At 70.9% G+C, this 56615-nt stretch carries 55 protein-coding genes and 1 riboswitch (1 of these 56 running past the window's edge); of the genes, 31 read left to right on the top strand and 24 right to left on the bottom strand.

Annotated elements, in window-relative coordinates:
- The 5 genes from FGD71_RS26110 to FGD71_RS26090 form a co-directional block, all read right to left on the bottom strand.
- Positions 1-547, bottom strand: partial view of a response regulator transcription factor gene (locus FGD71_RS26110; RefSeq protein ID WP_119102966.1) — the 5' portion only. 116 nt of this gene lie to the left of the window's left edge; only the first 547 of its 663 coding nucleotides appear in the window; it begins with the start codon at positions 545-547; the stop codon falls past the left edge of the window.
- A 13-nt stretch (positions 548-560) separates the two neighbouring features.
- Positions 561-2066 (bottom strand): sensor histidine kinase, encoded by a 1506-nt coding sequence (locus FGD71_RS26105; RefSeq protein WP_119102965.1) that lies wholly within the window; start codon positions 2064-2066, stop codon positions 561-563.
- Positions 2008-2313 (bottom strand): small secreted hydrophilic protein, encoded by a 306-nt coding sequence (locus FGD71_RS26100; RefSeq protein WP_119102964.1) that lies wholly within the window; start codon positions 2311-2313, stop codon positions 2008-2010. The genes FGD71_RS26105 and FGD71_RS26100 overlap by 59 nt, the downstream gene beginning before the upstream one ends.
- Positions 2314-2424: 111 nt before the next feature.
- Positions 2425-2706, bottom strand: coding sequence for an Lrp/AsnC family transcriptional regulator (locus FGD71_RS26095; RefSeq protein ID WP_033327388.1), 282 nt, complete (start codon positions 2704-2706; stop codon positions 2425-2427).
- A complete protein-coding gene (locus FGD71_RS26090; protein ID WP_119102963.1) occupies positions 2703-3434 on the bottom strand; it encodes a rhomboid family intramembrane serine protease in 732 nt (243 codons plus the stop codon). Before FGD71_RS26090 ends, FGD71_RS26095 begins: the two co-directional genes overlap by 4 nt.
- Before the next feature lie 155 nt (positions 3435-3589).
- Between FGD71_RS26090 and FGD71_RS26085 the strand changes: the two genes are divergently transcribed.
- The 5 genes from FGD71_RS26085 (at position 3590) to FGD71_RS26065 (ending at position 9149) form a co-directional block, all read left to right on the top strand.
- Positions 3590-3829, top strand: a complete 240-nt coding sequence (locus tag FGD71_RS26085) for a hypothetical protein (RefSeq protein ID WP_119102962.1) — start codon at positions 3590-3592, stop codon at positions 3827-3829.
- Between the two features lie 35 nt (positions 3830-3864).
- A complete protein-coding gene (locus FGD71_RS26080; protein ID WP_119102961.1) occupies positions 3865-5214 on the top strand; it encodes an NYN domain-containing protein in 1350 nt (449 codons plus the stop codon).
- Positions 5215-5588: 374 nt separating this feature from the next.
- Positions 5589-6620, top strand: a complete 1032-nt coding sequence (locus FGD71_RS26075; RefSeq protein WP_119102960.1) for a C40 family peptidase — start codon at positions 5589-5591, stop codon at positions 6618-6620.
- A 265-nt stretch (positions 6621-6885) separates the two neighbouring features.
- Entirely contained in the window at positions 6886-7896 is a 1011-nt protein-coding gene (locus tag FGD71_RS26070; RefSeq protein WP_119102959.1) for a C40 family peptidase, read from the top strand.
- Between the two features lie 32 nt (positions 7897-7928).
- Positions 7929-9149, top strand: coding sequence for a hypothetical protein (locus FGD71_RS26065; RefSeq protein WP_119102958.1), 1221 nt, complete (start codon positions 7929-7931; stop codon positions 9147-9149).
- 95 nt (positions 9150-9244) lie between these two features.
- Here FGD71_RS26065 and FGD71_RS26060 read toward each other — a convergent pair whose 3' ends face one another.
- Positions 9245-10477 (bottom strand): glycosyltransferase family 87 protein, encoded by a 1233-nt coding sequence (locus FGD71_RS26060; RefSeq protein ID WP_119102957.1) that lies wholly within the window; start codon positions 10475-10477, stop codon positions 9245-9247.
- Positions 10478-10635: 158 nt separating this feature from the next.
- On the opposite strand from FGD71_RS26060, the gene FGD71_RS26055 reads away from it, so the two are divergent.
- A complete protein-coding gene (locus FGD71_RS26055) occupies positions 10636-11778 on the top strand; it encodes a glycosyltransferase family 4 protein (protein ID WP_119102956.1) in 1143 nt (380 codons plus the stop codon).
- 72 nt (positions 11779-11850) lie between these two features.
- Positions 11851-13515, top strand: coding sequence for a GMC oxidoreductase (locus FGD71_RS26050; RefSeq protein ID WP_478131364.1), 1665 nt, complete (start codon positions 11851-11853; stop codon positions 13513-13515).
- Between the two features lie 19 nt (positions 13516-13534).
- Here the strand turns inward: FGD71_RS26050 and FGD71_RS26045 are convergent, their stop codons facing one another.
- The gene (locus tag FGD71_RS26045; RefSeq protein WP_119102954.1) at positions 13535-15331 is read right to left on the bottom strand and encodes an AMP-dependent synthetase/ligase; all 1797 of its coding nucleotides are present in this window, start codon (positions 15329-15331) and stop codon (positions 13535-13537) included.
- Between the two features lie 299 nt (positions 15332-15630).
- Between FGD71_RS26045 and FGD71_RS26040 the strand changes: the two genes are divergently transcribed.
- The 6 genes from FGD71_RS26040 to FGD71_RS26015 all read left to right on the top strand — a co-directional run bounded on the left by FGD71_RS26040 (position 15631) and on the right by FGD71_RS26015 (position 20918).
- Entirely contained in the window at positions 15631-16422 is a 792-nt protein-coding gene (locus FGD71_RS26040; protein ID WP_119102953.1) for a metallophosphoesterase family protein, read from the top strand.
- Between the two features lie 109 nt (positions 16423-16531).
- On the top strand, positions 16532-16975 hold the full coding sequence (locus FGD71_RS26035; protein ID WP_119102952.1) for an SRPBCC family protein: 444 nt from the start codon (positions 16532-16534) through the stop codon (positions 16973-16975).
- Between the two features lie 181 nt (positions 16976-17156).
- Entirely contained in the window at positions 17157-18335 is a 1179-nt protein-coding gene (locus tag FGD71_RS26030; protein WP_119102951.1) for an ArsA family ATPase, read from the top strand.
- 152 nt (positions 18336-18487) lie between these two features.
- Positions 18488-18997, top strand: a complete 510-nt coding sequence (locus tag FGD71_RS26025; RefSeq protein ID WP_119102950.1) for a DUF5304 domain-containing protein — start codon at positions 18488-18490, stop codon at positions 18995-18997.
- A 53-nt stretch (positions 18998-19050) separates the two neighbouring features.
- The gene (locus tag FGD71_RS26020; RefSeq protein ID WP_119102949.1) at positions 19051-20004 is read left to right on the top strand and encodes an ROK family glucokinase; all 954 of its coding nucleotides are present in this window, start codon (positions 19051-19053) and stop codon (positions 20002-20004) included.
- A gap of 161 nt (positions 20005-20165) precedes the next feature.
- Positions 20166-20918 carry an endonuclease/exonuclease/phosphatase family protein gene (locus FGD71_RS26015; protein ID WP_119102948.1) on the top strand — a complete coding sequence of 251 codons (753 nt, stop codon included), beginning with the start codon at positions 20166-20168 and terminating at the stop codon, positions 20916-20918.
- Positions 20919-20979: 61 nt separating this feature from the next.
- On the opposite strand, the gene FGD71_RS26010 is transcribed toward FGD71_RS26015, so the two are convergent.
- Together FGD71_RS26010 and FGD71_RS26005 are read right to left on the bottom strand one after the other, a co-directional pair.
- Complete coding sequence (locus FGD71_RS26010; RefSeq protein ID WP_119102947.1) at positions 20980-21654, bottom strand: hypothetical protein; 675 nt, start codon at positions 21652-21654, stop codon at positions 20980-20982.
- Positions 21647-22519: an alpha/beta hydrolase gene (locus FGD71_RS26005; RefSeq protein WP_119102946.1), complete on the bottom strand. Its 873-nt coding sequence runs from the start codon at positions 22517-22519 to the stop codon at positions 21647-21649. The genes FGD71_RS26010 and FGD71_RS26005 overlap by 8 nt, the downstream gene beginning before the upstream one ends.
- A gap of 164 nt (positions 22520-22683) precedes the next feature.
- Here FGD71_RS26005 and FGD71_RS26000 point away from each other — a divergent pair, with 164 nt between their 5' ends.
- The 4 genes from FGD71_RS26000 (at position 22684) to FGD71_RS25985 (ending at position 26782) form a co-directional block, all read left to right on the top strand.
- Positions 22684-23580 carry a lysophospholipid acyltransferase family protein gene (locus FGD71_RS26000; RefSeq protein ID WP_240436772.1) on the top strand — a complete coding sequence of 299 codons (897 nt, stop codon included), beginning with the start codon at positions 22684-22686 and terminating at the stop codon, positions 23578-23580.
- 32 nt (positions 23581-23612) lie between these two features.
- Positions 23613-24821 (top strand): MacS family sensor histidine kinase, encoded by a 1209-nt coding sequence (gene macS, locus FGD71_RS25995; protein ID WP_420878348.1) that lies wholly within the window; start codon positions 23613-23615, stop codon positions 24819-24821.
- Between the two features lie 85 nt (positions 24822-24906).
- A complete protein-coding gene (locus FGD71_RS25990) occupies positions 24907-25584 on the top strand; it encodes a response regulator (RefSeq protein ID WP_119102944.1) in 678 nt (225 codons plus the stop codon).
- A 169-nt stretch (positions 25585-25753) separates the two neighbouring features.
- Positions 25754-26782: a 6-phosphofructokinase gene (locus tag FGD71_RS25985; RefSeq protein WP_119102943.1), complete on the top strand. Its 1029-nt coding sequence runs from the start codon at positions 25754-25756 to the stop codon at positions 26780-26782.
- Between the two features lie 212 nt (positions 26783-26994).
- On the opposite strand, the gene FGD71_RS25980 is transcribed toward FGD71_RS25985, so the two are convergent.
- Positions 26995-28890, bottom strand: a complete 1896-nt coding sequence (locus FGD71_RS25980) for an anthranilate synthase family protein (protein ID WP_119102942.1) — start codon at positions 28888-28890, stop codon at positions 26995-26997.
- Between the two features lie 119 nt (positions 28891-29009).
- Positions 29010-29066, bottom strand: a complete 57-nt coding sequence (locus tag FGD71_RS50220; RefSeq protein WP_360166934.1) for a trp operon leader peptide — start codon at positions 29064-29066, stop codon at positions 29010-29012.
- Between the two features lie 145 nt (positions 29067-29211).
- On the opposite strand from FGD71_RS50220, the gene FGD71_RS25970 reads away from it, so the two are divergent.
- Both FGD71_RS25970 and FGD71_RS25965 read left to right on the top strand, forming a co-directional pair.
- Complete coding sequence (locus tag FGD71_RS25970) at positions 29212-30564, top strand: class II 3-deoxy-7-phosphoheptulonate synthase (protein WP_119102979.1); 1353 nt, start codon at positions 29212-29214, stop codon at positions 30562-30564.
- A gap of 166 nt (positions 30565-30730) precedes the next feature.
- Positions 30731-31039 carry a (2Fe-2S)-binding protein gene (locus tag FGD71_RS25965; RefSeq protein ID WP_119102941.1) on the top strand — a complete coding sequence of 103 codons (309 nt, stop codon included), beginning with the start codon at positions 30731-30733 and terminating at the stop codon, positions 31037-31039.
- Between the two features lie 79 nt (positions 31040-31118).
- Here the strand turns inward: FGD71_RS25965 and bfr are convergent, their stop codons facing one another.
- Positions 31119-31598 carry a bacterioferritin gene (bfr, locus tag FGD71_RS25960; RefSeq protein ID WP_119102940.1) on the bottom strand — a complete coding sequence of 160 codons (480 nt, stop codon included), beginning with the start codon at positions 31596-31598 and terminating at the stop codon, positions 31119-31121.
- 156 nt (positions 31599-31754) lie between these two features.
- On the opposite strand from bfr, the gene FGD71_RS25955 reads away from it, so the two are divergent.
- Positions 31755-32387, top strand: coding sequence for a sulfite oxidase-like oxidoreductase (locus FGD71_RS25955; RefSeq protein WP_119102939.1), 633 nt, complete (start codon positions 31755-31757; stop codon positions 32385-32387).
- A 36-nt stretch (positions 32388-32423) separates the two neighbouring features.
- Here the strand turns inward: FGD71_RS25955 and FGD71_RS25950 are convergent, their stop codons facing one another.
- From FGD71_RS25950 to thiO, 6 genes are all read right to left on the bottom strand, one after another.
- The gene (locus tag FGD71_RS25950; RefSeq protein WP_119102938.1) at positions 32424-32948 is read right to left on the bottom strand and encodes a DUF4396 domain-containing protein; all 525 of its coding nucleotides are present in this window, start codon (positions 32946-32948) and stop codon (positions 32424-32426) included.
- Between the two features lie 150 nt (positions 32949-33098).
- On the bottom strand, positions 33099-33968 hold the full coding sequence (locus FGD71_RS25945; RefSeq protein ID WP_119102937.1) for a deoxyribonuclease IV: 870 nt from the start codon (positions 33966-33968) through the stop codon (positions 33099-33101).
- Between the two features lie 79 nt (positions 33969-34047).
- On the bottom strand, positions 34048-36015 hold the full coding sequence (pknB, locus tag FGD71_RS25940; protein ID WP_162931222.1) for a Stk1 family PASTA domain-containing Ser/Thr kinase: 1968 nt from the start codon (positions 36013-36015) through the stop codon (positions 34048-34050).
- Positions 36016-36187: 172 nt separating this feature from the next.
- Positions 36188-36982 carry a thiazole synthase gene (locus FGD71_RS25935; RefSeq protein ID WP_119102935.1) on the bottom strand — a complete coding sequence of 265 codons (795 nt, stop codon included), beginning with the start codon at positions 36980-36982 and terminating at the stop codon, positions 36188-36190.
- Between the two features lie 3 nt (positions 36983-36985).
- Positions 36986-37186, bottom strand: a complete 201-nt coding sequence (gene thiS, locus FGD71_RS25930) for a sulfur carrier protein ThiS (RefSeq protein ID WP_119102934.1) — start codon at positions 37184-37186, stop codon at positions 36986-36988.
- Positions 37183-38379: a glycine oxidase ThiO gene (thiO, locus tag FGD71_RS25925; RefSeq protein ID WP_119102933.1), complete on the bottom strand. Its 1197-nt coding sequence runs from the start codon at positions 38377-38379 to the stop codon at positions 37183-37185. Before thiO ends, thiS begins: the two co-directional genes overlap by 4 nt.
- Before the next feature lie 6 nt (positions 38380-38385).
- Positions 38386-38499, bottom strand: a riboswitch (TPP riboswitch).
- 52 nt (positions 38500-38551) lie between these two features.
- On the opposite strand from thiO, the gene FGD71_RS25920 reads away from it, so the two are divergent.
- From FGD71_RS25920 to FGD71_RS25895, 6 genes are all read left to right on the top strand, one after another.
- On the top strand, positions 38552-38908 hold the full coding sequence (locus tag FGD71_RS25920; RefSeq protein ID WP_119102932.1) for an avidin-fold protein: 357 nt from the start codon (positions 38552-38554) through the stop codon (positions 38906-38908).
- Between the two features lie 67 nt (positions 38909-38975).
- Positions 38976-40205 (top strand): NAD(P)/FAD-dependent oxidoreductase, encoded by a 1230-nt coding sequence (locus FGD71_RS25915; protein ID WP_119102931.1) that lies wholly within the window; start codon positions 38976-38978, stop codon positions 40203-40205.
- Positions 40206-40282: 77 nt separating this feature from the next.
- Positions 40283-40648 carry an Rv2175c family DNA-binding protein gene (locus tag FGD71_RS25910; protein WP_119102930.1) on the top strand — a complete coding sequence of 122 codons (366 nt, stop codon included), beginning with the start codon at positions 40283-40285 and terminating at the stop codon, positions 40646-40648.
- 77 nt (positions 40649-40725) lie between these two features.
- Positions 40726-41379, top strand: a complete 654-nt coding sequence (gene thiE / locus FGD71_RS25905; protein WP_119102978.1) for a thiamine phosphate synthase — start codon at positions 40726-40728, stop codon at positions 41377-41379.
- 176 nt (positions 41380-41555) lie between these two features.
- Positions 41556-42479, top strand: coding sequence for a methylenetetrahydrofolate reductase [NAD(P)H] (gene metF, locus FGD71_RS25900; RefSeq protein WP_119102929.1), 924 nt, complete (start codon positions 41556-41558; stop codon positions 42477-42479).
- A 56-nt stretch (positions 42480-42535) separates the two neighbouring features.
- Positions 42536-43477, top strand: coding sequence for an SCO2102 family sporulation regulator (locus FGD71_RS25895; RefSeq protein WP_119102928.1), 942 nt, complete (start codon positions 42536-42538; stop codon positions 43475-43477).
- Positions 43478-43532: 55 nt separating this feature from the next.
- Here FGD71_RS25895 and FGD71_RS25890 read toward each other — a convergent pair whose 3' ends face one another.
- On the bottom strand, positions 43533-45050 hold the full coding sequence (locus tag FGD71_RS25890; RefSeq protein WP_119102927.1) for a phytoene desaturase family protein: 1518 nt from the start codon (positions 45048-45050) through the stop codon (positions 43533-43535).
- A 512-nt stretch (positions 45051-45562) separates the two neighbouring features.
- Positions 45563-46192 carry a TetR/AcrR family transcriptional regulator gene (locus FGD71_RS25885; RefSeq protein WP_119102926.1) on the bottom strand — a complete coding sequence of 210 codons (630 nt, stop codon included), beginning with the start codon at positions 46190-46192 and terminating at the stop codon, positions 45563-45565.
- A gap of 214 nt (positions 46193-46406) precedes the next feature.
- On the opposite strand from FGD71_RS25885, the gene FGD71_RS25880 reads away from it, so the two are divergent.
- From FGD71_RS25880 to FGD71_RS25870, 3 genes are all read left to right on the top strand, one after another.
- Entirely contained in the window at positions 46407-46973 is a 567-nt protein-coding gene (locus FGD71_RS25880) for an SAV_6107 family HEPN domain-containing protein (RefSeq protein ID WP_119102925.1), read from the top strand.
- A 238-nt stretch (positions 46974-47211) separates the two neighbouring features.
- Positions 47212-47982 carry a methyltransferase gene (locus tag FGD71_RS25875; RefSeq protein WP_119102924.1) on the top strand — a complete coding sequence of 257 codons (771 nt, stop codon included), beginning with the start codon at positions 47212-47214 and terminating at the stop codon, positions 47980-47982.
- Between the two features lie 265 nt (positions 47983-48247).
- The gene (locus tag FGD71_RS25870; protein WP_119102923.1) at positions 48248-48652 is read left to right on the top strand and encodes a DUF3040 domain-containing protein; all 405 of its coding nucleotides are present in this window, start codon (positions 48248-48250) and stop codon (positions 48650-48652) included.
- Positions 48653-48859: 207 nt separating this feature from the next.
- Here the strand turns inward: FGD71_RS25870 and FGD71_RS25865 are convergent, their stop codons facing one another.
- From FGD71_RS25865 to FGD71_RS25850, 4 genes are all read right to left on the bottom strand, one after another.
- Positions 48860-51253, bottom strand: coding sequence for a transglutaminase TgpA family protein (locus FGD71_RS25865; RefSeq protein ID WP_119102922.1), 2394 nt, complete (start codon positions 51251-51253; stop codon positions 48860-48862).
- Positions 51250-52605 (bottom strand): DUF58 domain-containing protein, encoded by a 1356-nt coding sequence (locus FGD71_RS25860; protein ID WP_119102921.1) that lies wholly within the window; start codon positions 52603-52605, stop codon positions 51250-51252. The genes FGD71_RS25865 and FGD71_RS25860 overlap by 4 nt, the downstream gene beginning before the upstream one ends.
- Positions 52605-53642, bottom strand: coding sequence for an AAA family ATPase (locus tag FGD71_RS25855; RefSeq protein WP_119102920.1), 1038 nt, complete (start codon positions 53640-53642; stop codon positions 52605-52607). Before FGD71_RS25855 ends, FGD71_RS25860 begins: the two co-directional genes overlap by 1 nt.
- A gap of 175 nt (positions 53643-53817) precedes the next feature.
- Entirely contained in the window at positions 53818-54375 is a 558-nt protein-coding gene (locus FGD71_RS25850) for a beta-class carbonic anhydrase (RefSeq protein WP_119102919.1), read from the bottom strand.
- 544 nt (positions 54376-54919) lie between these two features.
- Between FGD71_RS25850 and rsmH the strand changes: the two genes are divergently transcribed.
- Positions 54920-55858: a 16S rRNA (cytosine(1402)-N(4))-methyltransferase RsmH gene (rsmH, locus tag FGD71_RS25845; RefSeq protein WP_276147157.1), complete on the top strand. Its 939-nt coding sequence runs from the start codon at positions 54920-54922 to the stop codon at positions 55856-55858.
- A gap of 22 nt (positions 55859-55880) precedes the next feature.
- On the top strand, positions 55881-56459 hold the full coding sequence (ftsL, locus tag FGD71_RS25840) for a cell division protein FtsL (protein ID WP_119102918.1): 579 nt from the start codon (positions 55881-55883) through the stop codon (positions 56457-56459).
- The last annotated feature ends 156 nt before the right edge of the window (positions 56460-56615 follow it).

Here is a 56615-nt window from a genome sequence, read left to right as displayed (position 1 = left end):
ACCCCCACACGTGCGACAGGATCTGCTCGCGGGACAGGACCTGTCCGGGATGCCTCAGGAACAGCTCCAGGAGCATGAACTCACGGGCCGTCAGATCGACGGTCTGTTCCCCGGCGCGGGCCCGGCGGGTGCGCAGGTCCAGGGTCAGTGAGCCGGACCGCAGTACCGTCACCTCGGGCGCCCGCGCAGCCGTACGCAACCGCAGGCGCACCCGGGCCAGCAACTCCTCGAAGCGGAACGGCTTGGTCATCCAGTCGTCGGCGCCGCCCTCCAGGCCTGCCACCGTGTCGCGTACGGAATCCCGGGCGGTCAGCACGATCACCGGGACGCTCACGCGGGCCTCGCGCAGTTCGCGCAGGACCGTGAAGCCGTCGCGGCCGGGCAGGCCGATGTCCAGGACGACCAGGTCGAAGCCGCCGGTGAGGGCGTACTCGTAGGCCGTGTCGCCGTCGGCGACGACCGTGGTGGTGAAGCCGCCCGCGCGCAGGCCCTTCTCGACGAAGGAGGCGATGCGCTCCTCGTCCTCGACGATCAGAATCCGGTTCATCCGGGACACCCCGTCATGTGCGTTCCTCTTCCGGTGCGAGTACGAGTGCCAGTGCGAACGTCGCGCCGCCGCCCTCGGTCTCCCGCAGACCCACCCGCCCGCGGTGGCCCTCCGCGATGGCCCGGACGATCGACAGGCCGAGGCCCGCGCCGCTGCCCCGGGCGCCGCGCCGGGCGGTGCCGCGGCGGAACCGGTCGAAGATCACCTCGGCGTCCTGCGGCTGCACGCCGGGTCCGGAGTCGGCGACGTACAACTCGACGCGGGAGCCGGTGGCGTGCGAGCCGATGCGGATCGTCTGGCCGGGGACGGTGTGCTGCACCGCGTTCTGCGCGAGCTGCACCATCGCCTGGGTGATGCGCTGCGGATCCAACTCGGCCTGTCCGTCGGCGACTTCGGTCAGCTCCCAGTGGCGGTCGCCGAGGGCACGGGCCTTGACGAAGACATCGGCGGTGAGTTCGGCGAGCTGTACGGGTTCGGGCGTGACGAAGTCGGGGCGTTCGGCCTTGGCGAGCAGCAGCAGGTCCTCGACGATGCGGCTCATCCGGTCCAGTTCGTCGGTGACCAGCCGAACGGTCTCCTCGCGCTCGGCCGGATCGTCGCCCATCAGTTCCAGATGGCCCCGCACGATCGTGATGGGGGTGCGCAGCTCGTGGCCCGCGTCGTCGACGAACTCGCGCTGGGCCGCGAAGGCGCGTTCCAGCCGGTCCAGCATCGCGTTGAACGTCTCGGCGAGCGCGGCCACGTCGTCCCGGCCGCGCACCGGGATACGCCGGGTCAGGTCCTGCTCGGTGAGCTGCGCGGCCGCCGTACGGACCAGGCGTACGGGCTTGAGGATCCGCCCGGCCACCACCCAGCCGACGCCCGACGTCATCAGCAGCGCGACGCAGGAGATGGCGAGCAGGATGCGGAACACCTCGTTCGCGCGGGCCTGTTCGCGCTCCGGGTGGAAGGCGACGACGAAGGCGGCCTCCGGTTCGGCGCCGGACCGGGCGACGGCGACCTTGGCCCAGCGGATCTCGCCGGCGGAGCGGTGCAGCGTACCGGTGGAGTCCGGGGACGCGAAGATCGTACGGAGGGCCTTCTCGTCCCGGTGCAGCGGCAGCCCCACCGGGATCCTGCGGTCCTGGACGATCGTCGCGGGGTCGGCGCCGGGCCGTCCGGCGAGCCCCATCAACTCCTCGTCGGGATCGGCGTACTGCCGCTCGAGGAAGACCCGCAGCAGGCGTCGCGGATCGGTGAAGGGGCGCCCGTTCTCGGGGTCGACGCCCCGCTCCTCGAAGTGGGCGAACTCGCCCGTCTCCTGGGCGAGCAGTCCGGCGACCCGGGCGTCGACGTCCCGGAGCAGTATCGAGCGGGTGGTCGTGGCGACCGCCGCGAAGGCGACCGCCGTCACGAGCAGCAGCCAGAGCAGGATGCGGACCCGGGCCGAGAGCCGCCCCCGTACCGGAACGGCAGGGAGCTCAGCCGTCGTCGCCGGGTCCGTCGTCGTCCGCTCCGTCACCTGCGCCGCCGTTGTCATCGTCGTCCCCGGGGGCCGAGGGGTCGTCGCTCACCGGAGGCCGGGAGACGACCTCGTCGCTGGGCGTCGGCGTAGGCGTCGGCGCCGGCTTCTTGGGCTTCGCCGAGGGTGAGCCACTGTCCAGTTCCACCTTGGGCGGGACCTTGGGGGACTGAGGACTGTCGGTCAGGGCGTAGCTGGTCGCGGCGATGCCGAGCGGAATCGCCACGACGGCGGCCAGGGCCGCCATCCGATGGGAGAAGACCATGGGCCCGATGCTGCGGTGCTCGGCGCAGCGCCCGCATGAGCCGGAGATGAAGAACTCTTCATGCGGGCGGTCAGGGCCTGCGGCCGCATACGGCCCTCAGCTGTCCAGCTCTCAGCTGTCCAGCCCGAGGGCGAACGCGGCCTCGAGGTCATGCTGCGAATACGTACGGAACGCGACGTGCGTGTCCGTCGCCTCCACCCCCGGGATCTTGCTGATCTGCCCGGGAATGATGTCCGCCAGATCGTCATGGGCCTTCACCCGGACCATGGCGATCAGATCGTAGGTACCGGTCACGGAGAAGACCTCACTGACGGAGTCCAGCGCGGCGATCGACTCGGCGATCTCGGGGATCCGGTCCACACTGGTCTTGATGAGCACGATCGCGGTGATCACGGCTGGTTTTCTCCCTCGGTGGCCGTCGCTGGGGTTTTCACTCTAGCCGTCCGGCCGTAGCGCACCCACGAGTACAGGAAGCCGATCGAGAAGCCCATCAGGTGCGCCAGGTACGCGACCCCAGGGCCCTGGGGCGCGCGGCCCGCCGCCAGCCACTGCAGGGACGCCCAGAACGGGAGCACCACCCAGGCCGGAAGACGCAGTGGCAGGAAGAACAGGAACGGGAAGAGACTGGTCACCCGGGCTTTGGGGAACAGGTAAAGGAACGCGCCGAGGACCGCGGAGATCGCCCCGGAGGCGCCGACCAGCGTCTGCTCGGAGTCGGCGTGGGTGGCCGCATAGCCGAGCAGGGCGAGATAACCGCAGCCCAGATAGAAGAGCGCGAACTCGACATGACCCATCCGCTCCTCGACCATCGCCCCGAAGACATAGAGGAAGAGCATGTTGCCCAGCAGATGCAGCCAGCTGCCGTGCACGAAGAGCGCGGTGGCCGGGGTGAGGGCGGCCCGCAAAGACCCGCTGAACAGTTCGACGGGCACGATGCCCCAGCGTTCGAAATAGGCCCGCTGAGCGGAGAGGAGCTCGTCACCGGTGCCGAACGAGGGGCTGAGCCCCGAGGCCGGGCCGATCAGGAAGGTCAGACAGCACAGGGTGATCAGTCCGTAGGTCACCGGCGCGGACTGGCTCCGGACCGCCCGGACGAAGGCCGCACCCCAGTTGCCGATCATGAGCAAATCATGACGTAACAGGACCGAACTACACAGAGTGCCTCGCCGCTCACAGGTGGCGGGCGTCGAGTACCCGCCAGGCCGTAGGGTTACGAGCCACACGCTCCAGGGAGACTGGCGCGGCACGGACACCAGGAAAGAGAGCGACTGCCACGATGACGGTTCCCCTGCCGACCGCCGAGACCCGGTGGCGCTGCACGCTCTGCGGCAACCTCACGCGTTTCGACGTGACCCGTTCGTCGAAGGTTGTCGAGTACGTGCACCTCGACCTCGCCGGTGAGCCGAACGTCGAGGAGCGCGAGGTGGTCAGTGAGACCATCGAATCGGTGCGCTGCCGCTGGTGCAACGCGGTGGATCAGGTGGAACTGGTGGACAGGCCGGGCGCCGGCTCCTGAGGGAGCGGGCCCCGTCGAGACGGTTGGGGTGACCGATGGTGGAGACCACAGGCGGGGAGCCGGCCGACGGCGCCGCTGAGGTGCTCGACCGCCCCCTGCCCGACGGAGTGCGCCGCCGAGTCGTATCGATCGTCTCGGACGGTTTCGGCCATCTGACCGTCGCCGAACTGCCCAGCCAGCTGCGGCAGTACGCCCGGTTCGCCCCCAATCGCCGTGCCAAGTTCGCGGGTAACGCGATGGCCGCGGCCCTGGAGACCGATCCGCTCTTCAGGCAGCGGATCGGCGAGCGGCTCAGAGAGGCCCAGCCGGAGCTGAGCAACGCTCTCGACTCAGGCTCGCCGCCCCCGGCCGCGGACCCGCTGGACGTGGCGGCCGCGGCCTATGTGCTCCGGCCCACGGGCTGGGTGAAGCTGGTGACCGCCGCGGGCGAGGAGGCACAGCGGGCGGACGCCGAGCGCGCCGACGAGGAGAACCGTGCCGAGCTGGAGCGCCTGCGCGACGAACTCGCCGAGGCCCGCGGCCAGACCCGGGCCGAGACCGAACGGCTGCGTACGGAGCTGGACTCGGCGAAGAAGGAAGCCGAATCGCTTCAGCGCAAGCTGCGCTCGGCCCTCAGTGACGTCAAGCGCGGCGAGGCCGCCCTGCGGAAGGTGCGGGGCGAGATCGAGTCCGTACGGGCCGAGGGGCAGGCCCAGGTGTCCGCCGCCGAGAGCGAGACCCGGCGGCTGAAGGCGCGGCTCGGCGAGGCCGAGGCCGCCCTGGAAGCGGCCCGCAGGGCGGCCCGCGAGGGCCGCAGTGTCGAGGACATGCGCCTGCGGCTGCTGCTCGACACCGTGCTCGACGCGGCACAGGGGTTGCGGCGTGAGCTCGCCCTGCCGCCCGTGTCGCAGCGGCCCGCGGAGACCGTCGACGCCGTCGAACCGGGCCGCATGAGCCCGAAGGACATCGCCGCCCGTGCGCTGTCCGAAAACGACCCCGCGATCCTCGACCAGTTGCTCGCGCTGCCGCAGGCGCATCTGGTCGTCGACGGCTACAACGTCACCAAGACCGGCTATCCGCAGATGCCGTTGGAGAAGCAGCGGCTGCGGCTGCTCGGTCAGCTCTCGCAGCTCGCCGCACAGACCGGCGCCGAGGTCACCTGCGTCTTCGACGGGGCCGAGCTGGCCGCCCCGGTGCTGCTGGCGCCGCCGCGCGGGGTGCGCGTGCTGTTCTCCAAGGCCGGCGTCACCGCCGACGAGTTGATCCGCCAGCTGGTGCGCGCCGAGCCGCCCGGCCGGCCCGTCATCGTCGTCTCGACCGACCGCGAGGTCGCCGACGGGGTGGCCAAGGCGGGGGCGCGTCCGGTGGCTTCGGCGGTGCTGCTCAAGCGTTTTTCGCGGGGTTGAGCCGGACTTTCCCGGGGTTGAACCGGGCGCTCTCCGGGCAGGCGAGGCGGGGTCTTCGGGGACCGTCGGCCATATGTGATCTACGCACCATGAGTAACGTAAGGCCCAACCGTAACCTGTGCGCACCTTGCCCCAATTGGCGAAGTCTTCACGCAACGTAGCGTCAAGCGCGCATTACTGCATGTGAATTGAGTGCAAAGAATGCGCTCGGTAACCGAGATTTTCCCGGCGGGGATTTGATCTGATCACAAGAAGGTCACTAGGGTCTGCCCTCGAACCTCCACTCGGGTGATCGCTCATCGGGAGTGACGGTGGAGGGGCACCGCCAACCGGCGTTTTCGGTGGGCGGCTGAGGTAAGAAGGAGCTCGCCTCCGTGGCGTCCCACCGTCGACCGAAGCAGCCGAGCCGCACCCGCGTGACCGTGCTCACCACCGCCGCTGCTGCTGCCGTGGCCCTCACCTCGCAGGCGGCCAACGCCGCGCCCAGCGAGAAGCCGAACAAGGACGAGGTCAAGTCCAAGGTCGACAAGCTCTACCACGAGTCCGAGCTGGCCACCGACAAGTACAACGGGGCCAAGGAGAAGCAGGACAAGCTCGAGAAGGAGATCGGAACTCTCCAGGACCAGGTCGCGCGCGGCCAGGACGAGCTCAACGATCTGCGGGACGGCCTCGGCCTGATGGCCAGCTCCCAGTACCGGACGGGCGCCATCGACCCCTCCGTCCAGCTCTTCCTCTCCTCCGACCCGGACGACTACCTGGACAAGGCGTCCACGATGGACCAGCTGAGCTCTCAGCAGGTCGAGACGCTGAAGAAGGTCCAGGCGAAGCAGCGGGTCCTCGCCCAGCAGCGCAAGGAAGCCGCCGAGAAGCTCAAGGACCTCGCCGACACCCGCGAGACCCTCGGCAAGAAGAAGAAGGAAGTCCAGAGCAAGCTCGCCGAGGCGCAGAAGCTCCTCAACACCCTGACCACGCAGGAGAAGGCGGCCCTGGCCGAAGAGGAGCAGCGCGCCAGCCGCTCCGCCGGGGACCGTGCCGACCTCGGCAACGAGGCACCGGCCTCCGACCGAGGTGCCGCCGCCCTCGCCGCCGCCGACTCCCAGGTCGGCAAGCCGTACGTCTCCGGTGGCAGCGGTCCCAACTCCTACGACTGCTCCGGGCTCACCCAGTGGGCGTACGCCCAGGCCGGGGTGTCGATAACCCGGACCACGTACACCCAGCAGAACGACGGCACGAAGATCGGCCGCAGCCAACTCAAGCCCGGCGACCTGGTCTTCTTCAACAACCTGGGGCATGTCGGCCTCTACGCGGGCAACAACACGCTCCTGCACGCCCCGAAGCCGGGCACCGTCGTCCGCTACGAGTCGATGGACACCGTCGGTTCCTTCCAGTTCGGCGTCCGTATCTGATTTCCCTCGCCGTCTGAGTCCCTTCGCCGTCTGACTTCGCTTCGCCGTCCGGCTCTCCTTCGAAACGGTCCGCCGTGCCGCCCGAACGAGCGAATTCCGGCAGCACCCGCTGACCGCACGCCCCGCCGATGACCTGCGTCTGAGGCGGGGCATCGCGTTTTCCGCACCCGACGGGGACTTTGGCCGTGGCGTAGTCGCGCGGCTACTGTCTGGCGCGTTTCCCCCAATTCAGGGGGTCCGTCAGCGGAAGGGAGAGCGGCAACCCGTGGGGTCCCATCGCCGTCCCGCACCATCCGGTCTCGACCGGGGCGCCACCAGCGCCACCCTCTGCGTGCTGTCCGCCGCCGCCGCGGCCCTCGGGGTCGTTCCGGCCGGCGCCGCACCGCAGGACGACACGCGCGCCAAGGTGGACCGGCTGTACGAGCAGGCCGAGCGGGCCACCGAGGCCTACAACGAGGCCGACGAGCGCGCGGACACCCTGCGCGAGCAGGTGACCAGGGCACAGGACCGGATCGCCCGGCAGCAGGGCCGCATCAACACCATGCGGGACGCGCTCGGTTCGCTCGCCGGGGCCCAGTACCGCTCGGGCGGCCTCGACCCCTCGCTGGCCCTGATGTTCTCCGACAACCCCGACGACTACCTCGACAGGGCGGCAGCGCTCGACCGGATCGGCGTCCATCAGGCCGGCGAACTCAAGGACCTCCAGGAAGCCCAGCGCGAGCTCTCCCAGGAGCGCGCGGAGGCTCGCCGCAAACTCGCCGAGCTGGAGAAGAGCCGCAAGGCCGTCGTCCACCACAAGAACACCGTCGAGCGGAAACTGGCCACGGCGCGGCGGCTCCTCGACGCGATGCCGGACCGGGAGCGCGCCTCCTACGACCGAGCCTCCCGTTCCGGGCGCGTGCCGGATCTCGACGGCGCCGCCCCGTCCTCCTCACGGGCGGCCGCCGCCGTCGCCGCGGCCCGCGCGGCCCTCGGCCGCCCGTACATCTGGGGTGCCAACGGGCCCGCCGGCTTCGACTGTTCGGGCCTGATGCAGTGGTCGTACGCGCAGGCCGGCGTCGGTCTGCCGCGCACCTCGCAGGCCCAGCGCGGCGCCGGGCAGCAGGTGCCGCTCTCGCAGGCGCGGCCCGGCGACCTGATCACCTACCGGAGCGACGCCAGCCATGTCGCGATGTACATGGGCAACGGACAGGTGATCCACGCGCCCTACCCGGGCGCTCCCGTGCGCTACGACCCCGTGGACATGATGCCGATCTCGGCCGTAACGCGGCCCTGACCCCACGGGGCGGGCACCGTACGATCGGGAACGTGGCTGGTCGTGGGCGGGCGCCGAGATGGATAGCAGGGCTGTTGCTGGCCGGCCTGGTGGGCTGCGGCGGCGCGGGTGGCGCCGCCACCGACACCACGAGCGCCGATGTCCGGCGTCTGCTCGACCGGCGGGCGCAGGCGGTGCTCGACCGCGACGCGGGCGCGTATGTCGCCACGGAGGTGCCGAGCACCGTCGCCGCCGGGGAACGGGCCGCCGCCCGCACCGAGTTCACGCGGCTGAGGACCGTTCCGCTGGCGTCCTGGTCGTACCGCGTGACCGGCTTCCACCGCTCCGGCGACCGCGCCACGGTCGCGGCGGACCTCCGCTACCGCATCGACGGCTACGACAGGGCACCCGTCGTCACCGCCCGCACGCTGAGCCTCATGCGCACCGACGGCCGTTGGTACGTCGCCTCCGACCGCCCCGCCAAGGACGCCGGCGAGCAGCTGTGGGAGCAGGGGACCGTCCGGGTCGTCCGGGGGGAGCACAGCCTCGTCCTCGGCGTCGGGCAGAGCGGTGAGGCGCTGCGCGGGTACGCGCACCTGGCCGACCGCGCGGTGCCCGCCGTGCGGGAGGCGTGGGGCGGGGACTGGTCGGGGCGGGTCGTCGTCCTCGTACCGAAGTCGCTGGAGGAGATGGCGGGGCTGCTCGGGGCGGCCGCGTCCGGGTACCGGGGGATAGCGGCCGTCACCACGGGCGAGGTGGGGGGCGCGGCGAAGGCGCCCGCGGACCGGATCATCGTCAATCCCGACGCGTACGGCGTCCTCGGCGCCTTCGGGCGGCAGGTCGTGCTCACCCACGAGACGACCCATGTCGCGACCCGCGCCCGGACCTCGGCCGCGACGCCCCTGTGGCTCTCCGAGGGGTACGCGGACTGGGTCGGCTACCGCGGCACCGGCCGCTCGGCGGCGCAGGCCGCGCCCGAGCTGCGGCGCGCGGTAGGAGAGGGGCAGGTCCCCGCCGGGCTGCCGGTCGACGCGGACTTCGGGTTCGGCGGGGACGCGGTGAAGCTGGCGCGGGCGTACGAGAGCGGCTGGCTGGCCTGCCGCCTGATCGCGGACCGGTGGGGTGAGGTGCGGCTCGGCGATTTCTACCGGGCCGTGGGCGCGCACCGGACGCGGGAAGGTGCGGTGGAGGGCGCGATGCGGGACGTGCTGGGTACGACGCCGGAGAAGTTCACCGAGCAGTGGCAGGCGTACCTCAGGGCTCAACTCGGCTGATTCGGCTGATCCCGCCGATCTTCCTGCCGCGGTTGATCCCGCCGATCCCTCTCCATGGCGGTGGAGTGCGCCGCGCTGCGGCCGCTCCCGCGCCGTCAGGAGACCAGCGGCTCCCTGGTGCGGGCGGCCTGACCGGGCAGCGGCGTCAGGGATGCGTACGGCACCGTGTCGCGCCACAGGCGTACGGCCCCGGTCGTCGCCGCGGCGACCAGCAGACCGTTGCGTACCACGAGCAGCGTGATGCCCAGCGCGTCACTGGCCACCACGTGCGCGAACCAGAGGGGGAACTCCAGGACGGTCACGAAGGCCGCGGCCAGTACCAGTGCGGCCGGCAGGACCATCCGGCTGCCGCGGAAGACCAGGCACACCGCCGCGAGACCGACCAGCCACACCATGTACTGCGGGCTGACGACCCGGCTGGTGGCGGTGAACATGAGGACGGCCACGAACGCGGCGTCCGCCACCGTGTGCGACAGGAACCGCCGGGCGCGCAGCCGCCACATCAGCAGCCAGCCGAAGGCGACCGCGGTCAGCAGCAGGGCGGCCGTGCTCACGACCTCGACGTACGGGCCGACGAACTCCACGGAGCCGTAGTGGAGCAGCACCTTGCCGTTCCAGCCGAAGTGGCGGGCGATGTGGAAGACGAGAGCGCCGAGCGACTCGACCTCCGTGCCCCGGTCGCGCTGGAAGGCCAGGAACGCGAACGCGCCGGGCATCGCCACGCCGAACAGCAGCGACAGGGACGCGGCCGTCACCGCCGCCGAGACCCAGGGCTTCCGCTTGCTGACACCCCACAGCAGCAGCACCGGCCACACCTTCACCAGCGCGCCGAGGCCCGCGAGCGTGCCCAGCACCCGTGGGTGCCGTAGGCCCGCGAGCAGCGCCGCCACCGCGACGGCCGTGACCATCACGTCATAGCGGGCGTACACGGTCGGCCCGAGCAGTGGCACGCCCACCGCCCACACCCAGGCGCCGCGGGGCGTCCTGCCGGGACGTCCGCCCGCGTATTCGAGGAGGACGAGGACGGACAGATCGGCGAGGAAGGCGAGGACGAAGAACGCCGACGCGTAGCCCAGGAAGGGCAGCAGCGCGGGGGAGAGGATCGCGAACGCGGCGGCGGGCGGGTACTGCCAGGTCACGTCGTTCAGCGGGAAGGCGCCCTCGAGCAGGGTCTCGTACCAGCCGTGGTAGATCACCGAGACGTCGCTCGTGACGTCCGGCCCCGGGAACACGAACACCTTGAAGACGAAGAGCAGCAGCACCAGCCTGGTCAGGGCCCAGACCCCGAGCAGCGCGTACGGAACCTTCGCTCCCGGTGCGCCGGTCATCTCTGTGTGCCTGTCATGCCCACCCAGCCTCTTCGTGCGAATCCGTTCGCGGCCATGATCCCCCCTGAGGCTGTGCGACAGCCATGAAGCGCGGCCGTGGAGAGCCGGGAGCACGCCCGCCCGGAGCCGGGAGCGCGGGTTCGGTACTGTCGACCACGATGCACAAGACCCTGATCGTGACCAACGACTTTCCGCCCAGACCCGGCGGCATCCAGGCCTTCCTGCACAACATGGCGCTGCGCCTCGACCCCGAGCGGCTCGTCGTCTACGCGTCCACGTGGAAGCGCGGCCGCGAGGGCATCGAGGCGACCGCGGCCTTCGACGCCGAGCAGCCCTTCACCGTCGTACGCGACCGCACGACGATGCTGCTGCCGACGCCGGGCGTCACACGGCGGGCCGCGGGACTGCTGCGGGGGCACGGCTGTACGTCGGTGTGGTTCGGGGCGGCGGCACCGCTCGGCCTGATGGCCCCCGCGCTGCGCAGGGCCGGCGCCGAGCGCCTCGTGGCCACCACCCACGGTCACGAGGCGGGATGGGCTCAGCTACCGGCCTCGCGCGGGCTCCTGCGCAGGATCGGCGAGTCCACGGACACGATCACCTACCTCGGCGAGTACACCCGCTCGCGGATCGCCACCGCGCTGACGCCCGCGGCAGCGGAGCGCATGGTCCAGCTGCCGCCCGGCGTCGACGAGAAGACCTTCCACCCGGGTTCGGGCGGCGCCGAGGTGCGCGCCCGCCTCGGCCTCACCGACCGCCCGGTGGTGGTCTGCGTCTCGAGGCTCGTGCCGCGCAAGGGCCAGGACACGCTCATCCTCGCCATGCCACGCGTCCTCGCGAAGGAACCGGACGCCGTCCTGCTGCTCGTCGGCGGCGGGCCGTACGAGAAGGAGCTGCGCCGACTCGCGTACGACACCGGGGTCGCCGACTCCGTGCGCTTCACCGGAGCCGTGCCCTGGTCCGAGCTGCCCGCCCACTACGGCGCGGGCGACGTCTTCGCCATGCCCTGCCGCACCCGCCGGGGCGGGCTCGACGTCGAGGGCCTCGGCATCGTCTACCTGGAGGCCTCCGCGACCGGCCTGCCCGTCGTCGCGGGCGACTCCGGTGGTGCTCCGGACGCGGTGCTCGACGGCGAGACCGGCTGGGTCGTCCGGGGCGGCTCCCCGGAGGCGACCGCCGACCGCGTCGTCACCCTCCTCGGCGACGCGGAGCTGCGGCGCCGGATGGGCGAGCGGGGCCGCGAGTGGGTCGAGGAGAAGTGGCGCTGGGACCTGCTGGCGGAGAAGTTGCAGGCGTTGCTGTAGGGCCTTGTCCGGCGACAAGGGATATGCGCGCCCCCTCTAGGCGGACGTCGGAAATCCGCCCATGCTGCGCACATGACAGAAAAACTGACCCATCGTCAGCTGGCGTCAGGTTACCCGAGAGGTCGCCTGACGCGTCGTCAAATCCTGGGTATGGCCGCTCTCCAGACGGCCGCGGCCCTCGGCCTCACCCGCATCGGGCTCCAGTCGGCGCACGCCGCCGAACCGGCGGCCGTCGACAACTCCCCGGCGATCGTGATCGGTTCCGGCTACGGCGCAGCCGTGGCCGCCCTGCGCCTCGGCCAGGCCGGCATCCGCACGCTCGTCATCGAGATGGGCGGACTCTGGAACACCCCCGGCCCGGACGGCAAGGTGTTCTGTTCCACGCGCACGCCCGACCAGAGATCCATGTGGTTCCGCACGCGCACCGAGGCGCCGCTCGCCACCTTCCTGTGGCTGGACGTCGTCAACAAGGACATCAGCCCCTATCCCGGCGTCCTCGACCGCGTCCGCTTCGCCAACATGTCCGTGTTCGTGGGCCGGGGCGTCGGCGGTGGCTCACTGGTCAACGGCAGCATGGCCGTCACACCGCCCCAGTCGTACTTCGCCGAGCAGTTCCCCACGGTCGACACCGCCGAGATGTACAGCACGTACTTCCCGCGCGCCCGCTCCATGCTCGGCGTCAACACCGTCGACCCCGCCTGGTTCGAGTCCACGGAGTGGTACCGCTTCACCCGGATCTCCCGCAAACACGCCCAGAACGCCGGCCTGAAGACCACCTTCGTCCCGAGCGTCTACGACTTCGGCCATATGCAGCGCGAGGCCGCCGGCACCGCCACCAGGTCCGCGCTCGCCGGCGAGGTCATCTACGGCAACAACCACGGCAAGCGCAGCCTCGACAAGACCTACCTCGCCTCGGCACTGGGCACCGGCAACGTCACCATCCACACCATGGAGCGGGCCAAGGGCATCCGCAGAGCGAGCGACGGGACGTACGTCGTGACCGTCGACCGGATCGACAACACCGGCAAGGTCGTCGAGACCAAGGAGTACGGCTGTACGTACCTCTTCCTCGGCGGCGGCAGTCTCGGCACCACTGAACTCCTGGTGCGGGCCCAGGAGACCGGCACCCTGCCCGCCCTGAACGCGAGCGTCGGCGCCGGCTGGGGCACGAACGGCAACGTGATGCTCGGCCGTGCCAACCACCTGTGGGACACCGTCGGCGAGAACCAGTCCACCATGCCCGTCATGGGCATCGACGACTGGGCGAACACCTCCAATCCCGTCTTCGCCGAGATCGCCCCGCTGCCCACGGGACTGGAGCACTGGGTCAGCCTCTACCTCGCGATCACCAAGAATCCCCAGCGCGCCTCGTTCACGTACGACTCCGCGACCGACTCGGCGAAGCTCGGCTGGAGCGCCGCCCAGAGCGCGGTGTCCGTCTCCATGGCCAAGAAGCTCTTCGACCGGATCAACTCGGCCAACTCCACGATCTACCGGTACGACCTGTTCGGCTCGTCCAGCAAGGTCTTCGCCGACGACTTCACGTACCACCCGCTGGGCGGCTGCGTGCTGGGCAGGGCGACGGACGACTACGGCCGGGTGAAGGGCTATTCGAAGCTGTACGTCACCGACGGCTCGCTCGTGCCCGGGTCGATCGGGGTCAACCCGTTCGTGACGATCACCGCGCTCGCGGAACGGACGATGGCGCGGGTCCTGGTCGAGGACACCGCGCCATGACGACCGACCGGGCAGGGGCTCAGCCCCGGTAGATCGCCTCGATCTCGTCCGCGTAGTCCTTCGCCACCACATTGCGCTTGAGCTTCAGCGACGGCGTGAGGTGGCCCGAATCCTCGGTGAACTGGGAGGACAGAATGCGGAACTTCCGCACCGATTCCGCCTTCGACACCGCGGCGTTGCCCTCCTCGACAGCGCTCTGGATCGCCGCCAGCAGATCCGGATCCTCAGTCAGCGACGCCGCGGTGGACCCGGCCGGCTTGCCGTGCTCGTCGGCCCAGCGGCCCAGGAACTCCTCGTCGATGGTGACCAGCGCGCCCACGAACGGCCGCCCGTCGCCCACCACCATGCACTCCGCGACCAGCGCGTGCGCCCGGATGCGGTCCTCGATCACGGCCGGGGCGACGTTCTTGCCGCCCGCGGTGACGATGATCTCCTTCTTGCGGCCGGTGATCCGGAGATAGCCGTCCTCGTCGAGCGTGCCGATATCACCGGTGTGGAACCAGCCGTCGGCCAGGGCCTCCTCGGTCGCGCCCGGGTTGTTCCAGTACTCCTTGAACAGATGCTCGCCGTGCAGCAGCACCTCGCCGTCGTCCGCGATGCGGACCACCGAGCCGGGCAGCGGCTGGCCGACCGTGCCGATCTTCTGCCGGTCCCAGGGGTTGAAGGCCGTGGCCGCGCAGGACTCCGTCAGGCCGTAGCCCTCCAGGACCGTGAAGCCGATGCCGCGGAAGAAGTGCCCGAGGCGCTCGCCCAGCGGGGCGCCGCCCGAGATCGCGAACTCGCCCTTGCCGCCGAGCACCGCGCGCAGCTTGCTGTAGACGAGCTTGTCGAAGGCCTTGTGCTTGATCCTCAGACCGACGGACGGGCCCGAGGGGGTGTCGAGCGCGCGGCTGTACGCGATCGCCGTGTCCGCCGCCTTGTCGAAGATCTTGCCCTTGCCGTCGGCCTGCGCCTTGGCCCGCGCCGAGTTGTAGACCTTCTCGAAGACGCGCGGCACCCCGAGGATCAACGTCGGCCGGAACGAGGCGAGTTCATCGGTGAGGTTCTTGATGTCCGGTACGGTGCCCAGCTTGATCGGCGCCATCATCGGCGCCACCTGCACGAGCCGCCCGAAGACATGCGCGAGCGGGAGGAAGAGAAGGACCGAGCACTCGCCCGTACGGAACAGAGGGCGCAGTCGCTCCACGATGTTCCCGCACTCGGCGAAGAAGCTGCGATGAGTCAGCACGCAGCCCTTGGGGCGGCCCGTGGTGCCCGAGGTGTAGACGATCGTCGCCGGGTCGTCGGCCCGGGCCGTGGAGCTGCGCTCCTCGACCGTCTCGTCGGTCACGTCCTGGCCCGCGCGGCCCAGTTCCTCGATGCCTCCGGCCTCGATCTGCCAGACGTGCTTCAGCTCGGGCAGCCGGTCGCGCACCGACTCGACGGACGCGGCGTGCGTGTCCAGCTCCACGACGCAGGCGGTCGCGCCCGAGTCGCTGAGGATCCACTGCACCTGCTCCGGCGAACTCGTCTCGTACACCGGCACGGTGACCGCGCCCGCGCTCCAGATCGCGAAGTCGAGGAGCGTCCACTCGTAACGGGTACGGGACATCAGGCCGACCCGGTCGCCCGGCTGCACGCCCGACGCGATCAGGCCCTTGGCGGCCGCCTGCACCTCGGCGAGGAACTCGGTGGCCGTGACGTCCGTCCAAGTGCCGCCCACCTTGCGGGCGATGACCGCGACATCCGGATGCTGCGCGGCGTTTCTGCGGACGATGTCGGTCAGATTTCCGTCCGCAGGGACCTCGTACAAAGCCGGAAGGCTGAACTCGCGCAAGACTGCTGCTCCTCATAGGGCGCCGACGCCACGACCTCGTGTGTTGCGACGGAGCGGTCCAAGGGTCGGGCAGGTGCTCGGGGACTCAATAATGGTTGAAACCCTGAGCACGAATGGACTGCCCGGACGTTACCCGTCAGTACCACCTCTACGACAGGGGGGTCCGACGAGATGTTCCCTGCGTCACACGCGTGGGCGTTCCTCCACGCACGGTAGTCCACGCCATTACTGATGCGGAAGTAACCGCAGATCCGACCGCGTCTACACACGTTTGCTGCACAGGCTTACCCTTGATCGCCATGGCAGGTACACAAGGCGGCACCCGAAGGACGCGGATCCACGTCGTGAGCGACGTGCACGGCAACGCCCGTGACCTGGCCAGAGCCGGTGCCGGCGCGGACGCCCTGATCTGCCTGGGCGACCTTGTGCTCTTCCTCGACTACGCCGACCACTCGCGCGGCATCTTCCCCGATCTGTTCGGCGCCGAGAACGCGGACCGCCTCGTCGAGTTGCGCACCGCCCGGCGTTACGAGGAGGCGCGGGAGTTCGGCCGCGCTCTGTGGGCGGGCGTCGACCGCGGCCCCGCCATCGAGAAGGCCGTACGCAAGCAGTACGCCGAGCTGTTCGCCGCGTTCCCCACGCCGACGTACGCCACGTACGGCAATGTCGACATGCCGACCCTGTGGGCGGAATACGCCGGGCCCGGCACCACCGTGCTCGACGGGGAGCGCGTCGAGATCGGCGGCCGGGTGTTCGGCTTCGTCGGCGGGGGCCTGCGCTCACCCATGCGCACGCCGTACGAGATCAGCGACGAGGAGTTCGCGGCCAAGATCGAGGCCGTCGGCGAGGTCGACGTGCTGTGCACGCACATTCCGCCGGAGGTGCCCGAGCTCGTCTACGACACGGTGGCGCGGCGCTTCGAGCGGGGGAGCCGGGCGCTGCTGGACGCGATCCGGCGGACCCGGCCGCGGTACTCGCTCTTCGGGCACGTCCATCAGCCGCTGGCGCGGCGGATGCGAGTGGGCGCGACCGAATGCGTCAACGTCGGGCACTTCGCCGGATCCGGGAAGCCGTGGGTTCTGGAGTGGTAGTGGGCCGAGGATGGTCAGTCGCCCTCCGCGCGGTAGCCTTCACGCTGAATCCACAGGTAAGACCTGAGAAGTACCCCCTTTCCGGACCGCATCTGGAGGAGCCACAGCGATGGCGGAATACACCAGCTCGAGCATCACGATCGAGGCGGCACCGGCCGATGTCATGGGGGTGATCGCCGACTTCGCCCGCTACCCGGACTGGACCGGCGAGGTGAAGGAGGCGGAGGTACTCGCCCTCGACGACCAGGGCCGCGCCGAGCAGGTGCGCCTCGTCATGGACGCCGGCGCCATCAAGGACGACCAGACCCTGGCGTACACCTGGACCGGCGATCACGAGGTCTCCTGGACCCTCGTCAAGTCCCAGATGCTGCGTTCACTCGACGGCTCGTACATCCTCAAGCCCGCAGGGGCGGGCGCGACCGAGGTCACGTACCAGCTGACGGTCGACGTCAAGATCCCCATGCTCGGCATGATCAAGCGCAAGGCGGAGAAGGTCATCATCGACCGGGCCCTGGCGGGCCTGAAGAAGAGGGTGGAGGCCGGGGGCGAGTAGCCACCGCCGCCTACCGCTGTGGGCAGCCGTTCCGCTACCGCTGCGGGCAGTCGTTCCGCAGGGCGGTGGGGGTCCCCCTGCTCGAGCGAAGCCGAGAGCTTGGGGGAGGGTGGGCACAGCCCGACAACACCGGGCGCCGCTGCAAAACGGCTCAACCGTAAGCAACCCCCGAGCGGAGCGTATGCGCACCATCCTGATCACAGGCCCCGGCGGCAGCGGCCGCACCACGGTCGCCGCCACCACCGCCGTGAAGGCCGCCCGCCAGGGCACCCGCACGCTCGTACTGAGCGCGGACCGCACCGACAGCCTCGGCGCCGCCCTCGGCACGCCCACCGGCCCGGAACCCGTCGAAGCCGCCCCGGGGCTGACGGCCTGGCGCCCCGACGCAACAGAGAGCTTCCGGGACGACCTCCTCGCCTTCCAGGAGCGCGCGGCCTCCGCCCTGGACCTGCTGGGTGCCACCCGCCTCGAAGCCGAGGAACTCACCCCGCTCCCCGGCGCCGAGGAACTCGCCCTGCTGCGCGCGCTGCGTGACGCGGCGACGGCGGAGACGCACGACCTGCTGGTCGTCGACCTGCCTCCCGCCCCGCAGGCACTCGCCCTGCTCGCGCTCCCCGAACAACTGCGCCGCTACCTCCGCCGCCTGCTGCCCGCGGAGCGCCAGGCGGCCCGCGCCCTGCGCCCCGTCCTCGGCCGGCTCGCCGGTGTCCCGATGCCCGCGGACTGGCTGTACGAGACGGCCGCCCGCTGGGACCTCGAACTGGGCGCCGTCGAGGCGGTCATGGCGGACCGGGCGACGACCGTACGCCTGGTCGCCGAACCGGGCCCGGCCGGCACCGACGCCGTACGCGCCGCCACCACCGGCCTCGCGTTGCGCGGCCTGCGCGCCGACGGCCTGGTCGCGAACCGGGTCCTGCCCGACGCGTCCCCCGACACCTGGCTCGCGGCCCTCGCGGCCCAGCAGAGCAAGGCTCTGGACGAGTGGCGCGCGACGTACGACGTATGCGAGGTCCCGCACCTCGGCCGCGACCCGCGCGGCACGGACGATCTCGCCGAGCTCCCCGTACCCGGAGTCGTCGACGTCCCGCCGCCCGTCGAGTGGACGGTGGCCGGCCAGCTCGCCGACGACGGCGTCGGCCGAGTCCTCGTATGGCACATCCCGCTCCCCGGCGCCGTACGCGAGGAACTCGAGCTCATCCGGCGCGGTGACGAAGTCGTCGTCACCGCCGGGCAGTTCCGCCGGATCGTCCCGCTGCCGTCGGCCCTGCGCCGCTGCACCGTGGACGGCGCCGCCCTGCGCGACGGCGAACTGCGCATCCGTTTCGCGCCCGACCCGGCCCTGTGGCCGCAGGGCGGGTGACCACGTCCCGCCGTGCGTTCGGCCGAGTCCGGCCGGGTCCCGCGCCCCTGGGGCCGGTGGCCGAGTCCCGGTCCATGCGCGCGGGCACGGTGAACGGCGTCCCGCCGTTCGGGTAACGTCGAGTGGTACAGAGCCAATGCTTGGAGTCCGCCATGAGCGATGAGCGCCCCACGTCCGATGCCTGGGATGACGCGCTCGACGGTGGGGGTCCCCGCTCGTCGAGCGAAGCTGGGAGCCCGGGGGAGCGTGCGACCGACGCCGATGCCTGGGCCAAGGCGTGCGCGGAGGACCTCGCCGCGGAGAAGGCCCGCCGTCGCGGCCAGTACGGCCGCCCTCCGGGGTCGGCCGCCGAGGAACTGCGCAAGCTGGTCGACACCGTCGCCGACAGGCTGTCCGGCCTGCAGTCGCCGCTGCTCGGCGCGGTGGCGGGCGGTGCCGCCCAGCAGATGGTGAACCAGGTGGTGCAGCAGGCCAAGGCCGCCGTCGAGCCCGTCATAGAGCGCAACCCCGACGTCTTCGACCACCTGGCCGCGGCCGGTTCCGAGTTGCTCGCCGCGTACCGCTCCGCGGTCGAGGCGCAGGAGCGGCGCTGGACCCGTGATTCCGGCCCCGAGGGGCCCGGCGAGGAGCCCGGTCCCGGGGAGCACATCGACCTGGACTGAAGCTGCTCGGGTACGGTTGGCCGTAGCGGGGCTCGACCGGAACTGAGGGATTCATGGGACTCACCATCGGCGTCGACATCGGCGGCACGAAGATCGCGGCCGGCGTGGTCGACGAGGAAGGCAACATCCTCTCGACCTTCAAGGTGCCGACCCCCAACACGCCGCAGGCCATCGTGGACGCCATAGCCGCTGCCGTCGAGGGTGCCCGGGCCGGGCACGAGATCGTGGGCGTGGGCATCGGCGCCGCCGGATACGTCAACCGTCAGCGCTCCACGGTCTACTTCGCGCCGAACATCGACTGGCGGCAGGAGCCGCTGAAGCAAGAGGTCGAGAGCCGGGTGGGCCTGCCGGTCGTCGTGGAGAACGACGCCAACGCGGCCGCCTGGGGCGAGTACAAGTTCGGCGGAGGCAAGGGCCACCGCAACGTCATCTGCATCACCCTGGGCACCGGCCTGGGCGGCGGCATCATCATCGGCAACAAGCTGCGCCGGGGCCACTTCGGCGTCGCCGCGGAGTTCGGCCACATCCGGATGGTCCCGGACGGTCTGCTGTGCGGCTGCGGCAGCCAGGGCTGCTGGGAGCAGTACGCATCCGGGCGCGCCCTCGTCCGGTACGCGAAACAGCGGGCCAACGCGACGCCCGAGAACGCCGAGCTCCTGCTCTCGCTCGGGGACGGCACCCCTGACGGCATCGAGGGCAAGCACATCTCGATGGCGGCCAGACAGGGCGACCCGGTGGCGGTGGACTCCTACCGTGAGCTGGCCCGCTGGGCCGGCGCCGGACTCGCCGACCTGGCCTCGCTCTTCGACCCTTCCGCGTTCATCGTCGGCGGCGGTCTCTCGGACGAAGGCGAGCTGGTCCTCGACCCGATCCGCAAGTCCTACCGGCGCTGGCTCGTCGGTGGCAACTGGCGCCCCGTCGCCGACGTCGTCGCCGCCCGGCTCGGCAACGAGGCCGGCCTGGTGGGCGCCGCGGACCTGGCCCGGGAGCCGGACCCGATCATGTGAGACCCGCCTTCGGGCGGCACCGGTCCGCCTTCGGGTGGCACCGGTCAGTGAGCCGAAGAGGCGTCCCGGTGTCGAGAGCGCGCACGCTCGCGCTCTCGACACCGGTCGCCGCGGCTCGGAGAAGGACCGAGCCGGAAAAATTGCGGCGTATCTTGATCGGCATGGCGACGACCCCGCTGCCCAACGCCCGTACCGAGCCGGACGGTTCGGCCGTCATCCGGGTACTGAGCTACAACATCCGCTCGATGCGCGACGACACCGCCGCCCTCGCCCGGGTGATCCGCGCCTGCGCACCCGACCTCGTACTGGTCCAGGAGGCGCCGCGCTTCTTCCGCTGGCGCAAGAAACTGGCCCGCCTCGCCGCCGCGTCGGGGCAGGTGATCCTGTCGGGCGGGGCCACCGCGTCGGGGCCCGCGCTGCTCTGTTCGCTGCGCGCGACGATCGAGCGGACCGAGGACGTACTGCTGCCCCTCACGCCGGGTCTGCACCGGCGCGGATTCGCCACGGCGGTCGTCCGGTTCGGGGGCGCGCGGGTCGGCGTACTGAGCTGTCATCTGTCGTTGCAGAAGGACGAGCGCTACGAGCAGGGCGGCACGCTCCTCGACCGGCTGGCCGCGCTCGACACCCCCTACGCGATCGCGGGCGGCGACCTCAACGAACGGCCGAACGGGCGCACGTTCCGGCGCCTCGCCGCCAGTCTCCAGGACTGCTGGGTGGCCGCTCCCTGGGGCGCCGAGTACACCTCGACGCCGACGGACCCCCACCAGCGCATCGACGCGATCTTCGCCACGGACGGCATCGAGGTCCTCGGCTGTGGGGTGCCTCGCGCCGTCCCGGGAGTCACCGAGGCCGATCTGCGGGCGGCCACGGATCATCTGCCGGTGCTGGCCGCCCTGAGAATTCCGGTCGCCTAGGGCGCAGGCGGGAGTTCGACGACAGGCCCTGGGGCTATCGGGGCGACTGGAGCATCGGGCTTCAGACCACCGCGCCGCGCCCCGGGTCGTCGTCGTCCTCGTCGTCGGGGCGCATCCGAACGACCAGGGTGGCGAAGCCGCCGAGGAAGCCGCCGATGCCGAGGGTGGCCAGCCACCAGGTCATGTTCCAGCCGAGCAGGACGGCGAGCAGGAGCAGGATCGGGCCGCCGAGCACGGCGAGCCAGGCGAACTTGGCCGTGGTGTCCGCGGTGGGCAGCGGGGGCGGCTCGGGCGGTACGAAGTGGCCCTCGTCGTCCTCGTCGTAGTCGTCCTCGGACGGCTCGGGCGTGTTGTAGTCACGGGGGCCCGCGACGCCGGGCGCGAAGGCGACGGAGCTGCCGAGCGGCTTCCCGGACGCGGGTTTGTCGCCCGAAGCGGAGCCCTCGGAGTCCGCTTCGGAGCCCTCGGAGCCCTCGGAGCCCTCGGAGTCCTTGCCGCCCTTGGCGCCCTTCGCGTCCCGGGTGTCCCTGGGCTCGGGGTCGTTGGTCTTGGGGTCCAGGAGTGCCAGGTCCTCCACCGACTTGAAGGGCTTGGCGCCGGGCGGGTCCGGAGGCTCCTCGCCGTACCCGGCGACGATCGCCGCCCACGCGGCATCCTCGTCGAACGACGGGCCCTGCTCCTCGCCGGTCGGCACGTCCTTCTCGTCGGGCTCGCGGTCCGCGTCGTGCTCAGCCACCAGTGGCCGTCCCTTCCTGCTGACCCACCTGACCCACTTGATCCACCCTGTCTGTCCCGTCCGCCTCGTCTGCCTCGTCCGCCTCGTCCGCCCGTCCGGACTCGGCCTCCTTGTCGGTGCCGGCCGTGAGCCGGTCGACAAAGGCGAAGCTCTCCTCGAAGATCCGGTCCCTGTCGTGGTCCAACGTCGCCACGTGGTAACTCTGTTCCAGCAGGATCTCCGTGACGTCCGTGGACGACACCCGGCCGAGGACGCGCGCGGAGTCGGCGAGAGGTACGACATGGTCCTGGACGCTGTGCAGAAGCAGCATCGGCTGCGTGACCTGCGGCAGCTCGCCGTCGACCAGCCGGAGGAAGTTCCGCAGCGAGTGAGCGGCGTGCAGCGGCACCCGGTCGTAGCCGATCTCGACCTCGCCTTCCTTGGCGATGTCGCTGGTGATGCCCTTCGTCGTAGGCACGAAGTGCCTGAGTACCGGGAGGGCACGCGCCGACAGGCCGTGCACCTTGTTCGCCGGGTTGACGACGACGATGCCGCTGACCTCTTCCCCGTACTTGGCCGCGAGCCGCAGCGCGAGCGCGCCGCCCATGGACAGCCCGAAGACGAAGACCTGGGTGCAGCGCTCACGCAGGGCGCGCAGCTCGCGGTCCACCTCCGCGTACCAGTCCTGCCAGCCGGTGAGCCGCATGTCCTCCCAGCGTGTGCCGTGGCCCGGCAGCAGCGGCAACGAGACCGTCAGACCGCGCTTCGCCAGATACTCCGCCCAGGGGCGCAGCGGCTGCGGGGAACCGGTGAAGCCGTGACAGAGGAGGACACCCACCTCTCCGCCCTCGTGGCGGTACGGCTCGGCTCCAGGAAGGACCGGCACCTTCGGTCTCCTGTTCATCGGAAAGGGGCGACGCGACGATCGCCCCGAGACTTCGAGGCGTATTTCACCGTACGCGACGGCACTGACACCGACCAGGGCCGTCGGACCCATTGGCAGTGCTCCGGGTTAAGGTCTGATCTACGGACACAGGAGGCACTCGGGTGATCTACGGCGCAGTGAAGTTTTCCATCGGAGGGCCCCTGAAGCTCGCCTTCAGGCCCTGGGTGGAAGGCCTCGAGAACATTCCCGCCGAGGGACCCGCCATCCTGGCGAGCAATCACCTGTCGTTCTCGGACTCGTTCTTCCTGCCCGCGGTCCTCGACCGCAAGGTGACCTTCATCGCGAAGGCCGAGTACTTCACGACGCCTGGCATCAAGGGCCGGATGACCGCCGCCTTCTTCAAGGGGGTCGGTCAGTTGCCGGTGGACCGCTCCGGAGCGCGTGGCGCGGGTGAGGCGGCGATCAAGAGCGGTATCGACGTCATCGAGCGCGGCGAGCTGTTCGGTATCTATCCCGAGGGCACGCGCTCGCCCGACGGCCGCCTCTACCGGGGCAAGCCCGGCGGCCTCGCGCGCGTGGCGCTCGCCACCGGCGCGCCGGTCATTCCGGTCGCCATGATCGACACCGAGAAGATCCAGCCGCCCGGCAAGGTCCTCCCCAAGCTGATGCGCCCGGGCATCCGCATCGGGAAGCCGCTGGACTTCGGTCGCTACCAGGGCATGGAACACGACCGGTTCGTGCTGCGCGCCGTGACCGACGAGGTCATGTACGAAATCATGAAGCTCTCCGGCCAGGAGTACGTCGACATCTACGCGACCGCCGCCAAACGGCAGATCGCGGAAGCGGCGAAGGCGGAGAAGCAGGCCCAGAAGCAGGCCGGTCAGGCGCGCAAGGAAGCCGAGAAGACGGCGGCCGAGAAGACGGCTGAGAAGACGGCCGAGCAGGGCCAGAAGGCCCAGAAGGACCAGAGCGGCAGGACGGCCGAGAAGGACAATTCGGCCGATCAGGGCGATAAGGACGACAAGGGCAACAAGGGCGAGCAGGAACGGTCCGGCTCCTAGGCGCGTCCGTCAGGGGTGGGGGGATGGGGGACATGGCCAAGCGCGAGAGAGTCATGAGGATGTCGGTCGAGCAGCCGCTGTGGCGCGCGCTCACCGCCTACCGCGTACTGACGATGTGCTACGCGATCGGGCTCTTCGTCTCCGCGTACGACAAGTTCGCACGGCCCCAAGTGGCCATCGCCTACCTCGCCGTGCTCTTCGTGTGGACCCTGGCGACCCTGCCCAAGGTCGCGGGCGCGGTGAGCTGCACCAAGCCGTTCCTCGCCGCCGACCTGACCGTCGCGCTCGTCGGCATCCTGCTCACACCGGTCGCGGACTCCCACGACCGGATCGTGGGCGGCGGCCCCACGCTGCCGTCGATATGGACCGCGGGTGCGGTCCTGGCGTACGCGATCAAGGGCGGCTGGCGCTGGGCTGCCTTCGCGTCGACGCTGGTCGGCATCGCCAACGTCGTGCAGCGCCAGGCCCTCAGCCAGGACACGCTCCACAACGTGCTGCTCGTCTGGGTAGCGTCCATCGCCATCGGGTACGTCGTCGAGGTCGCCCGCGCCTCCGAGCGCACCCTCGCCCGGGCCCTGGAGATCGAGGCCGCGACCCGCGAGCGGGAGCGGCTGGCCCGAGACATCCACGACGGCGTCCTCCAGGTACTCGCCATGGTGCAGCGGCGCGGCTCCGCGCTCGGCGGCGACGCCGCGGAGCTGGGCCGTATGGCGGGCGAACAGGAAGTGGCGCTGCGCACGCTGGTCTCGGGCGGACTGCCCGCCTCCCGGATCTCGGAGGACGCGGCCCAGGGGGCGCTGGTGCGCGCGGTGGACGAGCCCGACGAGTCCGACGAGGACGGCCCCAGCGACCTGCGCGCGATGCTGGCCCCATACGCCACCGCGAAGGTGACCTTCTCCGAGCCGGGCGCCCCCGTGCCGCTCGCCCCGCCCGTGGCGAAGGAGCTGGTGGCCGCTGTCGGTGCCGCCCTCGACAATGTCCACCGGCACGCGGGCGAGGACGCCCGCGCCTGGATCCTCGTCGAGGACGAGCCGGACGCGGTGATCGTGACCGTACGCGACGACGGTCCGGGCATCCCGGAGGGCCGCCTGGCCCAGGCCGAGGGCGAGGGCCGCCTCGGTGTGGCCCTGTCCATCCGTGGCCGGCTCCGCGACATCGGCGGCACGGCCGACCTGATCTCGATCCCGGGCCAGGGCACCGAGGTCGAACTCAAGGTGCCGAAGGTTTCAGGGGAGCGATGACGACGACGGCGGAGTCCGGGGGCCGTGGTGGAGGCGGGCCGACGATGACAGAGGCGATGGTGGCCATGGCGAAGGTGGAGTGGTGATGAGTGAGCAGCGGGGCCCGATCAAGGTCATGGTGGTGGACGATCACCCCATGTGGCGGGACGCGGTCGCCCGGGACCTGAGCGAGTCCGGCTTCGACGTGGTGGCCACGGCGGGCGACGGCGAGCAGGCGGTGCGCAGGGCCCAGGCCGTCGGCCCCGATGTCCTCGTGCTCGACCTCAACCTGCCCGCCAAGCCCGGCGTCCAGGTCTGCAAGGAACTCGTCGGCGGCAATCCCGCCCTGCGTGTCCTGGTCCTCTCCGCGAGCGGTGAGCATGCCGACGTCCTGGAGGCGGTCAAGTCCGGAGCCACCGGCTATCTGCTCAAGTCGGCCTCCACGGAGGAACTGATCGACGCGGTACGCCGCACGGCCGTCGGTGACCCCGTCTTCACACCCGGCCTCGCGGGCCTGGTCCTCGGCGAGTACCGCCGCCTGGCCTCCGAGCCGGCCCCCGCCCCGGGCGCGGACAAGCCCAAGGCCCCGCAGCTGACCGACCGCGAGACCGAGGTGCTGCGCCTGGTCGCCAAGGGCCTGAGCTACAAGCAGATAGCCGAGCGCCTCGTCATCTCCCATCGCACCGTGCAGAACCATGTCCAGAACACCCTGGGCAAGCTCCAGCTGCACAACCGGGTGGAGCTGGTGCGGTACGCGATAGAGCGCGGCCTCGACGACGAATAAACCTGAGCAAACCTGAGTAAACCAAGTAGCCCGCACTACACCTTCGAGTGAAGGCGGATGATCAACGCCCACACAATTCACCAGAATTGACCTCCCCTTCCCTGCCTGAGTGACCTGGATCACGATTAGCGTGAGCGTTACCAGGCAACCGCGGCGAAGGGACATTTCCATGCGGGTCGGAGTACTGACCGGAGGCGGCGACTGCCCCGGACTCAACGCCGTCATCCGGGGCATCGTGCGCAAGGGCGTACAGGAGTACGGCTATGACTTCACCGGCTTCCGGGACGGCTGGCGTGGTCCGCTCGAGGGCGACAGCATTCAGCTCGACATCCCGGCCGTGCGCGGCATCCTGCCCCGTGGCGGCACCATCCTCGGCTCCTCACGTACCAACCCCCTCAAGGCCGAGAACGGCGTCCGGCGGATCAAGGAGAACCTCGCGAAGCAGGAGGTCGACGCGCTCATCGCGATCGGCGGCGAGGACACCCTCGGGTTCGCCGCCACCCTCTCGGACGATCACGGCGTCCCCTGCGTCGGCGTCCCCAAGACCATCGACAACGATCTCTCGGCCACCGACTACACCTTCGGCTTCGACACGGCCGTCAACATCGCCACGGAGGCCATCGACCGTCTCCACACCACCGCCGAGTCGCACATGCGCGTCCTTGTCGTCGAGGTCATGGGCCGGCACTCGGGCTGGATCGCGATCCACTCCGGGCTCGCGGGCGGCGCGAACGTCATCCTCATCCCCGAGCAGCCCTTCGACCTCGACCAGGTCTGCGCCTGGGTCACCTCCCGCTTCCGGGCCTCGTACGCGCCGATCGTGGTGGTCTCCGAGGGAGCGAAGCCGCAGGACGGGGACGTGGTCCTCAAGGACGAGTCGCTGGACGACTTCGGACACGTCCGGCTGTCCGGGATCGGTGAGTGGCTGGCCAAGGAGATCGAGAAGCGCACCGGCAAGGAGGCCCGTACGACGGTCCTCGGTCATATCCAGCGCGGTGGCACTCCCAGCGCCTTCGACCGCTGGCTCGCCACCCGGTTCGGTCTGCACGCCATCGAGGCCGTCCGTGACGGCGACTTCGGCAAGATGGTCGCCCTGCGCGGCACCGACATCGTCCGCGTCCCGATCGCGGACGCCACGGCCCGTCTGAAGACCGTGGACCCGAAGCTGTACGAGGAGGTCGGCGTCTTCTTCGGCTGAGGCCGGAGCTTTTTCGCCCCCGCCGCCCCTACCCGTCCCATCCCGTACCTGGGGGCTGCGCCCCCAGACCCCCGCTATCGGCCTTGCGGCCTCGTCCTCAAACGCCGGACGGGCTGAAATTCAGCCCCTCCGGCGCTTGAGGAGCGGGGTCTGGGGCGGAGCCCCCAGGGATGGGAATGGGTAGGGGCGGCGGGGGCGAAGAACGACCCCCGCTACACGGCGGGCCGTCGCCCGGCGAACGTGTCGGCGCCACGCAACCCGCCGATCAACTCCCGTACGACAGCCGCGCCGTTGAGGCTCAGCACCGATTCCGGGTGGAACTGCACGCCCGCGAACCCGGGCCCGCGCAGCGCATGCACCTCCCCGGCGTCGCTGCGGCTCACCTCCACGTCGTGGGCGGCCAGCTCCGTCGCGGTCTCGTCGTCGCAGTACGCCACGAAGCTGTTGTAGAAGCCGACGGTCTCCGTCCGCCCGAAGAGGTCGATGTCCGTCTGGGCGCCCTGGTACGGGACGTCCTTCCGTACGATCTCCAGGCCCAGCTCCACCGCGATCAGCTCATGACCGAGGCAGACGCCGAGCACTTGGTGACGGTGGCCGCGGATCACCTCGGCGGCGAGAGCGCGCAGGAAGGCCATCTTGGGATCGGCCGTGTCCGAGGGATCGCCCGGACCGGGGCCGAGGATCAGCGGCCCCTCGTGCGCGAGGACCGCCTCCCGCAGCCCCGGCGCGTCGTACCGCCGCACGGTCACCTCCAGCCCCGACGAGCGCAGCACATGCGCCAGCATCGCGGTGAAGGTGTCCTCGCCGTCGACGACCAGGGCATGCCCCTCCAACTCGGCCGCCCGCTCCTGCATCCGCAGCCAGAACGGCGCGAGCGAGGCACGCCGCCCGTCGAGCGCCGCCCGCACCCGCGGGTCGTCCGCCAGCCTCGGCCGTACGCCGTCCGTGTCCTGGCGGCCAGGACGTACCCCCAGCGCGGCCAGCACGCCCGCCGCCTTGGCGTGCGTCTCGGCGACCTCGCTCTCGGGATCCGATCCCCGTACCAGCGTGGCGCCCACCGGCACCTTCAGGCGGCCGCTCGTGGTGATGTCGGCCGTACGGATCAGGATGGGGGAGTCCAGCGTCTGCGCCCCGTTCGTGTCCCGGCCGAGGAGCGCCAGCGCCCCCGCGTAGTACCCGCGTCCGGCACCGTCCCGCCCGAGGGGCTCGTACCGCTCGATCACCCGGCACGCGTTCTGCACGGGCGACCCGGTCACGGTCGCCGCGAACATGGTCTCGCGCAGGACGTCGCGCACGTCGAGCGAGGAGCGGCCCCGCAACTCGTATTCCGTGTGGGCGAGGTGGGCCATCTCCTTCAGCCGCGGCCCGATGACGACCCCGCCCATGTCGCCGACCGTGCACATCATCTTGAGCTCCTCGTCGACGACCATGGAGAGCTCCTCGATCTCCTTGCCGTCGGCGAGGAAGTCCAACAGGTCCTCGGGGGTCGGCCCCTCGGCCGGATAGCGATACGTCCCGCTGATGGGGTTCATCACGACCGTCCCGCCGGACATCCGGACGTGCACCTCAGGGCTGGCCCCGACGAGCGTCCGCTCTCCGGTATGCACCACGAAGGTCCAGTAGGCGCCCCGCTCGCCGACGAGCAGCCGGCGGAACAGGGCGAGCGCGTCGGCCCTGCCGAACCCCGGGATGTCACCCTCGTACGTACGCCGGATGACGAAGTTCGCGCCCTCGCCCCGGCCGATCTCCTCGCTCAGGACGCGACCGACGATCTCCGCGTATCTGTCGTCGGTGACGTCGAAGGCCCCGCCCTCGACGCGTACTTCGTGCGAGGGCAGCTCCGACAGGGCTTGTTCCAGGGGGAGTTCGTATCGCTCCTCGGCGGTCAGGACAGCGAGCGGCGTGCCGTCGTCTCGGACGTCGAATCCGCGCTCGCGGATCTGGCGGAAGGGGATGAGGGCCAGGCCCTCGTCGGGGATGTCGGCGAGCCGCTCGTACGGGGTGACCGGGCCGACCAGGACTTCGACGGTGTGGTGGTCGTGGCCTGGGGTGCGGCGGCGCAGCAGGGCGAAGGGCCGGTGATCGGCCAGGAGCTGAGCGATGAGCATGGGGTTCCTTCCTTCGTGGGAGGGAGGAACGGCCCGTGTCCGGCTGGTTCGGAAACCGGCTGGTGGAAACAGTGAAGGCCGCCCCTCGGGCGGCCTTCGCGATGTCTGGATACGCGCAGTCAGTGGGCCGCCGGACGAGCGGTCCACCACCAGGTCTGGTTGCTGTGCGCGAACATGCGCCGCACCATACCCCATGCCCTGCCCGGTGCGCTGGGCTTCTCGGCGTCGGGCTCCGGAACCTTCCGTTCCGGTCGAGCGCTGACTGTCTCAATTGATGAGCAGACGGCTGGACGCCCGACATGACCCCGTAATGTGGACGACGTGACCGTGAACGCTAAGTCCAGCGCGAGCGCTGGCAACACCTGGCGAGACCTGCCCGCGGCGCAGCAGCCCGAGTACCCCGACACCGAGGCTCTGCGCGCAGTGATCGCGGACCTCGAGTCGTATCCGCCGCTCGTCTTCGCGGGCGAGTGCGACCAGCTGCGCGCCCGGATGGGAGCCGTCGCCAAGGGCGAGGCGTTCCTGCTGCAGGGCGGCGACTGCGCCGAGGCCTTCGACGGCGTGTCCGCCGACCACATCCGTAACAAGCTCAAGACCCTGCTCCAGATGGGCGCCGTCCTCACGTACGCGGCCTCCGTGCCGGTCGTGAAGGTGGGCCGCATCGCCGGCCAGTACTCCAAGCCGCGCTCCAAGGGGACCGAGACCCGCGACGGCGTGACGCTGCCGACCTACCGCGGCGACTCCGTCAACGGCTTCGAGTTCACCGAGGCGGCCCGGGTGCCGGACCCCGAGCGGCTGAAGCGGATGTACCACGCCTCCGCCTCCACGCTGAACCTGGTCCGTGCCTTCACCACCGGCGGCTACGCCGACCTGCGCCAGGTGCACGCCTGGAACCAGGACTTCGTGAAGTCGTCCCCGTCCGGGCAGCGCTACGAGCAGCTGGCTCGAGAGATCGACCAGGCGCTGAACTTCATGCACGCCTGCGGGGCCGACCCGGAGGAGTTCAAGACCGTCGAGTTCTACTCCTCGCACGAGGCGCTGCTGCTCGACTACGAGTCGGCGCTGACCCGCGTCGACTCGCGCACCGGGCAGCTGTACGACGTCTCGGCGCACATGGTGTGGATCGGCGAGCGCACCCGCCAGCTGGACCACGCGCACATCGAGTTCGCCTCGAAGATCCGCAACCCGATAGGGATCAAGCTGGGCCCGACGACGACGGCCGAGGACGCGCTGGAGTACGTCGAGCGTCTCGACCCCGACCGTGAGCCGGGCCGGCTGACCTTCATCGTCCGCATGGGCGCCGACAAGGTCCGCGACAAGCTGCCCGAGCTGGTCGAGAAGGTCACCGCCTCGGGTGCCACGGTGGCCTGGGTCACGGACCCGATGCACGGCAACACCTTCGAGGCGGCCTCGGGTCACAAGACCCGCCGCTTCGACGACGTGCTGGACGAGGTGAAGGGCTTCTTCGAGGTCCACAAGGAGCTGGGCACCCACCCGGGCGGCATCCACGTCGAGCTCACCGGTGACGACGTCACCGAGTGCGTGGGCGGCGGCGACGAGATCTTCGTCGACGACCTGCACCAGCGCTACGAGACGGCCTGCGACCCGCGCCTGAACCGCAGCCAGTCCCTGGACCTGGCGTTCCTGGTGGCGGAGATGTACCGCGACCAGTAGCGGGGCCGGTAACGGCGCCAGTGGCGCCGCCAGTGGCGGGCCGGTTGTTCGCCGGTGGTGACAGAAGCACGCGGTGGGGCGCGGATCACATACGATCCGCGCCCCTCGCTCTTTTGCGGCCTTCCTGTGGCGGGTAAGGTTAGGTTAGCCTCACCGAGGAATCGGGATGGCGCCTACGAACTCCGCCGGGGAGGTGAACCGCGTGTACGTCTGCAACTGCTTCGGGGTCACCGAGGCGCAGGTGAAGAAGCACGCGGCGGACGGCGCCTGCACTCCCCGCCAGATCGCGTCGGCCTGCAAGGCGGGCACGGACTGCGGCTCCTGCGTCCGGCGTATCCAGGCACTGCTGGGCCGGTCCGCCTGCCCCCGCGGTGAGCAGGCCGATCAGGGCATGCCTGTTCTGACGGGGGTCGCAGAGGTTTCGGAGATCGCGGAGGCCGCCGAGCTGGACGAGGCGCTGCGCGAAGCGGCCTAGCCCCGCTCCCACCGCTCCCGGCCCGCCGGGCCGCGGTTCGAAGATTGCCGTTCGAAGACTGCCGTTCGAAGATCGCCGCTCAGCTGTCCGGCTGCTCGATGAGCTGGGCGATGTAGAGCGCCTCGCCGAGCTTCTCCACCAGCTCCAGCTGGGTGTCCAGATAGTCGATGTGATGCTCCTCGTCCGCGAGGATCGACTCGAAGATGTTCGCGGACGTGATGTCGCCCTTGTTCCGCATCACCTCGATCCCGCGCCTGAGGCGGTCGATCGCCTCCACCTCGATCTGCCGGTCCGCCTGGAACATCTCCGTGACCGTCTGCCCGACCCGGACATGGAAGAGCCGCTGGTAGTTCGGCAGGGCCTCCAGGAAGAGAATCCGGTCGGTGAGCACCTCCGCGTGCTTCATCTCGTCGAAGGACTCGGATCGCGTGTACTTCGCGAGCTTGGTCCAGCCGAAGTTCTCCTGCATCTTCGCGTGCAGGAAGTACTGGTTGATCGCGGTGAGCTCGGCGGTCAGCTGCTCGTTGAGGAATTCAATGACCTCGGGGTCGCCCTGCATCGCAAAGGCTCCTTCCAAGCGGGGGGACTGGCAGGATGCCGCGCATGATTGCACCGGCGCCGAGGGCTGGTCCAGTAAGTGCAGGCTTAGTAGGAGTTGCCCGAATCGGGACAGGCCTGGTCATCTGCACCGTCATTGGTCTGTCAGGATGGAGGTATGGGGCAGCCGGTGGAGCGCGAATCTGGAGACGCGGCACAGTCACAGCTTCCGCCAGGACAGCGACTGCAACGCGGCTGGCCGGTCACGCACTACGGACCCGTACCCAAGTTCCGTCCCGAGCGCTGGGAATTCAGGGTATTCGGCGCGACCGCCGACGGAGAGAAGCACTGCTGGAACCATGAGGAGTTCTCGGCCCTGCCCTACGCCACGGTCGTGGCCGATCTGCACTGCGTGACGAAGTTCAGCATGATCGGCGCCGAGTGGGGCGGCATTCCGGCCCGTACGATCCTGGAGATCGCGCCGCCCGCCCCCAGCGTCACCCATGTGATGGTCTGGGCCGAGTACGGCTTCAGCTCGAACCTTCGCCTCACCGACTTCGCGTCGGAGCGCACGATCTTCGCCACCCACAAGGACGGCGAGCTGCTCACCGCGGAGCACGGTTTCCCGCTGCGCCTGGTGGTGCCCCATCTGTACGCCTGGAAGGGCCCCAAGTGGGTCCGGGGTGTCGAGTACATGACCGCCGACCGCCGTGGCTTCTGGGAGGAGCGCGGCTACCACAACATCGGCGATCCCTGGCGGGAGCAGCGCTACTCGTACCAGGAAGAGCCCGGGGACGGCCCCGAGCTCTGATTCCTGTCGTCTTCCCCGTGCGTCGGTGCCCGTGCGTCAGTGGTGGTACTGGTGCACCACCGCGTGGCCTTTGCCGCGGCCGATCATCCACTTGTTCACAGGCAGGGTGATCACGAAGGCGGCTGCCAGTGCGATGGCCAGGACCCACCAGAACATCGGGTCCGCGAGATGGGCGTCCATCGCGCCCGGCCAGAAGGCGATCACGCCGTTGTCGATCAGTTCCATCACGGTGATGGAGAGGGTGTCCGCGGCGAGGGCGACCCGGATCGCGGCCTTCAGCCCGACGTTGGCCTTGAGCACTCCGCGCAGCGTGAGTGAGTAGCCGAAGAAGAACGCCAGCACGATCGCCAGGGTCATCGTCGGCACGTTGCCCCAGCCCAGCGCGGTGCCGATCACCATGCCGAGCACTTCGCCGATGGCGCACCCGGTGAGGCAGTGGAGGGTCGCCTGTGCGGCCATCCTCCAGCTGACCTTGCCGATGCCGTGCGCGTGCGCGTCGTGCGTGTGCGCTTCGTTCGAGTGCGCTTCGTTCGAGTGCGCGTCGTGCGTGTCGTGCTGCATGAGTAGCCCCCCAAAGGCCCGGTAGCGGTTCCTGCTCACTGCGGTGAACCGTATACCCCCTAGGGGTATTTCCTCAAGAGGGGTGTCCGCTACCGGAGGCACATGAGTTCTGCGGGAGGTACGCGAGGTCTTCGGAGCTTCCGGCCTGGGTCAGGCGTCGCGGAGTTTCTTGAGCCGTTCCACGTCCATCGCGTGCCCTTCCTTCCCGCCGGGCGTCTCGATGATCAGCGGTACGCCCTCCGTGGCCGGGTGGGTCATCAGGGCACGGAACGGGTCCTCGCCGATGTGGCCGGCGCCGATGTTCTCGTGGCGGTCCTTGTGGGCGCCGACCACGTCCTTGGAGTCATTGGCGTGGATCAGCTTCAGACGCCCCTCACCGACCGTCTCCACCAGCAGGTCGAGGGTCTGGTGCATTCCTGAGGGCCCGGTGAGGTCATGACCCGCCGCGAAGACGTGGCAGGTGTCCAGGCAGACGCCCAGCTTCGGATGGGCGTCGAGCGCCTCGAAGTACGGCCCGAAGTCCCAGGTGCGGGAACAGAGCGAGGCGCCCTGCCCGGCGGTCGACTCGAGCAGGAGGTACGGGTCGTCGTCGTGGGTCAGCTCGTCGAGCAGCGGCAACAGGTACGCGCGTACCTGCTTCAGCGCGACCGCCCGCTCCCGCCCGCCGGTCGCCGAACCGGTGTGCACGACGACGCCCAGCGCTCCGATCTCGCGCCCGCGGCGCAGCGAGTGCCGCAGCGACTCCACCGACCTCTCGACGGTCGCCTCGGTGTGCGAGCCGAAGTTGATCAGATAGGGCGCGTGAACGTACGCGGGGATCGCCCCGGCGGCGCAGGCCGCGCGGAACTCCTCGTCCTGACGCGGGTTCCCCGGCGGTGTCGCCCAGCCGCGCGGGTTGGCGACGAAGACCTGAACGGCCTCGGCGGCCAGATCGCGCGCGTACGAGAGCCCTACGGAGGCGAGGCCACCGGCCACGGGGACGTGGCCGCCGACGGGGTTGCGGGACTGCTGAATGCTCACCCGCTCAGGGTGTCACGAGGTCTTTGGCGGTCCGGCGGCGGATGGCCGCTCCCCTCGGCCGGCCGCCGGTACGCGAACATCACTCGATCTCGATGGTGATCGACGAGCCCTTCGGCGCCGTGTCCCCGCCGTCCACCGACTGGCCCTTGACCGTGTCTCCGAAGAGCCCGAACAGGCCGCGGTCCTCCTCGACCTGGAAGCCGGCGTCCTCCAGCTCCCGCTTCGCGTCGTCGACCTTGTCGCCCACGACGTCCGGCACCTCGACCATTTCCGGGCCCTTGGAGATCGTCAGCGTGACGGTGTCGCCCGTGGCCAACTGGCGGCCGTCACCCGGCGCCTGCGCTGCGACCTGGCCCGCGTCGAAGTCGGAGTTGACCCGCTCGGTGGCGACCTTGACCTTCAGGCCCGCGTCCGTCAGCTCCTGACGCGCGTCGGCGAGGTCGTCGCCCCGGACGTCGGGCACCTCCACCGGGCTGCCCCGGCTGATGGTGAGCGCGATGGCCGAGCTGGCGCGGCGCTCGGTGCCCGCACCCGGCTCCGTGCTGATCACATAGCCACGGGTGACGTCCTCGCTGAAGGACTTGGTGATCATGCCTGCCGCCAGGCCCTCGTTCTTCAGCCGCTCCTTGGCCTTGCTCAGCTTGTAGCCCTCGAGGTCCGGTACCCGTACGGTCTCCGGGCCCTTGGAGATCGTCAGCGTCACCGCGTCGTTGTCGCGGATCCGGGCGCCCGTCTTGGGATCGCTGCTGATGACCGTGCCGCGCTCGACCGTGTCGCTGTACTCCCGCTTGATCTGCTTCACATCGAGCCCGGCGTTCGCAAGGCGCTGCTTCGCCTTCGCCTCGGTCATCGTCAGCACCGGAGGGACCTTGGTGAACTGGCCGGAGTTGATGTACCAGACGCCCGTGCCGACGCCGAGGATCAGCAGCACCGCGGCGACGATCGCGAGCATCCCGCGCCGGGGGCGCCGGGGAAGGGCGCGGCGGCGTGACGGAGCGGAAGGCGGCGGGGGTTCGAGGAGACTCGTGTGGTGGATCGCACGATCGCGCCCACTCCCGCCCCCGTCTCCGTGCTCGCCCTCGTCCTCGTTCACGGGCAGGAGGCGTGACACGGACAGCGAGCGCGGGATCACGCTCGTACGGTCCTCGGCGTTGTCGTGATCCACGGTGAGGGCCTGCGGCGGTACGGCGTCCAGCTGGGAGGCGCTCAGCCCGCTCCGCGCGTCCCTGGCGTGCGCGAGCAGCGCCACCGCGTCGTGCGGGCGCACGTCCGGAGTGCGCGCGGTCGCCGACGCGACCAGCTCGTCCAGGGCGTAGGGCAGGCCGGGGACCGCCGCCGACGGCGGCGGTACGTCTTCGTGCAGGTGCTTGTAGAGCACCAGCGCGGGTGAGTCGCCCAGGTGCGGCCGGTCGCCGGTCAGCATCTCGTAGAGGACGATTCCGCACGCGTACACGTCGACCCGGGGATCGGCCGTGCCGTGTTCGATCTGCTCCGGGGCGAGATACGACACTGTGCCTAGGACGGCCCCGGTCGTGTTCGTGACGGTGTCCACGGCCCGTACGAGTCCGAAGTCCGCGACCTTGACGCGGCCGTCGTCCCCTATCAGGACGTTCTCCGGCTTCATGTCGCGGTGTACGAACCCGGCGCGGTGCGCGGCGCCGAGCGCGGCGAGTACCGGCTCCAGGATGTCCAGCGCGGCCCGGGGCTGCAGCGCGCCGCGCTCGCGCAGCACGTCACGGAGGGTGCATCCGGCGACGTACTCCATCGCGAGATAGACGTACGAGCCGTCCGTGCCCTGGTCGAAGACCTGCACCACATTGGGGTGCGCGAGCCGGGCCACAGACTTGGCCTCGCGGATGAACCGGTCGACGAACGTGGCGTCGGCGGCCAGTGTCGGATGCATCACCTTGAGCGCGAGCACGCGGTCGAGGCGGGTGTCCACAGCCCGGTAGACCGTGGCCATCCCGCCGACCGCGACCCGTGCGTCGATGCGGTAACGGCCGTCGAGCACCTGCCCGACCAACGGGTCCTGAAGGGTCGTATCCACGCAGGTGAGTGTACGAGCCGACACTGTCAGCCCCGTCCGTTCGGTCGAGATCGGAGCGGGACTGCAGCTGACCTGTGACGCTGCCGCGCCCCTTCAGGGGCGCGGCGAACTGCGCGACCAGCCGCGGAGGGCCCGCAGCCGAAAGCGAACCCGTCCCATCCACCCGCGGTGGTCAGAAGGCGGGCCGCTCCGGGTCCAGGCGGGCCATGCCCTCCGCAGGAGAGGACGCCTCGGCGAAGTGGCGCCGAGGGATACGCCCAGCGAGCCGCGCCAACCGCCCGGCCTCGACCGCGTGCCGCATCGCCGCGGCCATCAACTCCGGTTCCTGCGCCCGCGTCACCGCCGAGGCCAGCATCACCCCCGCGCACCCCAGCTCCATGGCGAGGGCGGCGTCGGACGCCGTACCGGCCCCGGCGTCCAGAATGACCGGCACGCGCGCGTGCTCCACGATGAGCTGGAAGTTGTGCGGGTTGCGGATCCCGAGCCCGGAGCCGATGGGCGAGCCGAGCGGCATGATCGCGGCGCAGCCCACGTCCTCGAGCTTGCGTGCGAGAACGGGGTCGTCGTTCGTGTACGGCAACACGGTGAAACCGTCGTCGACCAAGGTCTCCGCGGCGTCGAGCAGTTCGATGGGATCGGGCAGCAGCGTGCGCTCGTCGGCGATGACCTCCAGCTTGATCAGGTCGGTGCCGAGGGCTTCGCGCGCGAGGCGGGCCGTCAGGACCGCCTCTCCGGCCGTGTAGCAGCCCGCCGTGTTCGGGAGCACACGGATGCCGAGCCGGTCGAGCACGGACAGCACCGAGCCCTGCACGGAAGCGTTGACGCGGCGCATCGCGACCGTCGTCAACTCCGTACCGGACGCGACGAGCGAGCGCTCCAGCACATCGAGGCTGGGGGCGCCGCCGGTGCCCATGATGAGGCGGGACGTGAAGGACGTACCGCCGAGGAGGAACGGATCGTCGGCCATCGGTCAGCCTCCTTGGACGGCGGTGAGGACTTCGACGCGGTCTCCCTCACTGAGGGACGTGCCAGGCCACTGCGCGCGCGGGACGACGGTTTCGTTGAGGGCGGCGGCGACGCCCGAGGGGGCCGTGGTGAGACCGGCGACGAGCGTGTCGAGGGCGGTGTCCGCGGCGATCTCCTGCCGCTCACCGTTGACGAAGATGTTCATGCGGGCTGCTCCGTGAGGGCGGCGCTGAAGCGCTTGGGAGTGAAGGCGACGGCCTCGTCCGGGAGTTCACCGGTGGTCAGGACGTGCGCCATGGCGTCGCCCGTGACGGGTGTGAGCAGCACTCCGTTGCGAAAATGGCCGGTGGCCAGCAGCAGGCCGTCCAGCTCCGTCGGACCGAGCATGGGCGCGTTGTCGGGGGAGCCCGGCCGCAGGCCCGCCCGGGTCTCGGTGAGCGGCAGTTCTGTGATCCCGGGGACCAGCTCGTGGGCGTCACGCAGCAGTTCGTACACGCCGCCCGCGGTCACCGTCGTGTCCCAGCCCAGTTCCTCACTCGTCGCGCCGATGACCAGTTCGCCGCTCTCGCGCGGCACCAGGTACACATGGCTGCCCCGGACGACGGCGCGCACGGTCCGGCTCAGGAACGGCGCGTGCCGCTTCGTCACGGTCAGCCGCAGCACCTGGCCCTTCACCGGTCGTACCGGCGGCAGCACGTCGTCCGGTACGCCCGCGAGCTGCCCGCTGAGGCTGCCCGCCGCGAGGACGACCTGGCCCGCGGCCAAATCCGTGCCGTCGGTGGTGACGATCCCCGTCGCCCGGCCCCTTGCCACGCTGAGCCGCCCGGCCCAGCCCCGGTGGAAGACCACTCCGGCCCGCTCGCACGCCACGACCAGCGCCATGGCGAGCCGCCGCGGATCGACCTGGTGGTCGCCGTCGACCCTGAGCCCCCCGCGCACGCCCGGCGCGAGCATCGGCTCCAGGCGCCGGCATTCGCGCCCGTTCAGCCACTCCGATTCCAGGCCCGACTGGCGTTGCAGGGCGTGCAGTTCACGCAGATGGGCGCGGTCGTCGGCGTCGAGCGCCACGGCGAGCGTGCCGCACTGGCGGTAGCCGAGGTCGTGGCCCGTCGCCTCGGTCAGCTCGGCGGCGAACTCCGGATAGCGGCGGGCGGATGCCAGGTTGAGGCCGAGCAGGGTCTGCTCGCCGTAGTGGAGTTCGGTGACGGCGGCCAGCATCCCGGCCGCCACCTGGGCCGCTCCGCCGCCCGGTTCGGGGTCCACGAGCGTGGTGGCGAACCCGCGTTGCGCGGCCCGCCAGGCCGTCACCAGACCGATGATTCCGCCCCCGATGACCAGGACGTCTGATGTGCCTGACGGTGTGTGCGATGCGTGCGGTGTGTGCGATGCGTTGGACATACGCGACATGGGCGTCCAGCCCCTCCCTTCGCCGGCATGACCCGGATCAGGTTCGTACGGTCGGAGGCCGTCCCAGCCTCCCTCTCAGCCCGGTGCGTCCGGACTCCCGCGAGTGCTCTAGGTTGGCCACCCTAGCTCTTGGTCCAGCGCCTCAGTAAGGGAGCCGTTTGTCATGGCCCGGTCTCTCGACGGCCTCGTACTCGCCCCGGTCGCGGACCAGGCCCCAGGTCAGGTGGGTACCCGGACCCGCTTCACGTACCACGAGAAGGACGGCGAGATCTGGGCCGACTACGCGGGCGGCGACGTCGTACGCGGCCACCTCGTGGGTACCCGTCGGGGCGACCGCCTCGACTTTCGCTATGTGCAGCTCAAGCGGGACGGCACGACCTCCTCGGGGCACTGTGTGTCCCAGGTCGTCGAGTCGGCCGACGGGCGCGTGCGCCTGGAGGAGACGTGGGAGTGGGAGTCGCAGGCGGGCAGCGGGACGAGTGTGGTCGAACAGATCGAACGGGACGCCGACGGTGACTGAAGGCTGTGCAACACGTCACTGATCGCGCCCGCTGACTGACAAAGCGTCAGCTGTCTATGGTGATCAGGTGAGCGAGCAGACACGGGAACAGGGTCGGACGGCACGGCGGAGCGTCGTGATCGTCGGCGCGGGCATGGCCGGGGTGCAGACCGCGGTCGCCCTGCGGGAACGGGGTTTCGCCGGCACCGTGACCCTGATCGGCGCGGAGCCGCATCAGCCGTACGACCGGCCGCCGCTCTCCAAGGCCGTCCTGCTCGGCAAGGCCGAGGGCTCCGCCTTCGACGTCGACTTCGAGGCGCTGGGCGTCGAGCTGCGGCTGGGGCTGGAGGTGACCGGCCTGCGACCGCGCGACCACGAGCTCGACACAGCCACCGGGCCCGTTCCCTACGAAATCCTGGTCCTCGCCACCGGCGCCGAACCGATGCGGCTGCCGGGTGCTGAGGGCATCCCCGGTGTCCACCTGCTGCGCACGCTGGACGACGCCGAGCGGCTGCGGCCCGTACTGGCCCGCCAGCACGACATCGTCGTCGTGGGCGCGGGCTGGATCGGCGCCGAGTTCGCCACGGCGGCCCGTGAGGCCGGGTGCGCGGTGACCGTCGTCGAGGCCGCCGACCGGCCGCTCGCCGGCGCGCTTCCCGCCGAGGTGGCCGCCCCCATGGCCGCCTGGTACGCGGACAGCGGCGCCTCGTTGCGCACTCACGCGCGCGTGGAGCGCATCGAGCCCGGCGTGGTGGTGCTGGACGACGGCTCGCGGCTGCCCGCGGGTGCCGTCGTCGTCGGCATCGGGGCGCGGCCCGCCACGGCCTGGCTGACCGGGTCGGGGATCGAGCTCGGCGCCCATCGCGAGGTGGTCGCGGACCACCACCTGCGCACGTCCGTCCCGGACGTGTACGCGGTCGGCGACTGCGCCTCCTTCCCTTCGGGAAGGTACGGCGAGCGCCTTCTGGTCCACCACTGGGACAACGCCCTCCAGGGCCCCCGCACGGTAGCGGCGAACATCATCGGCGAGACACCCGCGGTGTACGACCCCGTCCCGTACTTCTGGTCCGAGCAGTTCGGCCGCTTCGTGCAGTACGCGGGCCACCACGCGCGCGCGGAAGCCATGGTCTGGCGCGGCGACCCGACGGGGCCGGCCTGGTCGGTGTGCTGGCTCACGGAGAACCGACTGGTCGCCGTCCTCGCGGTGGGCCGGCCGCGGGATCTGGCGCAGGGACGCAAGCTGATCGAGGCGGGCGTCCCGATGAACCCGGATCTGCTGTCCGACGCCTCGCGGCCCCTGAAAGCGGCGGTGGCGTAACCCCCGGCGTCCGGCGAACGGCCCAGGCAGGACGGGTTCGACTTCCGAGTGTCAGTCCGGGATGGCACGCTTGTCCCGTGACCGAGATTGACGCAAAGATCGAAGCTCTCGTCCCCGCCTGGCTCACCCTCCCCGACATCGCCGAACGGCTCGGCGTCGAGGTGACCCGCGTACGGCAGCTGGTCAAGGAGGGCCAGCTCATCGCCGTGCGCCGTGGTGAGAACCGCGCGCTGCACGTCCCCGCCGCCTTCATCGACGGGGACAAGGTCGTCAAGGGCTTGTCCGGCACCCTGACGCTCCTCAAGGACGACGGTTTCACCGACGAAGAGATGCTGGAATGGCTCTTCACCCCCGACCCGACCCTGCCCGGCACCCCCGCGCAGGCTCTGAGCGAGAATCGCGGCACGGAGGTGAAGCGCCGCGCCCAGGCGCTCGCCGTCTGACCTGAACACACCGTCCGGCGTACGGGCCGTGCCCGGTGCGGGAGGGCCCGTACGCCATCGACAACGGGGGATTCCGCATGCCCGAAACCACCCGGCGCGCGCAGCTTGCCGACGCCCTGGTCTACCTCTGCACGGATGCCCGGGGGCGCCAGGGCGACCTCGCGGAGTTCCTCGACGCGGTCCTCGCGGGTGGTGTCGACATCGTGCAGTTGCGCGACAAGGGCATGGAGGCGGCCGAGGAGCTGGAGCACCTGCGGGTCTTCGCCGAGGCGTGCGCGCGACACGGCAAACTGCTCGCCGTGAACGACCGCGCGGACGTCGCGCACGCCGTCGGCGCCGACGTGCTGCATCTGGGCCAGGGCGACCTCCCCGTCCCCGCGGCCCGCGCGATCCTCGGCGACGAGATCCTGATCGGACGCTCCACGCACGCCGAGCCGGAAGCGGCCGCCGCCGCTGTTCAGGACGGCGTGGACTACTTCTGCACGGGCCCCTGCTGGCCGACGCCCACCAAGCCGGGCCGCCACGCGCCGGGCCTGGATCTCGTCCGGTACACGGCCTCCCTCGGCGCCGACCGCCCCTGGTTCGCCATCGGCGGCATCGACCTCGGCAACCTCGACGAGGTGCTCGACGCGGGCGCCCGCCGCGTCGTCGTCGTACGGGCGATCACGGAGGCCGACGATCCGGGGGCGGCCGCGCGGGAATTCGCCAAGCGGCTGCGTTCGGTGGTCTGAGCGGGGAGCGATCGCGTCGCACGAGTCCATGACGACGGCCTCATCAGGCGGTCGCCGGCGGTTCGCTCGGGGCTCGCTCAGTCCGTGGTTGTCCGAGGAGTGGACAACAAGCCGACAAAGCAGTCATTTCTCCCCCTCTGGTTGGGACTCCGCCCGCCCCTGACTAACCTGCGGGTATGGCCCTCGGATCTGCTTCCACCAGGACTGACCGCGCACGCACCGTGCGCGACATGCTCGCGACAGGCAAGACGACGTATTCGTTCGAGTTCTGGGCTCCCAAGACGGAGAAGGGTGAGCGGAACCTGTGGAACTCACTCCGCAGGATCGAGGCCGTCGCTCCCAGCTTCGTCTCCGTGACGTACGGCGCGGGTGGTTCGACCCGCGCGGGCACGGTGAAGGCGACCGAGCAGATCGTCGCCGACACGACGCTGACCCCGGTCGCCCACCTCACCGCGGTCGACCACTCGATCGCGGAACTGCGCAACATCATCGGCCAGTACGCGGACGCGGGGATCCGGAACATGCTCGCCGTGCGCGGCGACCCGCCCGGCGACCCCATGGGCGACTGGATCCCGCATCCCCAGGGGCTGAACTACGCGGCCGACCTCGTACGGCTCATCAAGGAGGCGGGCGACTTCTGCGTCGGTGTCGCGGCCTTCCCCGAGATGCACCCGCGCTCCGAAGACTGGGACCGGGATGTCGCGCACTTCGTCGACAAGTGCCGGGCCGGCGCCGACTATGCGATCACACAGATGTTCTTCCACCCCGAGTCGTATCTGCGCCTGCGTGACCGAGTCGACGCGGCGGGCTGCGAGACCCCGGTCATCCCCGAGGTCATGCCCGTCACCAGTGTGAAGATGCTGGAGCGGCTCCCGAAGCTCAGCAACGCCTCGTTCCCGGACGCCCTGAAAGAGCGCCTCCTCACAGCCAAAGACGATCCGGCGGCTGTACGCTCCATTGGCATCGAGTTCGCCACGGAGTTCTGCGCGAGGCTGCTGGCCGAGGGAGTCCCCGGACTGCACTTCATTACACTGAACAACTCCACCGCGTCGCTGGAAATTTACGAGAATCTGGGGCTGCACCACTCACAGCAGGCCTAGACCTGCCGCATCGTCGTACGCCACACTGCGTAGCGGCCACTGGGAGAGGGGCGTACATGGGCTGGACGGTCCTCTACATCGCGTTCGGCATCGTCGCGTTGTGGCTGCTCGGCGAGGTGCTGCTGCAGTACAAGGCGCGGCTGCGCTGGCGGCTGCTGGCCTTCGCCGGCTTCCTCGGCGTGGTGATCGGTGTCCTGATTCCGTCGGTGGTGGTCATCGGCCTCGGCGCGGCCGCCTTCGCCGTCGGGCAGACGTACGTCACGCTGTCGTTCCGCAGCGGCTTCGCGTCCGGCTGGGCCGTCGCCGGCCGCCCGGGCAAGGGCCCGAGCCCCAGCAAGCGCCGCCGCGGCGAGCCGGACCGCCAGGACCCGACACTCGAGGTCTCCGACCTCCAGGCGGCGAACAGCGGCGGGTACCAGACGGAGAGCTTCGGGCAGGGCGACTCCTACGGGCACGAGGACTCCGTCTTCGGGCACCGGGCCGCGTCCGCGGCCGAGTCGACCGCCGTCTACGAGCCGCAGCCCCTGCCCGATGACACGGGCCAGTACGGCGTCTACAGCGACGCCGCCTACGCCGCGGCCACCGACCCGGCCTACGCGACCTCCGCCCAGTCCCAGGACTTCGCCGGCCAGAACTACGGATACGACGGCTACTCCGGCTACGACCAGCAGCAGTACGGCTACGACAACGGTCAGCAGCAGTACGCCGCCTACTCCGACCCGTACACCGGCGCGCCGACGTACGGCGGCGCTTCGTACGACCCCTCCTACGACGCCTCGCAGCAGCAGTACGGGCAACAGGGCTACGCCCAGGACCAGTACGCAACCGGCACCTACGGCGAGACCCCGCCCGGCGGCGTCTGGGTTCCGCAGCAGCGCACCACCGACGACCCGTACGGGGGCGAACTTCCGCCGGAGCAGCAGTATCCGTACCAGGGCAACGGCAATGGCAACGGGAACGGCAACGGCGACGGGTACGGCGACCAGTACCGGTTCTGAGAGCAGCAGTGCCGCAGTACCGGTTCTCCGCACCGGTACCGCGTTCGTCAGGGCCTCACTGTGAGCCCTGGAAGTCCGGTCCCTCCACGATCAAGCCGGCGACCAGCGCCCCCGACATGCCCGCGTGCGGCAGCCCGCCGCCGGGATGAGCCCAGCCGCCGACCGTGAACAGGCCTGTCACGCGGGTGCTGTTGGACGGGTGCAGCAGGCGTCCGCCGGCGGCGGCCAGCGCGGGGGCCGGCACCGCACCGCCGTCCGCGCCCGTCGCCCGTGCGATGTCCGCCGGGGTGCGGACCTCGTGCCACAGGAGGCGGTCACGGAGGCCCGGGACCGCCCGCTCGGCGGTGGTGAGAACCCGCTGCGCGTCCTTCTCGGTCGGCTCCAGGCCCGAGGGAACCGTGACAGCCAGCGTGACCGCTTCGTGGTCGACGTCCGGCACCAGCGCCGGATCGCCGGGGCGCAGCACCGTCACCGTGGGCGAGGCCGGCAGAGCGGTGCCCGGGGCAGCCGGGCCTGCGCGCCGCTCGCCGAACAACCCGTTCAGTTCCGCCTCGCGATCCGCCGCGTGCACCACCGTCCGGTGGGCCACCCCGCCCGGTCGCCCGCCGCGCAGCGCCAGATGCACCGTCAGCCGGCTCGGCCGACCCCGCTGCGGCGGCACCTCGGCATCGCCGCGCAGCACGGCGTGCGAGCTCAGTCGGTCCAGCACCGCGGGCGCGACTCCCGCGACCACGAAGTCCGCGTCGGCGACGGCTCCGTCGGCCAGCTCCACGCCTGCCGCGCGGCCGTCCTTCTCGACGATCCGCCCGACGGCCGTGTCGAAGTGGAACTCGACCTTCCGAGCCAGGCACCGCTCGTACACGGCCCGCGCCAACTCCCGCATCCCGCCTCGCACGTACCACGTCCCGAAGGCGTGCTCCATGTACGGCAGCACGGCCGCGGCGGGCGGAGCGACGCGCGGGTCGAGGCCGTGCGCGAGCGCGTGGCTCTCCAGGAGGACGGCGAGCCGCGGGTCGCCCAGCTCCCAGGACCCGACCTCGGCAAGCGTCGCCGCCGCCCGGGTCCGCAGCAGGCGCCGCTGCCTGACCACCGGATAGGGCTCACGCTCCGCGAGCACCTGCCAGTTGGGCCACAGGGGCTCTTCGAGCAGCGGTCGGCGCGTGCGGTCCCAGGCCTCGCGCGCCCGCACCAGGAAGTCGCCCCACCGCTCGCCCGCGCCCGCCCCGAGGGCCGCGTCCAGGGCCGAGACGACGCCCGCGCGCGAAGCGTTGGGCAGCGAGACCTGTGTGCCGTCGGCGAAGACGTGGTGCGAGGCCGGGTCCACCTGGACGAGGTCGACGCACTGCTCCAGCGGCTTCTTGCCGGTCTTGACGAACAGATCGCGGTAGACCGCGGGCACCGGCAGCAGCCCCGGGCCCGTGTCGAAGACGAAGCCGTCACGCTCGAGGACGCCCACCGCGCCGCCGTACGTCGCCGCGCGCTCGTACACCACCACCCGGTGGCCCGCGACGGCCAGCCGGGCGGAGGCCGCCAGCGCGCCCATCCCGGCGCCGATCACCGCAATCCGTGCCATGTCAGGGACTTTATCGGCCGCCACCGACAACCCGGCCGCCGCGGTCGGCGGGCCGTGCGGTCGGCGCGTGGTCAGCGCGTGGTAGGCGCGGTCGGCCGGGGGAGTGCGGCCGGGGGAGTACGGGCGCGGACGTGATCGTAACCAGTCGGCAACGGTGCGTTCTGGGGGTGAGCGCGCACGGCTGAGTACTCGTACCTAGGGAGTGAGATGAGTACGCGCGCGGATAGGTTCCGACCTGCGCGAACGAGAGAGTGGAGACACGGAAAGGGGCGCGGCTCCGGTACCGCCGACACGGGGCGGCGGAACGGATCCCGCGCCCTTGGCCGCTCCTTCCGCCGACGAGTCGGCGGGAGCGAGGCACGGGGGGACCCGGGGGAAGACCGCACGGGGGAACACGGGGGAACACGGGGGAAGTACGGGGGAACAAGAGTGGCGCCGGTCCGGCGCGGCCTCGGGGGACGCGGCCGCTTCGGATCGGCGCTCACTTGTGTCTCAGGGGCACAGGCCGCGTCTCAGCCGCATCCGCTCACGCGCCCATGAAGCAGCCGTGACAGCGCCGCGTGGACGTCGTCCAGGGTGCGCTCCGGCTGGAAGGCCTGCCAGTCCAGGGCCGCGACCAGCACCATGCCCACCAGGGCGGCCGCCGTCAGGGAGATGTCGATCTCGTCGCTCAGCTCGCCGCTCGCGACGCCGTCGCGCAGCACTCCCTCGACCACCGCGACGGCCTCCTGCCTGACCACCATCAAAGTGGACTGCCAGGCCCGGTTCGTGCGCCACAGCTCCGCCACATACAGCTGGGTGAAGGCCGGATAGCGGTCGATGAAGACGAGCCCTGCCCGGATCATCGCGTCCAGCGCGTCGACCTTGCTGCCGCCGTCCCGGGCGGTCTTCTCGGCCGCTTCCCGAAGGGAGGCCGTGAGCAGTCCCACACCGTGCCGGAGCAGTTCTTCGAAGAGGACGGACTTGCTCGCGAAGTTGTAGTAGACCGTGCCCTTCGCGACGCCGGCACGCTCGGCGATCTCGTCCACGGTGGTGGCCGAGAAGCCCTGCTCCGCTATGAGCGTCACGGCCGCCTCGTAGAGCTTCTGCCGGGTCGTCCGTCTCCGGCTACTGCCGCTTGCCACGGCCCTGCTGCTTTCCATGGCCCTGATTGTCACAGGCTCAGCTCCAGCCGCAGCCGGTCCACACCCGCTTGCGGCGCGCGGAGGCCGCGGTGGGCGCGACGGCACCCGCCCTCGCGCCCATCCGAACCTACGATCGAAACAAAAGCCCAGGTCAGGACGGATTGTCAGTGGCATACCTCACGATGGACACATACGGCCACAGAGCCGTCACACAGACGACAGGAGGTTCGTCATGGCCAGCTACCACGCAGCCGCCGCCCGTCGGCGCCGCGCCACCGGCCCTGCCCCCTCACTGACCGGCCCGGCGAGCGACGTACACCCCGTGCTGCGCCGGGCCACGGCCCCGCCCGCCGTGCTCGACCTGCTCGCCCAGGCCCGCGCCGGACTCGACGAGGCATCCCTGCTGGAAGCGCCCAACGAGCGTTACGCGACGGCCCATCTGGCCGCCCTGCGCACCGCTGCCGCCGTCCTCGCCTCCCGGGGGCGCCCGGAGGCCACCGCGAGGCGCCGGGCCAAGATCCGGAGCGCCTGGGAAGTCCTCCCCGAGATCGCGCCCGAACTCGCGGAGTGGAGCGCGCTGTTCGCGGCCGGCGCCGGCCGCCGTGCCCGCGCGGAGGCGGGCATACGGGGCGCGGTCAGCAGCCGCGACGCCGACGACCTGCTGCGCGACGTGGCGATGTTCCTGCGCCTCGTCGAGCGCATGCTGGTCCTGCAGCCCGTCCTGCCCCAGCCGCGGCAGGACGGCGACCAGGGAGCGCCGGGGGTACCGGGAGTGCCGGACGTACCGGATGCGGGCTGACAGGCCCCTGGAGGCGGAGAGTGGGGGTGGCGAGGGGTGATGCGAGGGGTGATGTCCGACCAGGGCCCCAAGGCCGGGTAGAGGGCTGCCGTCCGCCGCGCGAGACGGCGGACCGGGCGCGGGGCCGGAGGCAATAGGGTTGGAAGCGCCTGCACCCTCCCTGGCCGCACAGGCCGCGGGAGGTATCCCCATCGCTCCGCCCTGCATGTGGCGGTGCCGCGCCGAGGAGTCAACTGCCGTGTCGGACCCGATGCGCCCCCGCGCTTCTCTCCGTACCGCCGTGGTCTGGGAGGTCCTGAAGGACGCCCTCGACGGCCGGGTCAAGGCCACGGGCCGGGAGTCGCTCGACGTGCTCGACACGGGAGGCGGCAGCGGCAACTTCGCGGTGCCCGTCGCCCGCCTCGGCCACCGCGTGACCGTCGTCGACCCCAGTCCGAACGCGCTGTTCGCGCTGGAGCGCCGGGCCGCCGAGGCCGGTGTCGCCGACCGCGTGCAGGGTGTCCAGGGCGACGCCCACGGCCTCTTCGACGTCGTCGAGCGCGGCGGCTATGACGCGGTGCTGTGCCACGGCGTGCTGGAGTACGTGGACGACCCGGCCGAAGGCGTCGCCAACGCGGTGAGCGCGCTGCGCTCCGAGGGCGTCCTCAGTCTGCTCGCCGCCGGCCTGGGCGGCGCCGTGCTGGCGCGCGCACTGGCCGGGCACTTCACGGAGGCCCAGCAGGCCCTCGGTGACCCGGACGGCCGCTGGGGCGAGGGTGATCCCGTGCCGCGGCGCTTCACCACCGAGCAGCTCACCGCCCTCGTCGAGGGCGCCGGGCTGCGCGTGGGCGCCGTCCACGGCGTGCGGATCTTCGCGGACCTGGTCCCCGGAGTCCTCGTGGACACCGAGCCGGGAGCGCTGGACGCCCTGCTCAAGCTGGAGGCCGCGGCGGCCGAGCTCGCCGCCTTCCACTCCGTGGCGACCCAGATCCATGTGCTCGGTGAGACCGGAGAAGCCTCCGGGGCCTGAGCCGTCTCGCGCGAGAGGGAGCCCAGGGGTGCGATGGAGTACGCCACAGGCCCCCCGATCGTGGGCTCGGAGCCGTATGATCGAGGGAGACCGTCCGGCATGCCAGGCCGGTCGCTGGGGAATGCAAGCTTCAGTGAACCGGGGTGCCATGGCGGGTTCCGGTCGGCGAATTGGCGTAGAGGGGCGGGTTTCACGGGGGCGATTCCCTGCCTATCCTGAAGGGGACCCCCGGTCGCCCCGGCGACTGCACGATGAGGAGGACTCCGTGCCGCTCTCGGAGCACGAGCAGCGAATGCTCGAGCAGATGGAGCGAGCGCTGTACGCCGAAGATCCCAAGTTCGCGACAGCGCTTGAGGGAAGCGGGCTGCGTACGTATACCCGGCGACGGGTCTACCAGGCGGTCGCCGGCTTTCTCGTAGGTATCGCGCTCCTCATGGCCGGAATGGTCGCACAGCAGATCTGGGTCAGCGTGGTGGGATTCCTCGTCATGCTGGGCTGCGCGGTGCTCGCCGTCACCGGTTGGCGCAAAGCCCCCAAGCCGGGTGAGCAATCCGCCACGGCGGGTGCGCCGGGCGCTCCGCCCGCCCGCCGTCAGGGCCGGCAGCGGCGCTCCATGATGGACCGCATCGAAGAGCGCTGGCAGCGGCGCCGCGACGAACAAGGCCATTAGCCCTCCGGGCGGAGAGCCCGAGAGCCGACACAGCGCGTAAGGGGTGACCACCTGCGGGTGGCCACCCCTTCGGCATGCCGACAAGACAATGACCGTCCGGATCGCATCGCGCTGAAACGAACAACGAACGAGGGCGCCCACCCGAGACCGGGTGGGCGCCCTTCAGTTCACGGGGCAGTCCTCGACTGCCCCCTTCGACCGTCCCTCTCAGCCGCCGCTCTGCTCCGACGGCCGCCGCGTCAGCGTCGTCCAGCGGGCCGAAGCCCTGGCTTTGAGCAATGCCCAGCTCTCGGCGACCGACCACGCCACCCGCACAGCCGAACGAGGTGCGAGGAGTGCCCGGAGGCGGGTGCCGCGGCTGACGGTGGCGCGCAGACCCTCGGTCATACGGCGGACGTCGTCGGCCAGACCCGCTGTCGCCCGCGGCTGCGGCGCGTACAGGACCTGTTCCACGGCGTCCGCGACCCGGTGGACGGAGGCCGCCGCCGCCGGATCCAGATGCCCGATCCGGACGATGCGGGCCGCCGCCTTGCGAGGTGTCTGGGACTCGTCCGGCGCGATACCGAAGTCCCACGCCGTATCGGTCACCTCATGCCACACCGCCAGCGTGTGCGCCGCCGCGTCCGCCTCGGTACGCCCGTGGGCGCCGAGCCGCATGGACCGTACTCGTATCCGCCACAGCATCGGCAGCAGGGGCACCGCGAGTACGGCGAGCCCCGCGAAGACCAGTCCCAGGATCAGGGACCACGGCGGGCCGTCGTTCGTCACGCCGAACGCGGCCTCCGGAGACTCACTCGCGCAGGACTGGTCCAGCCTCTTCTGCGCCGCCGAGCAGCTCTCGCTGGTCGAGGGAGCGGCGGAGGGAGCCGTCGACGCGGACTCGGAAGGCCTGTTCGGGGCGGGGACGCTGGTGCCCGGCGTGTTCGTCCGGGTGTACTCCGGAACCGTGCCCCGGTTGGGCGTCGGCTCGAAGCGGGTCCAGCCCACGCCCTCGAAGTACAGCTCCGGCCAGGCGTGCGCGTCCCGCAGCCCCACCGTCATCGTGCCGTCCGCCTGGGGCGAGCCGGGCGTGAAGCCGACCGCGACACGGGCCGGTATGCCCAGCGTGCGGGCCATCGAGGCCATCGCGAAGGAGAAGTGGACGCAGAAGCCCTCCTTGTCCCTCAGGAAGCGCGCTATCGCCTGGGAGCCGCTGCCGACCTGCACCTCGGTGTCGTATGTGAAGCCGCCTTCCAGGGCGAACCAGTCCTGGAGCTTCACCGCGCGCTCGTAGTTGTTGGTCGAGCCCGCCGTGATCCGCTGGGCCGTGTCCGCCACGACCGGGGGCAGCGAATCCGGCACCTTGGTGAACTCGCGCCGCAGCGCCGGTGGCGCCGCCGGCGCGTCGGCGAGCTGCTCCGCGGTCGGCTGCACGATCAGGCTGTTGACGGTGTACTCCAGCCCGCGCGTGGTCTGGCCGTGGTCGCCGACGAGCGTGCGCCCCACGGGCTCGAACCGCCACTTGCCGCTGATGTCCACCTTGCCGGCGGGGTAGGGCATGGGCAGCCAGTCCTGCGCGTACCAGTTCGCCGCGGAGAGCTTCGTCTGAATCTCCGTACGCCGGACCTCGCCCCCGAGGCCGGGTGGCGTCGGGAAGCTGTCGGGTACGGCCGTGATGTTGCGCTTGGCGGGTTTCCATGCCGTGCCGTCGAACTCGTCGAGCGAGACGATCCGCAGGTAAAGGTCCTGCGTCTCCTCGGAGTTGGTGCGATAGGACATGACCTCGCGGTCCTCGTCCACGTTCAGGCTGTCGCGGAGCGAGACCAGCGGGTTGACCGCGGAGATCGTGCCACCGCCTCCGGAGCCCGAACCGACGCCCGTCCCCGTGCCGTCCAGCAGACCGCCGTCGAGGGCGGGCAGGCCGAGCGGCACCACCAGGGCGATGCCTAGCGCGACGGCGCCGATGCGCCGCCCCGTGCGGATCGGCGCGACCGCACCTCCCGAGGTGTCGGGGGACGGCGCGCGGGGCGCGCCGCCGAAGACCCGGCCCCACTGCGAGAGCCGGTCCCTGCCCTCGGCCAGCAGCAGCATCAGGTAACCGATGGCGGCCAGCAGGAACCACGGCCATCCGTCGCCGTCCGAGAGCCCCGCGGCGACCGAGTACAGCGCGAGCAGCGGCAGTCCGGCCGGGGCCGCGCTGCGCATGGTCACCGCGAGCGCGTCCACCGCGAGCCCGATCACCAGGACACCGCCGACCGTCATCATCCTGATGCCGTCCGACAGCGGCGCCGGAATCGAGTACCGCCCGACGTCGTCCGCGCCCGCCTGCAACAGCACCCCGAAGTGCTGGAACACTTCCGGGCCGGGGATGATCCCGAAGACGGCGTGCTCACGGGCGAACGTCAGCGTCAGCAGCATCAGGGACACCAGTGCCTGCACCGCGATCGTGAGCGGCCGGGCCAGTGGCACCCGCCGGGCAGCCGCGCCCACGCCGGTCTGCACCGCGAGCAGGAACGCCGCCTGCAGGAGCCAGGTTGCGGGATCGACCAGCGGCAGCAGCGCGCACGCCGCCATCAGCGTCGCCGCCGCGGCGCACAGCGCCAGTCGTGCGCCCCCGCTCATGAGCCACCGCCTCCTGCCGTACTTCCCGTCGGCGCGACCTGAGTGCGCTGCCGGTCCGCTTCCCGCCACAGGTCGGTCAGGCCCGTGCCCGGCGGGACGGTCACGGCGGTCCAGCCCGCCTCACGCAGCATCCGAAGCCGCTCCTCGCTCTCTTCGGTGGCGGCCGCTCCGCGCACCCACGCGTCACTGTCCAGCAGAAAGGCGACCGCCCCGCCGCTGCGCTGCCGCATCTTGGCGAGCACCGTCGCCTGCTCCTCGTCGAGGTCGCCGAGGAAAGCCACCAAAAGCCCCTCGTTCCCCCCGCGCAGCACGTCGTACGCCGGTGACAGGCCCGTGCCGTCGGAGTGGTCGATCACCGCGAGGGTGTCCATCATCAGCCCCGCCGCGTCCGCCGACTCCTGGCTGGCGCCCGCGAACCCGTCGGCCCCCTCGCCGGGCACTGAATTGCCGGTGTCCGTCAACAGCCGTACCGAAAAGCCCCGCTCGAGCATGTGCACCAGGGCCGATGCCGCACCCGACACGGCCCATTCGAAGGCCGAGTCCGGACCCGCGCCCTCGAAGGCGATGCCCCGGGTGTCCAGGAGCACCGTGCAGCGGGCCCGCTGCGGCTGCTCCTCTCGGCGCACCATCAGCTCGCCGTAGCGCGCGGTCGAGCGCCAGTGGACCCGGCGCAGATCGTCGCCGTAGCGATACCCGCGCGGGATCACGTCGTCCTCGCCGGCCAGAGCCAGCGAACGCTGCCGCCCCTCGCCGTACCCCTTGGCCTCGCCGGTCAGTCGCACCGGTGGCAGCGCCTCCACGCGCGGGATGACCGTCAGGGTGTCGTACGTCGAGAAGGAACGCGTCAGCTCGCACATCCCGAAGGGATCGCTGAGCCGCAGTTGCAGGGGACCGAGTGGATAACGGCCGCGCAGGTCCGAGCGCACGCGGTACGACACCTCGCGCCGGCCGCCCGCCTCCACCCGGTCCAGTACGAAGCGGGGGCGCGGCCCCAGCACGTACGGCACCCGGTCCTGCAGCATCAGCAGTCCGGTGGGCAGCCGCGAGACGTTGTCCATGCGCAGATGCACCCGGGCCTCCGAGCCCGCGGGCACGCGCGCGGGGGAGAGCCGACGGCTGCCCGCCACCCTGTAGCGCGTGCGGTACAGCACGGTCGCGCAGACCAGCGGCAGCACGGCCAGCAGCAGCCCGACCCGGAGCAGATCGCTCTGCCCCAGGACGTACGCGCACACCGCGGCCGCCACCCCTGCGGCCAGGAAGGAGCGCCCGCGCGTGGTGAGCCCGGCGAGTGCCGTGCGCAGCCCGCCCTTGTCCTCCTCGGCCTGCGCCGCCGGCATCCCCCCGGTGGTCATCACAGCCTCCGGGGCGGCTGCTGGCCGAAGTCGGGAGCACCTCGGCCCACCGTGAGGCCACTCTGGGACGGGGGCGCCGCGGGGACGGCCGTGCGCTGCAGGATCTCGAGGACGACCTGCTCGGACGTACGGCGGTTGAGCTGGGCCTGGGCCGTCGGCAGCAGCCGGTGGGCCAGGACCGCCACGGCGAGCGCCTGCACGTCGTCCGGCAGCGCGTAGTCCCGGCCGCTGAGGGCGGCGGACGCCTTCGCCGCACGCAGCAGATGCAGGGTCGCTCGCGGCGAGGCTCCGAGTCTGAGGTCCGGGTGGGTGCGGGTGGCGGTGACCAGGTCCACCGCGTAACGCCGCACCGGGTCGGCGACATGGACGGTGCGGACCGCGTCGATGAGCTTCACGATCTCGTGCGCGTGCGCCACCGGCTGGAGGTCGTCCAGGGGGGAGACGCCGCCGTGGACGTCCAGCATCTGCAATTCGGCCTCCGCGCTGGGATAGCCGATGGAGACGCGGGCCATGAAACGGTCGCGCTGCGCCTCCGGCAGCGGATACGTGCCCTCCATCTCGACCGGGTTCTGCGTCGCCACCACCATGAAGGGGCTGGGCAGTTCGTAGGTCTGCCCGTCGATGGTGACCTGGCGCTCCTCCATGGACTCCAGGAGCGCGGACTGCGTCTTGGGCGACGCGCGGTTGATCTCGTCGCCGATCACGATCTGCGCGAAGATCGCGCCCGGCTTGAACTCGAAGTCGCTGCGCTGCTGATCCCAGATGGACACCCCGGTGATGTCCGAGGGCAGCAGGTCGGGCGTGAACTGAATACGCCGCACCGAGCAGTCGATGGACCGCGCCAGTGCCTTGGCCAGCATGGTCTTGCCGACGCCGGGCACATCCTCGATCAGAAGATGCCCCTCGGCGAGCAGTACGGTCAGCGAAAGCCGTACGACCTCAGGCTTGCCCTCGATCACTTCCTCCACCGAACTGCGGATACGCTCCACAGTGGTGGTCAGATCAGTAAGGCTCGCTCGATCGTCATAGGTCGTCACCCGGCCCTCCTCGGCCCGTTCTTTCTCGGGCCGACGCTCTGCGATGCGGACCGGCCCAACTCGAAACACGGACACCACGCGCGAAAAGTTCCGCGTGACGCCACACCCGCATTCTTGTTGCCGTTACCGGTTCGTGTCACTCGCCTGTGGACAACTGGCTGTGATATGTCGGGTCTTACGCCCTTTGGGTGGGGTCTATCTCACGCAGTAGACCCGTTTTCACGTCGAACACAAAGCCGCGTACGTCGTCGGTGTGCAGAAGGAACGGAGAGGTGCGCACTCGCTGCATGGACTGCCGCACGTCCTGTTCGACGTCCCGGAAGGCCTCGACCGCCCAGGCGGGGCGCTGGCCGACCTCCATCTCCAGGTCGTGGCGGAAGTCCTCGGTGAGGGACTCCAGGCCGCAGCCGGTGTGGTGGATGAGCACGACGCTGCGGGTGCCGAGCGCCCGCTGGCTGATGGTCAGGGAGCGGATCACGTCGTCGGTGACGACGCCGCCCGCGTTGCGGATCGTGTGGCAGTCGCCCAGTGCCAGGCCGAGCGCGTCGTGCAGGTCGAGACGGGCGTCCATACAGGCCACGACGGCGACCCGCAGCACGGGACGGGCGTCCATGCCGGGGTCGGAGAAGGCGGCGGCGTACCGTTCGTTGGCCTCGACGAGACGGTCGGTGACAGTGCCGCCGGCGGATATGGCGCCTTCGGGCTCTGTGGGAACGGATGCGGAGGTCGTCATATCTATGACGGTAGCCGTCACACCTGGTAGGGGCCTGCTGTGAGAGAGGACAAAGAACATCAACAAGCCTTGTTGTGAGCTAACCCACATGGGTGGTGTGGGCACCCTCGTAAGGGTGGTTCTCCCCAATGTTCGGCTTCAGCGAAGGAGGGGGCTCGCGACGCGCAGGCCGGTTGATTGACCGCGCGACACCGTGGACTAAAGTGGCGCGAAGCGGGAGGCGAGACTCTCCCCCGCTTGACTGACATCTCCTCGGAGGGCCCGGCGATGTGCCGGAATCTCCCCACGTGCGCGGCGCGTACGTACGGCTCGGCCTCCTCTCCGCTCCCCGGTCGGCTGACGCTTCCGGCGCCGGCAGGCCATCCCCTTCTCCGGGGTACCTCCCAGCGCCGGCTGGGGGAGGGCGGGGACCCGGCGGTGCGTACGCCGTGTCGGATCTGAGAGGGCCGGAATGCAAGGGCGCGATGGGGGTACCCCCGGACCGAGTCCGGAGGAGCTTCCTCATGAGGGCGGTGCCGACGGTCGGGAGGGACAGGCCCGACACGTGCCGGTGATGCTCCAGCGGTGCCTTGACCTGCTGGCCCCCGCGCTGGAGCGGCCCGGAGCGGTCGTCGTCGACTGCACCCTCGGACTCGGCGGCCACAGCGAGGCACTGCTCACCCGCTTCCCCGAGGCCCGCCTCGTCGCCCTGGACCGCGACAAGGAGGCGCTGCGCCTCAGCGGAGAGCGGCTCGCCCCCTTCGGCGACCGGGCCACCCTGGTGCACGCGGTCTACGACGAACTCCCCGACGTGCTCGACCGCCTGGAGCTCCCGCGCGTCCAGGGCGTCCTCTTCGACCTCGGCGTCTCCTCCATGCAACTCGACGAGGCCGGCCGCGGATTCGCGTACGCCCAGGACGCCCCGCTCGACATGCGCATGGACCAGACGGCCGGCATCAGCGCGGCCGAGGTGCTCAACACCTATCCGGCCGGCGAGCTCGTACGGATCCTCAGGGCGTACGGCGAGGAGAAGCAGGCCAAGCGGATCGTGTCCGCGATCGTCCGTGAGCGCGCGAAGGAGCCCTTCAGTAACAGCGCGCGCCTGGTCGAGCTGATCCGCGACTCCCTGCCGCAGGCGGCCAAGCGCACGGGAGGCAACCCCGCCAAACGCACCTTCCAGGCGCTGCGTATCGAGGTCAACGGCGAACTCACCGTCCTGGAGAGGGCGATCCCCGCGGCCGTGAAGGCGCTCGCCGTGGAGGGCCGGATCGCCGTCCTGTCGTACCACTCGCTCGAGGACCGGCTGGTCAAGCAGGTGTTCGCGGCCGGAGCCGCGAACACCGCGCCCCCCGGGCTGCCGGTCGTGCCCGAGCGCTACCAGCCCCGGCTCAAGCTGCTGACGCGCGGAGCCGAACTCCCCACAGAGGAAGAGGTCGCGGAGAACCGGCGGGCAGCGCCGGCGCGACTGCGCGGGGCACAGCGCATCAGGGAGGACGCCGAGTGAGGCACAAGAAGGGGAGGGTTGAGTGAGCAGGAAACCCGAACTGAGGGGACGGGCCGCACGGCTCGCGCAGCTCATCCCGGCCGGCTCCGGGCAGGCTGCCCGTACTCCCTTCGTCCTTCTCGTCGTGCTCCTCCTGGGCGGCGGCCTCATCGCACTGCTCATGCTGAACTCCGCCCTCAGCGCGGGCGCGTTCAAGCTCGACGACCTCCAGAAGGACAAGAAGAGCCTCACCGACGAGGAGCAGGCGCTCCAGCGGGACGTCGACGCCTACTCCGCCCCGGACGCCCTCCAGCGCCGCGCCCGCGAGCTGGGCATGGTGCCCGGGGGCGACCCGGCCTTCCTCAACCCCGACGGCACGGTGCGAGGCGTTCCCAGCGCCGCCCCCCAGCAGTCGTCGGCGCGTGTCCCCCTGGTGCGCCCGCCCGAGATGCTCACCCCCACACCCATGCCCACGTCCGCGGCCCCGGCACCGGTGGCGAGCCCGGCCGGCTCCCCGGAAGGCAAGCCCTCCGCACAGTCCCGCACCCCGTCCGAGCCGTCCGCCACCCCGTCCAAGATCCCCACCGCGCCCACGCGCCTCTCCACGACCCCCGGCAGGTGACGGAAGTGTCCGACAGGGAACCCCCGCGCCGCCGGGTGCCGCCGCCCGCCAGGCCCGTACGCCCCGCCAGGCCCGCACGCCCCGGCAGCCGGAGCCCGAGCCGAAGCCCGAGGCCGGGGCCGGGCGCCCGTCCCGCACGCCGCCCGGCCCCGCCCC

This window comes from Streptomyces sporangiiformans (genome assembly GCF_005768555.2).
In the GTDB taxonomy this organism is placed as follows: domain Bacteria; phylum Actinomycetota; class Actinomycetes; order Streptomycetales; family Streptomycetaceae; genus Streptomyces; species Streptomyces sporangiiformans.
The sequence above is the reverse complement of the archived record's forward strand: the minus strand, read 5'-3'. Positions and strand labels throughout refer to the sequence as shown.

Bases quoted from the DNA above. Each gene is read 5' to 3' on its own strand.
- FGD71_RS26105 (WP_119102965.1), bottom strand. From the start codon at position 2,066: ATGACAACGGCGGCGCAGGTGACGGAGCGGACGACGACGGACCCGGCG.
- FGD71_RS26100 (WP_119102964.1), bottom strand. From the start codon at position 2,313: ATGGTCTTCTCCCATCGGATGGCGGCCCTGGCCGCCGTCGTGGCGATT.
- FGD71_RS26090 (WP_119102963.1), bottom strand. From the start codon at position 3,434: ATGATCGGCAACTGGGGTGCGGCCTTCGTCCGGGCGGTCCGGAGCCAG.
- FGD71_RS26085 (WP_119102962.1), top strand. From the start codon at position 3,590: ATGACGGTTCCCCTGCCGACCGCCGAGACCCGGTGGCGCTGCACGCTC.
- FGD71_RS26080 (WP_119102961.1), top strand. From the start codon at position 3,865: ATGGTGGAGACCACAGGCGGGGAGCCGGCCGACGGCGCCGCTGAGGTG.
- FGD71_RS26060 (WP_119102957.1), bottom strand. From the start codon at position 10,477: ATGACCGGCGCACCGGGAGCGAAGGTTCCGTACGCGCTGCTCGGGGTC.
- FGD71_RS26055 (WP_119102956.1), top strand. From the start codon at position 10,636: ATGCACAAGACCCTGATCGTGACCAACGACTTTCCGCCCAGACCCGGC.
- FGD71_RS26050 (WP_478131364.1), top strand. From the start codon at position 11,851: ATGACAGAAAAACTGACCCATCGTCAGCTGGCGTCAGGTTACCCGAGA.
- FGD71_RS26040 (WP_119102953.1), top strand. From the start codon at position 15,631: ATGGCAGGTACACAAGGCGGCACCCGAAGGACGCGGATCCACGTCGTG.
- FGD71_RS26035 (WP_119102952.1), top strand. From the start codon at position 16,532: ATGGCGGAATACACCAGCTCGAGCATCACGATCGAGGCGGCACCGGCC.
- FGD71_RS26030 (WP_119102951.1), top strand. From the start codon at position 17,157: ATGCGCACCATCCTGATCACAGGCCCCGGCGGCAGCGGCCGCACCACG.
- FGD71_RS26025 (WP_119102950.1), top strand. From the start codon at position 18,488: ATGAGCGATGAGCGCCCCACGTCCGATGCCTGGGATGACGCGCTCGAC.
- FGD71_RS26020 (WP_119102949.1), top strand. From the start codon at position 19,051: ATGGGACTCACCATCGGCGTCGACATCGGCGGCACGAAGATCGCGGCC.
- FGD71_RS26015 (WP_119102948.1), top strand. From the start codon at position 20,166: ATGGCGACGACCCCGCTGCCCAACGCCCGTACCGAGCCGGACGGTTCG.
- macS (WP_420878348.1), top strand. From the start codon at position 23,613: ATGGCCAAGCGCGAGAGAGTCATGAGGATGTCGGTCGAGCAGCCGCTG.
- FGD71_RS25990 (WP_119102944.1), top strand. From the start codon at position 24,907: ATGAGTGAGCAGCGGGGCCCGATCAAGGTCATGGTGGTGGACGATCAC.
- FGD71_RS25985 (WP_119102943.1), top strand. From the start codon at position 25,754: ATGCGGGTCGGAGTACTGACCGGAGGCGGCGACTGCCCCGGACTCAAC.
- FGD71_RS25980 (WP_119102942.1), bottom strand. From the start codon at position 28,890: ATGCTCATCGCTCAGCTCCTGGCCGATCACCGGCCCTTCGCCCTGCTG.
- FGD71_RS25965 (WP_119102941.1), top strand. From the start codon at position 30,731: ATGGCGCCTACGAACTCCGCCGGGGAGGTGAACCGCGTGTACGTCTGC.
- bfr (WP_119102940.1), bottom strand. From the start codon at position 31,598: ATGCAGGGCGACCCCGAGGTCATTGAATTCCTCAACGAGCAGCTGACC.
- FGD71_RS25955 (WP_119102939.1), top strand. From the start codon at position 31,755: ATGGGGCAGCCGGTGGAGCGCGAATCTGGAGACGCGGCACAGTCACAG.
- FGD71_RS25950 (WP_119102938.1), bottom strand. From the start codon at position 32,948: ATGCAGCACGACACGCACGACGCGCACTCGAACGAAGCGCACTCGAAC.
- FGD71_RS25935 (WP_119102935.1), bottom strand. From the start codon at position 36,982: ATGGCCGACGATCCGTTCCTCCTCGGCGGTACGTCCTTCACGTCCCGC.
- thiS (WP_119102934.1), bottom strand. From the start codon at position 37,186: ATGAACATCTTCGTCAACGGTGAGCGGCAGGAGATCGCCGCGGACACC.
- thiO (WP_119102933.1), bottom strand. From the start codon at position 38,379: ATGTCCAACGCATCGCACACACCGCACGCATCGCACACACCGTCAGGC.
- FGD71_RS25920 (WP_119102932.1), top strand. From the start codon at position 38,552: ATGGCCCGGTCTCTCGACGGCCTCGTACTCGCCCCGGTCGCGGACCAG.
- thiE (WP_119102978.1), top strand. From the start codon at position 40,726: ATGCCCGAAACCACCCGGCGCGCGCAGCTTGCCGACGCCCTGGTCTAC.
- metF (WP_119102929.1), top strand. From the start codon at position 41,556: ATGGCCCTCGGATCTGCTTCCACCAGGACTGACCGCGCACGCACCGTG.
- FGD71_RS25895 (WP_119102928.1), top strand. From the start codon at position 42,536: ATGGGCTGGACGGTCCTCTACATCGCGTTCGGCATCGTCGCGTTGTGG.
- FGD71_RS25890 (WP_119102927.1), bottom strand. From the start codon at position 45,050: ATGGCACGGATTGCGGTGATCGGCGCCGGGATGGGCGCGCTGGCGGCC.
- FGD71_RS25885 (WP_119102926.1), bottom strand. From the start codon at position 46,192: ATGGAAAGCAGCAGGGCCGTGGCAAGCGGCAGTAGCCGGAGACGGACG.
- FGD71_RS25880 (WP_119102925.1), top strand. From the start codon at position 46,407: ATGGCCAGCTACCACGCAGCCGCCGCCCGTCGGCGCCGCGCCACCGGC.
- FGD71_RS25865 (WP_119102922.1), bottom strand. From the start codon at position 51,253: ATGAGCGGGGGCGCACGACTGGCGCTGTGCGCCGCGGCGGCGACGCTG.
- FGD71_RS25860 (WP_119102921.1), bottom strand. From the start codon at position 52,605: ATGACCACCGGGGGGATGCCGGCGGCGCAGGCCGAGGAGGACAAGGGC.
- FGD71_RS25850 (WP_119102919.1), bottom strand. From the start codon at position 54,375: ATGACGACCTCCGCATCCGTTCCCACAGAGCCCGAAGGCGCCATATCC.